Source organism: Microcoleus sp. LEGE 07076 (assembly GCF_015207455.1).
GTDB lineage: Bacteria > Cyanobacteriota > Cyanobacteriia > Cyanobacteriales > Microcoleaceae > Microcoleus.
The window spans coordinates 1-42,608 of the sequence record NZ_JADEWV010000035.1; the positions used below are offsets into that span (position 1 = coordinate 1).

A 42,608-nucleotide genomic window follows, 5' to 3' on the forward strand; every position below is an offset into this window, starting at 1 on the left:
AATTACTTGACCGTTCAGAGCTCTCCTCTTGGCTAACGAAGATCAGGGCTTTCGGTGTCTGTCGCGAAAGCTATAGCCTTTCTCTAAAAAGTGAGGTGCCCATTTTGCCAAGAAAAGCTTGATAATATAAGGGTTCCAGCATACCTCGGCATACCTCATCTTTCGCTTGAAACGCTATAACGCATTCAGGCGATCGGTCAACACCATATTAGATGTTAAATTTAAAATTTTAGATGCCGGCATACACACCCGGTAAAGATTTGGAGTAAATCTGGAGCCGCATTTTTTCACTCAACAGTATAAATTTTAAGTTTTATGCAGAATACCCGAATTAACAGATTGATTGATGTTCTGGGCGAGCAATTCACACGCTGGGCGAGCAATCCTTGGCGGCGGATTTCGCTGTTGCTAATTAGCTTGCTGTTTGGCACTTTTTTGGGAACAGCTATTTCGACGATCGCCGGACAGTCGGCTGATTGGGATATTATCGCTGGTGCGCTGTTAGTATTGTTGACGGAGTTGGTGAGCCTGCTGGTTTATGGTTTCCCGCGGCTAAAAACCCGTTTTTTGTGGGTGGAAATGCTCAATGCTCTGAAAATTGGTGTGACTTACAATTTATTTGTGGAAGCTTTCAAGCTTGGCTCGTGACTACTCCTACACCGAATCAAAGATTAAGGGCATCCGGGCCGGGCCCTTTCTCGGTGAGTTTGGGCCCGATATTTTGCAGAAGATGGATCGATCGAACTTAACTCCTGTAGAAATTTTAGAAGCATGGATAACTGGCGATCGCCCGCTAACCAATATCCGCGCCGGCGAGTTAGAATTGCTGGCTGCTTGGGAACTTGCCGATGATGCGCGCTCGCGCGCTTTTAACATTACTCCTGACAATGCAGCCGATTTTGTCCGCCACAAAACCGATTTATTCTTTTCTCTGCTTGACGAACTCCATACTTTCCCCCTAAAGTCAACTGTTTTTCTCGAAACTTTGTGGAATCTTTGGCTGCCGCTGGCAATCCAATTATCGAATGAAAAACAAAGTTCAAACCAAACTCTAATTCAAGGGATTTTAGGAAGTCAAGGAACGGGGAAAACAACTTTATGCCAAGTTTTGAATCTGATTTTGGGAAAACTAAAATGTTCTACAGTCAGCATCTCTTTAGACGATCTTTACAAGACTTATGCCGAGCGCCAACTACTCCAAAAAGCAGATCCGCGTCTAATTTGGCGAGGCCCTCCGGGAACTCACGATATTGACTTGGGAATAGCAGTTTTAGACAAGCTGCGCGGTTTTCGTAGTTGCGAATTAGCAGTTGACAATCTAAAATCTGATGTCTTTAAAACTGATAGAATTAACAATATAATAGAAATTCCCCGGTTTGACAAATCGGCCTGCGGTGGTGCGGGAGATAGAACTCAACCCGAAATTATTTTCGGTGCGGATATTGTACTGTTTGAAGGTTGGTTTGTCGGGGTGAATCCAGTCGCAGAGGCGACATTGAACCAGTTTTTGGCGGAGGCGCCGTTTCCGATTTCTACAGAGGGCGACTGTCAGTTTGCGCGCGATATGAATGCGAGGCTGCACGACTATTTGCCGCTGTGGAACCGATTAGATCGGTTGATGCTTTTGTATCCCCGAGATTACCGCCTTTCTCAAGTGTGGCGCAATCAGGCGGAACGGGAAATGATCGCGGCTGGTAAGTCGGGAATGGGAGAGGACGAAATTAATCGGTTTGTGGAATATTTCTGGAAAGCCCTGCATCCTGAGTTATTTATTCAGTCGATGCTTTCGGGCGATCGGGTGGATTTGGTAATTGAAATTTTGGGATCTCGGGCGATCGGAAAAATTGGTCGGGCGATCGACTTAAATTATGTCCGATCGATTGAAAGCGATTAAAAGTCGAGCGGGTTTTTGAGATTGTCAATTATTGGCAAATCTTTTTTGTGAAGTGAACCCCTACCTTAATTACGTGCAATCGACCGGAAATGATATTACCATCCTGCCTTCAATTGAGACAGGCTAAATTAACTGCCGGGAGTACCGAGGTCGATCGCCTTCTCGACCAAATCGTCAGTAACATTCCCCGGTGCACCTGCGGGCTTAACTTCCTTAGCCATCGAACGAAAATCCTCGGGCTTGCTGCTGGAATCTGCGGGCTTGGCGATCTCTTTAGGAGCGGGAATATCAAATTTAGGTTTAGTTGCAGCGGCCGCAGCTTGGGCTCCTGCACTGGTGCGATCGATTTCACTAACACTGAATTCTTTGGAAGCTTCGTAGTCTGCTGATACATCAACCGTCGGCAACTTTTGTTCTCCAGCTTCCACATTTTCAGATATCTGCTGAGCCTCAAATGTTTGAGAGTTATTTGATTCTTTACTGACTTCAGACATAGCTGACTCCTTGCTACTTTTATTTAACAATTCACTTTTTTGATCCTTGCTTAATTTCCTGATTTTTGCATCTACCCGCAGATGTATCCCTTGCTTCTATCTTAAGGATGATTTCTGGGAGGGCAGCAGCTCGACATTACATTGGTTTCCCAAAAGAAAGCAAGTTTAGGCAAGCTCCAAACCCTTACACAATCTGTCATTTCCTACTGTTTAATCGAAAATAGACAATCGCAAATCAAAAATTGCATTACCTCTTGGGGATGGTGACTTGTGCTTACAAATCTTGATATTTATATATTTTGTAACCCTTTTTAAGGAACTTATTTATGAACTCACCTGCCGAAACCAATTCTCACGCTCTCTCCAGCGATACTCAAAACACGGTTAAGAAAATCAACGGGTTGGGTACAGATGAAAAACTGGCTCTGCTCTACTTTATTTACGAAGAAATGGGAGATTCTATTACGCCAGCCGCCCCCACCGCCGCCCAACCCGAATTAGCTCCTGTGCTGCTAGATGATTTTTACAACCTTTCCGATGACGAACAACTGAATATAATGCGAGCTATTGTCAACCGCGATGACACGCCTTATTCTCGCGCTTACGGAGCTTTAACTGCTAACAATCAGTTGGTGGTTTGGTATGCTTGGGCTATTGGGATGGGGGATAAGATTGTGGATATCCCCGAAGGATATGAGGCAACTGAGGCTGTCAATGGCGTGTTGGGTGACATTGAAGCTCTTGATTTTGAACAGCAAATTTCGGTGCTGCGCGATGTAGCTAATAATATGGGCTACACCGATGTTAAACCAATTGCAACTCAGGACAAAGTAGGGAAAACTTCTAGTCTTTAGTCGGCGTTATCAACTGTTTCTGGACAAAGGAAGATTCGAGTCGGCATTTGGATAATGAGCGGACATCCAGCATATTCCATGTATAGCGATACTCGCATCATTCGCATAATTTATTGTAGGGGCAAACCCCCCGTGGTTGCCCCGATTGAGGGTAGGCACGGGGCTGGGTAGGCACGGGGGCACTACCCCTACAAGTTTTGTGCGATCGTTTAGGGTTGCTATGTTCTTGCTTGTTTACTTTTATAGTTTATCGTGAATTTTTCGGGGAATTTCTATCTTAAATGTCGAACCTTTTTCAAGCTGACTTTCTGCGGTAATTGTGCCGTTCATCATCTGAACTAAAGAGGCACAAATCGCTAGTCCTAAACCGGTACCTGGATAATTACGGGTTATGGTTTGGTCTCCTTGGTGGAATTTGTCAAAAATGTGGGGCAGATCGGTTTCACCGATGCCGATTCCTGTGTCGCGAACGGTGATATTTAGCCGATCGCCATTTAATTCCCCCACCTCAATCCAAATGCAGCCGCGATGTGTGAATTTAACCGCGTTGGAAATCAGATTGACCAAAACTTGTCGCAGCCGCCACTTGTCATTAACTATAAACTGATCCTGCAAGCAGACGTTGACTGAAATTGCCACTTTCTTTTCGGTGGCTTGAGTTCCGAATTCCAGGGCGACATCCATGACTAAGTGCGCTAAATCAAATTCTTCTGTTTTTAATTGAGTGCTACAACTCTCTATTTTGGAGAGGTCAAGGATATCGTTAATCAGCACTAGCAGGTTTTTGCCGTTATTTAAAATGCGCGCAACCATCTGTGTTTGCTGGGTACTCAGCAGTTGTTTGTGCTGGCGCAGCAGCAATTGCGAAAAGCCGATAATTGCATTCATGGGAGTTAGCAACTCGTGGGACATGATGCTCAAAAATTGCGATTTTAACCTGGCTGCTTCTAACAGTTGCAATTTTTGCTGTTGAATGCGGCGGCTCTGCTTTTCCAATTCTTCCTGCTGGCGAATCAGTAGCTCGTTTTGCAAGTCTAAAAGCTGTTCCTGCTTTTTTAATTTTTCGATCGCCCGCGCGGTGTTAATCGCGATCGCAGCTTGTTTTCCCATCACCGCCAGCAGTGGTAAAGATCCGTCAAGGGCCGCGCTCTCTTTCCCGTTGCCGATCACCAACACGCCCAAACGCCCGGTTTCCCCCGACTCGATCGCCGCTGCACAAGTCGCCGCCGGCACGCCTGAGCCGGAGTCAGAGTACCACAGTTGAGACTCTCCCGTCGCAAACGCTTTCAACAGCAGCTTGTCTTGCACCTGGGGGGTTTTGCCTTTCTCAAAGTTTTGGGCGCCTCCGACAGCGATCAGTTTGAGGCCGCTGCAATCGCCCTCCGGGAGCGCCACCAGGCAAAATTCAGCTCCGGCGATCGCCTCCAGAGTCGCATCCGCCAGCGCTTGCAACAACTCGGACAAGTCACCCGCGCGCTGGCTTAACAGATTTGTAAACCGCTCGATCGCCTGCAAATCTGCTGCTGCATCCGTTACCTTTATAACTTCACACAAATTTTCGGCTCTGAAGTTAGGTTCCGAGCAGGCTTGAGGGTGCCAAAATTCTGGTTCTCCTTCTGGCCAGGCTTGAGTTTGTTCGATCGTGTCCATCTCTGTGTAGGTTCCCACCCACTCTAAAAAATCTTGACTGTCTGGGTTCGCCCGGGAGCCTCTAGCTATGTTCCAGCGGTAAGTGCCGCAGCGCGTTTGGAGACGAAATTTTATTTCGTAACTTTGTGCATCCCTGACATTCGGGCCCGATCGCGCCAACAGACGGGGGCGGTCTTCTGGGTGGACGCACGCCAGATAGCCGAAACCTAATCCTGCTGATGCTGGTACCCCCGTGTACTCCTCCCAGCAAGGACTCAAATAGGTCGCCTGGCCGTTGGCATTTACTTTCCAAACTATTATGTGAGGAACTGGCGATGCAGGGCGATCGTCCTGAGTTTCGGAGTCGCCAACTTGCCCTTGGGGGGAGGTTATTTCTGATACTTTGTGTAATGTTTCCCTGTCCGAAAAATCGGCGCTAAAATAGTTATTGCCTTGATAGTGAGTCATAACTGGTTTTTATCAATAAGCATTCAACTAGAGCATTAACATCGATTCCAGACTGGTGCTGCTAGCTTTGTTTATTTTGACTGCCCAAGTGCATCAAAAGTTTTTATACTTTCAATCTATCTGGGTAGTGTTATCTTTACCTCTATCAACGGGCGGACAATAACGTAATTCAGTTAAACTGTTAAAACATTCAAAGCTTAGCGTCCCGCGATCCGGCGATCGCCGACGATCGCAGCAAAACAACTTAAAAATTAACTTGCAACAGGGTGACTGCATGAGTATGCTTAAAAAAGATGTGCGGGTTGTCAAACCCTAAATCGGGACACATTCTCAAATTTACTCAGTTTAGCTGAGTTAGTTGACCATATTTTAAAAATTTAGTGGACTATTGGAAGAAAGATGAGTAAAATTCGCGTTGCTTTGATAGAAGACCACGACTTGACAAGAGTCGGCATCCGCACAGCTTTACAACAGCGTGACACGATAGAAGTAGTCGGGGATGCAGCTAACGCTACAGACGGATTGAAACTGCTTCAGTCTTCAAAGCCTGACGTGGCAATTGTAGACATTGGCTTGCCGGATTTTGACGGCATTGAACTGACACAAAAGTTCAAAAAATCGGTAACGGAGTCCGATCCAGATACAAAAATTTTGATCCTGACTTTTCAGGACAATCAAGAAGAAGTGCTGGCAGCTTTTGCCGCCGGAGCTGACTCTTACTGCATGAAAGATATCAGCTTCGATCAGTTATTAGATGTCGTAAAAGTAACTCACGAAGGTAACTCTTGGATCGATCCGGCGATCGCCCGCATTGTCCTGAAACAAGCTCGCACGAAAGAGTCGGCCCCGGAAGAACCGAAGGCTGAGGGCAAAAGAGTCACAATTAAGGCGGCCGAACCCGAGTTCAGTCACATCATTGAAACTTACCCTTTAACCGAGCGGGAATTAGAGGTTTTGGAACTGATTGTGCAGGGTTACAGCAATGCTGCGATCGCCGAAAAGCTGTACATTACTGTCGGTACAGTCAAGACTCACGTCCGCAATATTTTAAACAAGTTGTGCGCTGACGATCGCACTCAGGCAGCCGTACTCGCCCTCCGTTCCGGCTTGGTGGGATGAAGCACGACCAGCAGGTAAAAGTAACTTAAAACTAGGGTGCTGGCCGCGAAGTGTTCCCAATAATCTCAGGTACGCCGCCAGTACCCAGCCGCATAGTTTCAAGTTGAAAAAAAGCTAGATTTGAAGTTTAAATCTATCCCAGTGCAGATATTTAAAACAATACTTGTGCAACTAAATATACCTTAAGATAGATACAAAATGACGAATGGATTAGTAAAGCTTAGGTAGCTCGTTCGCCAATTAGCAGAATTGCGATCGAACTTACGAATACTGGCGCGATTTCACACAAAATGCTGCGGCAGGAGCAAGATACTCCTACTTTTAGGAATAGTTAAGCAGTTAAAAAATTTATATCCGCAGACTGATGCCTGAGTTCGCTTAATTTTGCGAGATTAACATTATCAACTTTTACTGAAATATTCTAAAAAGAGGTACTATGGTCGCTCCAATTGAATTTAAGTTATTTGCTCCCTACAACAAAGGAGCTGCCTTGATCGGGTGTTTTTCTAATTGGGAAGAAATCCCGATGGAAAAGGACGAAGAAGGTTATTTCAGTACCCGAGTTGATTTGGAGGATGGCGTTCATCAATACAAATTTCGCGTGCAGTCGAAAAGCTGGTTTCTGGAAGCAGATCAGTGGGTAGATGTGCTTGATCCCTACGCGACAGACATTGACGATCCGACTCAAAACGCCGTTGTTCGGATCAAAGATGGCTCGCGCATTGTCGATACCTACGTCTGGAAACACGATGACAAACCGCTTCCTGCCGATCGGGAATTAGTGATTTACGAAATGCACGTTGCCGACTTTTCCGGCGGCGAAGCAGATCCGCTGGCCCGCGGCAAGTACAAGCACGTCGTCGAAAAACTCGATTACCTAACCGAACTCGGTGTTAACGCGATCGAACTCATGCCCCTCAAAGAATACCCGGGGGACTACAGTTGGGGCTACAACCCCCGCTACTTCTTCGCTGCCGAATCCAGCTACGGCACCACAGAAGAACTCAAAAAGATGATAGACGAGTGTCACGCCCGCGGCATTCGCGTCATCATCGACGGGATTTACAACCACTCCGAATCATCAAGCCCCCTCACCCAAATCGATCACGACTATTGGTACCACCACGCCCCCCGCGATCCAGACAACAATTGGGGCCCGGAATTCAACTACGAATTTTACGACGAAAACTTAGGAACTTACCCCGCGCGCAAATTTGCCGGCGATACAGTCCGCTATTGGATTCAAGAATACCATCTCGACGGCATTCGTTTCGACGCGGCGCGACAAATTGCCAACTACGATTTCATGCACTGGATCGTTCAAGAAGCCAAAAGTGTCGCCGGCCCCAAACCGTTTTATACCGTTGCCGAATACATTCCCGAAGATCCTAGCATCACGAATCTAGACGGGCCGATGGACGGCTGCTGGCACGACAGTTTCTATCACTCCATAATTCCCCAACTGTGCGGCGATAATTTTGATTTAGAGCGGCTCAAAGAGGTAATCGACTGCAAGCGGCAAGGTTTCTTGGGTGCTACAAATGTAGTCAATTATTTGAGCAATCACGATCACGATCGCCTATTCTCAGAATTGGGCGATCGCGGAATTTTGGATGAAGCAGCATTCAAGCGGGCGAAGTTGGGAGTTGCGCTGTTAATGACTGCAGTTGGCGTGCCGCTGATTTGGATGGGCGAAGAATTTGGCGAATACAAAGCAAAAACAATCGAGCAAGCTAAAATTGACTGGACGCTGCTAGGAAATGACATGAATAAAGGTTTGTGGGAATACTACAAAGGCTTGATTCACCTGCGTAAAAACAACCAAGCACTTTACACAGAAAACATCGAGTTTTTCCACGAAGACCCCGACTCTAAAGTGTTTGCTTACACTCGCTGGAACGACGAAGGTTCGAGAGTTGTGGTAGTGGCGAATATGTCGGAAAATTATCTAGCAGGTTACAGCGTTCCCCACTTCCCGGCCAACGGAACTTGGCACGAGTGGACGGGAGATTATGATGTTGAATCCGGCGATGACAATATTCTGATTGACTTGCCAGAATACGAAGCAAAAGTGTTTGTTTGGCAGTAATATCAATTCCACTTGCACTCATCCGGAATTGTTGACTGTTGACTGTTGACTGTTAAGTTAAGAGGGCGGGCACTCTTGGCATCGCCCCTACTGACTGTTGATTGTTTTGCTCGTTACCAGGCTCTGCCTGGTAATGCAGATCCGGAGGCTCTGCCTCCTTCTTTCTTGCAACTTACAGGAGAGAGGAGTGTAGGAGGTGTTTAAGTTATTAAGTTTTCGATCCTAACCTATCTTAAGGACAATCAAATTTGTTTGTAGTGAGGACTAAAGTCCTCACTACAAACCGATGATCTGAACACAAGAAATACAGCATATTCCTGGTTTATGAAGTACAGCAGGAGGCAGGAGGTAATAATAGCAATGATTTGGGAACTCGAAAAGATCCTAACCGTTGTGGGATCTAATTATCAGGACTCGCAGGACTCGCTACAAACCGATTGTTAATTGAAACCAGGTATTTTGCCTTGTTGATTTTCTAGGTATAACTGGGTGGCGGCGGCCACCGGTAATGGTTTGCTAAAGAAGTAACCCTGACCCATCTCGCACTGAAGCGACTGCAAAAATGCCAACTGTTCTACTGTTTCTACTCCCTCAGCAATCACTTGTAAATTCAAGCCCTGTCCCAGGGCGATCGCCAATTTGACGATCGTAGCACCGTTGCTACCGTTCAGCAAATCTGCCACGAAAGATTTGTCTATTTTTAAATTGTTCAGCGGAAAGTTTTTCAGAGACCACAACGAAGAATAACCGGTACCAAAATCGTCCAGAGAAATCTGAATTCCCATTTCCTGCAACTGCAGCAATACCGACACCGTAAAATTCACATCAGTCATCGCAACGCTTTCGGTGATTTCTATTTCTAAATACTCGGGATTTAACTCGGTTTCTGACAAAATTTTAGCGATGCTTTGTACCGTGTTAGCTTGCAGAAACTGGCGGCCTGATAAATTCACAGCTACCCGCACCGGCTGCAATCCCATTAATTGCCACGCTCGATTTTGCAAGCAAGCAGTCCGCAGCACCCATTCGTCTATTTGGCAGATAAATCCTGTTTCCTCAGCTAAGGGAATAAATCGATCGGGAGCAATCAAGCCGCGTTCGGGATGTTCCCAGCGGATCAGAGCTTCCTGTCCGACTATTTTGCCGGTATTTAAGTTGATTTGCGGTTGGTAGTGCAGCACAAATTCTGATTTTTTCAGAGCTTTGTAAAGCTGATTTTCTAAGTTAAGTTCTTCGGAGACTTGAGTGCCGATCGCCCGCGTGTAAAACTGATAATTATTCCGACCTTTCTGTTTCGCTCTGTACATCGCAGCATCAGCATTTTTTAGCAAAGTTTCTGCATCTTCTCCGTCGTAAGGAGCCAAAGCAATTCCCAAGCTAGCCTTAGTATAAAGCTCCAGACCGTCAAAATCAAAAGGACTGCTTAAACTCAGGATAATTTGCTGGCAAACTTTAGTTGCGTCCTCTGGGCTGTTGATATTGTACAGCAGCAAAGTAAATTCATCCCCGCCCCAACGGGCGATCGAATCCCCCGGGCGCAAACAGTTAGTCAAACGCCGAGATACACCTTGCAGCAACAAATCGCCCACGGGGTGTCCGAGAGTATCGTTAACATTTTTAAATCTGTCCAAATCTAGAAATATCACCCCCAGCATTTCGGCGTTTTGGTGAGCGTTTGCTAAAGCTAAAGACAGCCTTTCATTAAACAGCAACCTATTCGGTAAACCTGTTAGTTGGTCGTGAGAAGCTTGATGGCGGATCATCGCCTCGACGCGCCTCTGCATGGCGGCCATGTACAGGTGAGTTCCCAAAGATTTGGCGAGCTTCTGTTCGTCGCTGCTCCACTTTTGAGCTTCCTCGGTTTTGATTTCTTTCCAAGCTGCAAAGGACTGTCGGGGACGATCGTTCCGGGCGTCGGAACTGCAACTGCCCGCCCACCAAATTTCGGTTTCTACGGCGCTGCGAAAAACGGTGAGACAGCCGATGCACTGTTGTCGGTATTGCAGCGGTACTGCCAAAAATGACCGAATGTCAGCTGCGAGAAAATTTGCAGATAAAGATTTGAGTTGCGGTTCTTGAGAAAGATCGGAAATCGCGTACAAGTGAGGTACGATTAAATTGGAAATATTTGTGTCAATTGAACTGTAATGCTCGGAATACAGATTTTGAAAAATACCTAATTGGCTGGTATTGTCGGCAGTTGGCGATCGATCGTCTGAATTGGCAAACCCCATGATCTGCTGCCAAAACTCGCTGAGTTCAATATCTCCGTCCCCTGGCTGCTGGCCGCAGGTATAAAGTTTAGCCGGTCGATCGCCAAACTCGGCTGCAATGTACAGCCGCCCTCCCGAACCGCGCAAATGCTTGACAGTTTGTTCGAGAACTGCTTGCCGAATTTCGTTGAGTTCCAGAGGAGAGTGCAGCAAACTGCTAATTTGGTTGACAACTGCTTCGTCGCGCGCTTGCTGTCGGGCTTGACTGAGGAGAAAAGATTGGGCGATCGCAATTGAAAGCTGATCCACCAACAACTGCACTATTTTCAATTCTCGATCGCTAAACCGTTTCGGTTGGCTGTGGTGACAGGCTAACAGCCCCCAAAGCTGATTTTGATGCAAAATTGGCACCGTCAGAGAAGAAAGCGCCCCCATAGCCTTGAGATATTCAACGTGACAGGAATCTACAGGAGAATAGCGAATATCTTCAACGGGTAAAGTTTTGCCGGTTTCGGGACAGTCTAACCGATTAATTGTTTGATGCTGCAATTGGACATCTACAATCACTCGCTGTCGCGCTTTGACAAACATTTCGCGGGCGCTATTGGGAATGTCGCCAGCCGGAAAGCGCAAACCCAACAGAGATGGCAAATTGTCGCCGTCGATCGACTCAGCAATCACCTCGCCGCTACCGTCTGCTTCAAAGCGATAAACTTTTACCCGATCACTGCCTAAAAAGCTGCGGATTTCTCGCGCCGTTGTCGTCAAAATCTCTTGCAGTTCTAAAGATTTGCGAATGCGATTAGTAATTCGATTGAGTAATATCTCTTGTTCTAGAGTCGATCTTGACATTTGTCTAACTTTTGCGCGGGCCATCCCTTTTGATCTCCGGCTGTTGACAGCATTTTTGCGAGCTGCTGTGTTAACTCGCCCTGTATTATAAGATTACAACACTTTCGCTGCGTCTGTGCGATTTATTCAACCCGGAATCGAGAAATTTGGTTTCTGGGGATGATTTTGATTTACTGACAAATTTCGGTGAAAAACCCGGTTTCTCAAAAGACTTTTATGAGGACTCGCATTCCTCACTACAAACCTATTGGAGCGCATGGAGAAACCGGGTTGATGATACTTGCTTCTGGAAATACCCACAGAATGCTGGTTCCTCAACCCGGTTTGTAAGTATTTCTACTCGGAAATGTCCGGTTAAGCCGATTTCCAAATTTCGCGAATTCTGTCGGGCAAAAAGCCTGCTATTTCCTGAATTCGTTCTTCGGACAATTCATCCTTCGTTGCCGAAAATACAGCGGCGATCGCAGTTTCCGGTTTGACTCCAGAAGGAAGTGCGCCTTCTTGTTCCACTCGAAAAGCAAACAAATTGGAATCGATTCCCACAGGTGCAGGCTCGCCGGTCAAAGGCCGGCGCACCCGGCTCAGCAATCCCACCAGCGGATTCGTATCTTTCCAGAGGTCTGCTATTTCTTTTTGCAGGGTTTTGTCGTCTGTAGGCAAAACTTCTTTGTGCAGTTCGGCTTCCACGCGCTCGCTGGCTTCTGTCGTCATCAAATCGCGCATGATCCGGTACACTAATTCGGTAATGTCGCGCGCATCAAAAATATCCTCCATGTTACCGTTTACCATCACTTTTTCCAAAAACGGCATATCCTTAGTGGCGATCGGAACTGCTGACCCTTCTTGATGCAGGGACTTAGGAGGATTTGTCTCCAGTTTCTGCAACAGTTTGCGACCTTTTTCGGTTAAATCGGCTTTTTGAAATGCCACTAAAGGCGGCAATAACTCAGCCCCTCCGTAAGGCTGTCCGCTAAACTCCGCTTTGATAAATTGCCTTTGGTTGAGGTAGTCCAAATGACCTAGCAATTCGGCTTCCGCCACCTCTCGACCGACATACTCTTGGGCTGCCTTCCTAATTTCCGACTCTCCCGTACCGTTGCCGCTGCCAATCTGTTTGAGCAAAATGTAAGTCAGGTCATCTCTGATTGCAATTGTCATCAAAATCTCCTAGGTTAATATCTGGTCAACACCAAGTAAAAACTGATATTTTACTTGCTAAACTTGTGAGAATTATTACTTAAAAATATTGAACTCTAAACCGCAGGCAACAAGTATCTCTCAGCAGGTGGAAGTTGTTAAAGTTTTGTGTTTGCTAGAATCTTTATTTAGGTAGATTAACTTATGGCAACTGCCGTCTAATATTACAGTCTCGGGCGCAGGCAGTGTCAAAAACCCGGTTTCTGCCTCAAGCATCTGTCGGATATATGGACGATTTTTAGTAGAAACCGAGTTTTTTGCGTCCTGGAGTGTGTTAGGTATGATTCAGAAAAGCCCCCGCCACTCTTGAGAGCAACGACAGCAATTAAGGTAGGAAGCTTTACTTGCAATACTTTTCCGCTGCGATCGCGCCCGGTTGCCAAGGCTGAGCCACCCGCCGTTGGCTGAGTTGATAGTTTGCGGTCTCGATCGGTAAAATTATGGAGATGCTATGGTATCGATCGAGTGGTGCAGTCTGTGCCTCCAACTGGCAGCGATATTATACAATCGAGCTAGACCGAAGACTGACCATCGAGGAGCTACAAATACGAGCCAATCTGTTTCAAGTGCCGGAGCGCCACTTGAGGAATGCCTCGGATACAACTCTGACGATCGTTTTTCGAGCTGCGTTTATGAACTACCCTAATTGGAATCAGAATTTGGAATCCTCGCCATTAAATAACGGTCAATCGGCGATTGACAGGCGTCCATTAGTTTTGGCTGTAGACGACAATCACGACAACTTAGAACTACTGACGCAAATACTCGATTTGTTCGGCTGCGAGTTCGTGGGAGCCGTTGACGGGTACAGTGCTCTGGCGGCAGCAGTCGATCGACTTCCAGACCTGATTGTACTCGATATTTGCTTGCCGGATATAGACGGTATAGAATTAGTCAAGCGCATCAAACAAAACCCCGACCTGATACATATTCCGATTGTGGCTGTCACAGCACTAGCAAAAGCAGAAGACCGCGATCGGATTCTCCAAGCCGGCTGCACTGCATACCTTTCTAAACCTTTTAACATCAAAGATTTAGAAACTATTATCAACTACCAACTCAACTATCAGCCGTTTCTGGTTGAATTTTAGACTTAGAACTAGAATCGCGAACTTTAGGTGCAGACTCCAAAATTGCTGTGGTTCCCGTGCGGCCAGTCTCCAAAGTCGCATCGCTGAGCAAATCACTCACACACCTAAAATCTATTTGATTGAGTCTTTTAGTTGCAATTCCAGAACAGACTCTAATTGCGATCGTACCTGCGAAGCCAAATCTTCCTGACCGTTATGAGCCAGCAATTTTTCAGGCTGAGTAATCGCATTTTCGAGCGCAATTATCAATTTATTATCCAAAAGATTGCATTGCGCCTGACTCGTTTGATGTCCGAGTAGATATCGGTACAAAGCTTGGATTCCCTGTGCAAGACTCCGTTCTAATTTGCCGCGAGTAGGTACTCAAATTTCCCCGGTCATATTTTTTAGATACAGCAAGATAACTTAAAAAAACTGTTAACAATTAACCCTTCTCAACCAATACGGTTTAGTTAACACTGTTGGCTGTCGGGAGATTCCTTGGAGCATCCCCCGCATCCTTGCGGGGACGCTAAAAAATACTTTTTTTACCCGATTTTTAAGGGGGACGCCAGGGGATATGTCTTCAGTTAACTGTTAACTCTTATACGGAACGGTCGCGCTAGCCCACAGTAACTTGATTGGTTTCCACCGCACTTGCACCCTTGACACCTTTAGCAATTGTCGCCAACTTGTTGACAATTTCTTGACTTGGAACAGTACCTTTTAGAACCACCGTAGTCCCCAGTTGCGCCACATAAACAGTCTCAATATCCGCAACATCAGGATTTGCATCAAAGGCCTGAGCCACCCGTTTAGCCAAACCGCTTTGATCGTATTCTCCATTCAATCCCATGCGTTCCGGCGGGATTGTCTGAGGACTCGCAGCAGCTTGAGCTGGAGCTTGAGCTACAGGTGCTTGGTAAGCAGGAGCTTCCACATTTTCTTGATTTTCTTTTTTTTCTAAACCAAACAATCTTTTTAACCAGCCCATAGAGTTTGTCCTCCCACAAAGTTTGTGTTAATTCTTGCGTTAGTTGACAGTTGGCACGCCACCGTGCAGTTGTTATCCTATATACTAGGAATTGCGATCGCGCTTTTGGACGCAGAAACCAAATTTTTATACAATAAAACCTCGTTTCCACCCTTTTGCCCGGTAGAAAAACCCGGTTTATTGAGTTTGACGCGCCATCCATAAATACAATTTAATATTTTACAAGTTTGCTGATCATCTGCCTGGAGACATAAATTGTCCCGAACTCAAGCAAATATCTGCACTTACCGTTCCGGTAAATCCAACTTAAAGCCTTATTCCCAAAATTTTACGATTTTTTTGTACGTCCGGTACTGCCCAATATTCGCATCCGCCAAGTTAGTAATGAGAATTAAATAACTTACCATTTTTATTGTTGTTGTGCTAGGACGGGCGGGACATCCCACAATTATGTCTAAATTATTTAATTCGCGATCCTTAGTAATGCAGCAATCAGATAGACGATTGTCCGACAATTTCGCAACAACTCCAGCTCGCATTTTCTCATCGCTCCAGCGGTAGAAAATAGAAGAATTTAGTGGCGTGTTTTCTGGAAAATAGTATATATTTTTAGTTTAAACTACCGCCAATTTGTGCAACACAAAAATCAGGTATTTGTAGCATTACCTCAACTCATAATTAGGTCGATTTTTTTTAATAAAAACAATTGCAGTTTGTTAGGCTGATTTGGAGTTGGTCGAGTCGATCACCCAAACTATTCACCCATCCACAGCAAATGTAGTTAAAGTAACTAAAAATTATTAACGGCTGTTTATGAAAAATAATTTAACTTTTGATAACAATATAAATAGTCAGGACATTTTAATATTTGTAACTAAAGTAACATTTTATCGCTGACAGAGCTAATACCTTAGAAAGATGTCATTTTAGGCGGAAAGGAGGAGCATGAGCTTGTAATTATCAAGCAAGGAAAACCAGAAAAATTAATGGCTTGTACAACTGGATTTTCGCGCGATCGCCTTTAAGTCAAGTTTGAGCAGACAATAGCAATGATTATTTTTGCTTATACCTTGGCAGGATTAGTTTTCTAGTTTTTGACTGGGAAACTTTGCAAGACCCAAATCAACTTTGACGACTGCTGCTACCTTAGTAATTGGTAATCGGTGAAAATCTCATCCGTCCCTGTTACCTGTTAGATATTCCGAGCAGTGGCTTGAGGGTTCTAAAAGTTTAATTGGGGATGCTGGCAAATCACCGTTACCGCAAAACTCTGGAGTGTTAAAAATGCTAAAACAAATGTGTTGGTTGCCGAGATTGGGAGGTAATGGAGAAAAGATATTGCACTTGCGGACTGAAGTACGTCAAGCGTGGCTGCCTTATACAGCTTTTCCGCAATTCGCTGCACCCGACTACAAGGAACCGGACGGTTCTAAGGGATGGGCAACATTTCAGAAGCTACAAACTCAAGGCTGGAATTTAATATCGACTGAACAAGGGCAGGATTCGTTTTTTGACCAACAGAAAAGTGCTTAAAGCAAAAACTGCAGCAATAAAAGAAGAGGTCAAATCCTCTTCTTTTTATTAGTGTCTCGGACGCAGAAACTGTTTTTTGCTCTGATATTGCCGCGATATTATGTCCGGCACATTACCTGTAAGCTGTCGCGCCAATAAACATTGCATATTCAGGGCGGGTTCGCGTGCCCACCCCACTCATTGTTTTATTTTGACATAAATTTAAATGTCGCTACAGCTTAAACCCTTATTGTTTAAACATTGAAAATAAAGCTAGCTTAACGAGAGATAAGCTCCTCAAAAGTTTGTCTTACAATTTGCTTTTTGCCAGCTTTTTTCTGCACTTTTGCTATCAAAAATAACCACCAATCTTCCAGATTAAACAATGTCCATCCTTGATGTTTAAAACTTATAGTAGAATAAATATCTTTTACCCATTCTTTGGTTGAATAATGATGAGCAAAACTGCAATCCTTAAATGATGAATAGGGGGCTAACTCTTGATTAAACAATCCCAGTATTGTATCGTTAAATCCCCTAGTCATCATATCAAATACTGGATAGGTAGCAATCGGAGAAAAATAGGTTGGAGGCATAACAATATCTATATTATTAGATTTTCCTGCCTCATCAATCGACGCCAGCGTCAGTCCATAAAAAGTACGCTTAATAGTAGTATAAAATTCGTCTTCTTTATATTCTACGTTGTCCCAATTTTGCACCAATAGCGATGCTAGTCTTTTGATAATCGGATGTTTGGGCTTGGCTCCAATCAGACAATTTTGCAAAAAAACCGCTGTCTCCATTGTAGCAAACATAGGATGGAACATACCAGCAAAGAAGTCATAGCAATAAACAAAAACATCCAACGGCTTTAAACAAATACAATCGCAGTCAGCATATATTCCACCATATTGGTACAAAATATCGTATCGCAGTACATCAACTCGTTCACCTATAGTTAAAGCTTGGTCAAATAAAAACTTAAGCTCTTCGTTGACAAAGGTATAGTTTTTTACCTCTTCATTAGTCCAAAGTTTATACTCCCAATGTGGATGTTGTTCTCTCCAAGTTTTTTGGTATTCCTGTAATTTTGAAGAAATTTGACGGTTCCCAATCCATATCTGATGAATAATTTGGGGAATTTTGGGATTCTCTTGAGGTTCAACCTTTAAAAAGTGATTCTTTTGATATAAGGTTTTAAAAAAATTGAAAGAGTCGAGGTTATTACCTTGATATTTTTCAATCTGCCTAAAATACCCCGTTCCTTTTCCCATAGCCATGTCAAAATCAACATAATAGTTTTGTAATTGTTCTTGTAACAAAGCTTTCTGAGATAACATATTTTTATACTGAGTAAGTTTTTACTACAAAATCAACTAGGCTAGAATCAAGAATATACTAAGGTGCGAATTTTGCGGTAAACTCAATCAACTCGTCCACCTGTTCTTGAGTAAACCAGCGCTAAACAGTAGCCGTAGGGTGCGTCGCCATCAATCTATCTCAAAGGAAGGACAGCAAGCGACAATCGATGAGCGACGCACCTTACTCTCACCCACCTTGCGTCAACTTTCCCCAACAGTTACGAACGTTGCATCATTTTGGATAATTGGTATTATATCACATCCTCTCTTCATCGGAATAATAAATTCGAGTCAACAGTCAACAGTCAACATCACCTGACGGTGTAACCAGAAATGATATTATTTGTGGCTTTACGGGGCAATATAACCTCTGACAGGAGAAACTTCCTTTTACGAGTTTACGCATCTAGATACAGTATGCTTGAAGAAATTATTAGAGCTGTTTTCCAATAAGTATCCTCTCGATTTATAGATAATTCAAATAACAATGGCTGGTTTCATCACTCTTTAAATCTCAGCATACCATTTTAATGTGATTTTACTATTTCAGCCAGCATACAGTCCGGAAGTAAACCCAGTGGAAAGACTGTGAGGGTATATATCGGCACTCGTCCCTGCTGACAAACCAAACAAACTAAACAATTATCTTGTTGCAAAATTTTTGATAGTATGATTTAGGCTGATAATTGTTACGATTTGTGTTAAGTAGCCGCCTTGATATCCTGCCACCAAACATAGACATAAGGCCATATCAATGTCTGATCGTCTAGCTTCACTGTCACTTCATAACGGTCAATATGCGTGAGTTCGCCAGTTTTGCCATTCAAATACAATTGTTGGGGATTGTCGGTGATAATTTCTACCCTTTGATTCAACAGCGGCTGCATCTGGGTAGAAGATCCCTGAAACGGATTTTTGCCTTTGAGCGCATAGCTGCTAATCAAAGATAAGTAAATTAAAGCTATGAAAAATACGGTACACAAAGCCACAATTAGTAGTGTTTTTTGTTGCGAAAAATTGGTATAAATGCTCGCAACTCCTACTAGCATAGTTCCGAAAAACAAAAAACTTGGCAGGTACAGCCCGTCTCCCAGAAACAGGCTACCAAACAATATGAGTACGATCTGACAAGCAAATAATGCAGTCACCCAACTCCACGCAGTTAGCAACGATGAAGACAGCAGCCAATTCATTGCTACAATCAGGGCGATCGCCATTGCAATGCTCCAAAGCGGTGCCGCAAAATCGTACTGTCTGAACGGAAGAAGCACAAAAAAGACTACAGCATAGGCAAAACCTGCCACAGCACAGGCCAATCCACTAATTATTTCGTTCCAGTTCAACATGGCGATGCCTTTTTGCAGCGACCGAGTAAAGCGTTCATCTTCTGAGGATTGCGGTAAAAAAGTCCCAGCGGGCTAAGGCTAAGAACTTTAATCGCAAGGTGCGCCACAAGTACCTTACTGCTATATTTAGAGGAGCGAATTGATTGGTTAACCCAGGGTGCTATCCAATAGACTTGCGTTGCATTCATCTGCTCGATAGGTGTGTTTATCTGCCTGACATCTGCGGTTACTCGATCAAAGATTTATGCAATTGCTCGTTTATTTTTCCCAAGGTGTAAGATTGGCGATGACCGCAGGCAGAAGTCAGCCGGAGCTGAAGGTATAATTTTCTGCCTACCCGATCACTTAGGGTCGATCGACTTAACAAATTGTTGCACAGGCTGCGGTAGAGCCGGCACAAAAATCTTTCTAAAACCCCTCACATCAAATACTCGCCACAAAATACCCACCGCTACTGTCAAGAAAAATAACGCTCCCAAAAAATTGAACACTACAGACACAAAATTGCCGTTCCTTTTTTTCGGAGCTGTAATATGCTTGCTCCGATATACAGCAGGCTCGTAATCTTTCGGTTCCTCGCGAGGACGCCGCGGCGTTTTGGGGCGCGAAGTCGCACTGCGGTTTCCAGTGAAACCCGTGCTATTAGTTTTAGTAAAAGTGCTCGCCGAGTTCAACTCAGAAGCGCCACGCATCCCCGTTAACCTGCTAGCAGAAGTCCCGGTTTTGCCACCAGCAGCATCCTGAATTCTGCTGTTAGAGCGTTGAGTCGATTGGCGATCGGCGAGGGAGCGCATCAAACTTTGCAATTGCTGAGTCGCCGCCGGAGGGCGTTCCCCTTTCCTCGCCCAATTTAACAGCATCGCCCCGGTAATTCCGCAGAGATTCTCGGCCCCCACAGAAGCCAGCCGTTTCAGCAGAGGCTGGCTGTTAGACACAAAAATCACCAATGACTCCGGGTGTTCCTGGGCCAAACCGTAAACGCACTGAGCCGTCGCCACCACGAGCATTGCTGGCTTGCTTTGATTTTTGATCGAAGGCTCGAGAGTGCGATGCGTTTCTTGAGCGTCAGTTGCAATCCAGCCGCTTTCGGCAAAAAAGCGCATAAATTCCCTAGCGATTTTCTCGATGGCCGGTTCCACCGCTTCGTCGGTGAGACGATCTATTTCGTCGTACACTACTTCCGGGATATAGCAAGTTCCCACCTTGGCATATTCTTGCCACACTTGGGTTCTGCCAGCCATCAAAACATCTGCATCAAAAGTTACCAATACAGGAGGAAGTTGATTAGCCATGACTTTATCCTAGATGTTCAGTTAAGACTCCCCGCTTTTTCATAGTCGGGGATGATTAATTGTGCGAATGTCCTTTAAGTGCTATGTCCTTGCGGCAGTTCTTAAACCTCTCAACCGTACAGCAGTACCAATTGCCAAGCCTAATTCACAGTCACGCCAGAGGGACTATCTCCAAAAGCTTACTAGGATACAAGCCTAGAGTTTGGGTGTGTCCGCCCTACTTAATTGATTTCAACCAAGTTATGTATTTTTTGGTACCGATCGGGCGTTAATTTTCTCGCTGTTTTAAGTGTTGTCGCGGCACTGTACCCAATTTTTACACAAAAGTGTGTCTTAACACTTTCACGATGGTGATGGAGTTTAACCTTGGCACATCCATCTTAATGCAAAGCCGGCCGCTGAAGAAGGGGTTTTAGACCCAATTTCTGGAGAAGTTATTTTTAATCGATCGATCGAACTTTCCCCTGGCTAAAGCTGAGGGGATTCTAAACTGTTGCCAAGATGCGGGCCCCTCGCCACACCTCTCGGCTTTTTAGTTTTGGTTTCCCAGATCAAAAATCTGGTAGCGAGGTTCAAAACTCGCCTACAGACATTGACTAGACTTCAGCCTAGCTGTGTCTCTGCTTTCGGCATGATGTCGGCGGCTCCCTTCAAGCCAGCATTGATTAATTGTTCTTTCCCTGTGCGGTACATTCCGGGTGTAACTGGCTTTGGGCTTGATTTCCACCCTTGGTGGTTTTTTGTCAAAATCACCATCTAGGAAACTAGCTTTGCTGGTATTTGAGGCCTCAGTTTCAACAAATTTAATGCCGTATTCTTCGCACACTTGTTTAACTGGTTCCTTGAGTTTTGCTGTAGGTATTTGTACAAAAAACTGGGTGTTTTACCCAATATTGCTTCTTGCCTTTGTGCTTGGTTCCATCCGAAAACCACAGTGCCAATATGGTATTGAATGCAGCGATACCCAACTAATCTTGCAGCTTTGTTAACTGCATCTGACATTTGTCTGTTGCGCTTTTCGGTATCGAAAACGGCATTAGTTTCCGATTCCCAGACGGCCTGCCAAAGCCGGAGTCAACGGTAACAGCGCAGCAATCATCAAAAACAAAGCTAGCAAACCCAAAGCCGCGCGAGCGTCGTCAGGCTCAGTCAGTTCGTTGAGGCTCGGCCGCTCCAGATTCCGCTGTAAAATCAGAATCACGATCGCCCAATATAGAGCCAAGGGATTAACTAAAGAAGCGATCGCCAGCACCACAAACGTCGCCAGAGTCGCGCGACTGGCAATTTTGCGGCCGTAGATTGCTTGCACAATTCTACCCCCGTCCAACTGTCCCGCCGGCATCAAATTAATCGCCGTGATTACCAAGCCCAACCAACCGATAACTACCAGCGGGTGAACATCAACAATCTGCTGCTGCAAGGCAGAACCCAAAACCACTTTTGTCAAAGCTCCCACCAAAACCGAACCCTTGAAATATTCTGCGGGAACTTGAAACAAACTACCAGGGTGAGAAAGCAGCAAACCCGTTACCAACATTAGGATAGAAACTATGCCCCCAGCAGCAGCTCCGGCAAAAGCGATGTCAAACAAAACTTTACGGTTGGGCAGCAGCGACTCAAAACGGTCGATCGCCCCAAAACAACCAATCTGCAAAGTTGGTATAAAAAACGGCCAACTCAAGCCAACCTCGTACCGATTTGCCACCACTCGGCGAGCAATTTCGCCAGAGCCTAAAACCGCCCAAATTCCCGCCGCTATCGGCAGAACTTCTAGATATCGATCCGGCGAGTTAAAGAAATCGAAACCGAGCAGCAAACCGCCTGTTTCCAAGCTAGTAGCAATTGTTGCCAGCAGCAGCACGACTGCTAGGATTTTTTGAGATACGGTTGTTGGCTGCGGGTCGTTTGTGCTCGGCAAGATAATAACTATCGGCTTGTCGTCCTGATTATCTACTAAGAATAGGCGGTAGCGATCGTTTAATCTTTCTTGCAAACTTGCTGTCAAACGCGAGTGTACTTGTTCGGCGTCTCCCCGAAGATTCCCTTTCAAGATCACCCCATCTTGATAGGGAATTGTTTCTGTGGCAAAGAAAGTATCGATGCCAAAGATACTTTTAATTGCCTTAAGGTCTTCTACTGGAACCGGAATTATTTCTAATTCATTAGTTGCAGGTGGCGGTGTGACTATCTTAATGGTTTCTTTGGCTGAGTCCGGCTGCGAGTCAGGGGTACACAAACTATCGCTTTGGGACTTTACTTCAGCAGCATCGCGCGACTTTGGCGCGGAGTCCGAGGCAGCTTGACGCAATTGTCGGCCCAGATAAATGTACAATCCTGTGGATGTCACCAGCAGCAACAATACTGCCACTAGATTGAGGTAAATCCCGGCGGCGAACAAACTAAAGAACAGCAGCCAAGGACTCATCAGCGCCACTGACTGCAACCAAGCCAAAATTCCCAGTTTGCCAAAGGGTCTGGCACGGTAAAATCCCCAACTCAGAATTCCTGCAGCAATCAATAAGAGTGCAATTGTTGCCGTATTTTCCGAGCCAATTATCGGCATTCCGGTTGCTTGCGCCAATACGGGCTTAAATCTGCCGATCGCGCTGCGGTCGAGCAATAGCATTAAATTTTGGGAAATATGAAATATAGTTGCTGGGAACATTATCCAAACCTGTCGGAAACTAGCCTGATTACTAAGGATAACCCCTGATGGCTACTCGGCCCACAATCGGCGCCTGCTGCTGTTTTAATATTGCAGGCGCGAGGCTATTGACACAAGAGACTTTTTATGATATTCCACCGACTGCGATCGAGAGCGGCCCAGAGGGGTAGTGCACATCGGGCAGCGGGAAGATTAGTCGCGGTTGGGCAAACGTAGCTTTTTCACAGATTTGAGTTGGTTTCGGATGCCAGAATCGGGAACAAAGGCAAAAAAATGTAACTGCCTAGCTAGTAGTATTTGACGGAAAGAAAACAGAGACATTACCAAGTAACCCATCAGTAACAACTTCCAGAAGATTAAGACCACGCTTAGATGCAGTCGAAAGAAAAAAACGAATATTGGCGAAGGAAACCGCAAAATCAAACGAGCGGAAGCCACCAGAAATTTTCTGCTTACACTTCATCATCCGTAAGGAATGAGAATTAAATAACTTACCATTTTTATTGTTCTTGTGGGATGGGCGGGAGAGCCCGTCCCACAATTATGTGTAAATTATTTAATTCGCGATCCTAAGTCACGTTCCGCTTGATTATTGGTAAACGGAACATCCGGTTCCGTCAGAAACCGTAAAACATCACCTCGGAAATTTTGAATCCGCAACAACAAGTTATGACCAACTCGTCGTTTTACTCGACCTCGATGACCTTTGCGCTTTAAAGGTGGTTGAGAAGAGTGAAAATCAAGCCCTCGGTTGAGAATTTGCTCATATAGTTGATTGATGCGAGCAATAATATTTTCAGGAATACCTTTGGGATAGCGATGTTTATAATTACAAGCTAAGAGCAAAAGCTTTTTCATTGACTTAGCCCAAGATTCTTGGTCAATTTCCTCTAGGGCTTGGAGTTCTCGCAAATGATGAGCGTTGCACAAAGCATGATTCACATCTTCGAGTTGATAAGGTGTTCAGCATCTAAAACGCATATTGTCTAGTACAATATAATCATATTTACAAAAAGTAAATGCCTACTAAAAACTTCCTCAGTTCCGAAACAAAGCAAGCTTTGCAACAAGCATTAAAAGATCATAAATATCCAGACATTCGGCAAAGAGCCTTAATTGTTTTGTGATTAAATAACGGAGATACACAAGCTCAAACTGCTGAATTAATTGGATCTTATCTCAGGAAAGTCGCTTACTGGAGCATTCAGGGCAACCCGGATAATTTAGATAGTTTTAGATATGAGATAATGAAGGATAACTACCGAAAAGCTACAAAAAAATACATTAATTTACTTTTAGAAATAATTGAACTAGAGCCTGAGCAATGTGGCTATGAATTCTGGAGATGAACGACAGCCAGACTGGCAATATATCTAGGAGAGAAGACAAGAATAGAGTTGAGTAGTACCCAAGTAAGGAGGATTTTAAAATCAAAAAAGTAGGTTTATCTCCCTCGCTAAATATAGCTTAAATTCTCAGCAAGATACCGTAGAGAGGAGCTTATTTAAAGATAAATTAGCTGAGTATCTAAGAATAGCATTCATAATCTCCAGCTCTTCTACAGGTATGGTTTTGGGATGAAAGTGGATTTAGTTTAAGAGTAATTAGAAGGAAAAATTGGTGTAAAAAAGGGACTCGAAGCAAGAAAAGAGGAGACCGAAGAAAGGGTCGTATTAATATCATGGGTGGAGTGAGATATTCAGACAAGAAAAGATGGGTAGATTTTATTCCATCTGGAAATTCTGCTAAATTTTATGCAGTGCTGAAAAATTTTTATGCAGATTTAAGAACCGAGTGGATATTGGAAGGGAATTTAGCGGAAGATTTTCAAGATAAAGGCTGTAAGTTTGTGATTATTTTGGACAATGCTAGTTTTCATAAAATAGCAGAGATTTTGGATAAAATAGCAGCAGAGATGCTTAATCTAATCATAGAGTTTCTGCCCAAGTATAGCCCGGACTATAACTTAGTTGAGTTGGTATGGCATTCGGCGAAGGAATATGTTGCTAATAGATTATTTGAATCTATTGAAAAACTAAAATTCCTGTTAAATAAATTGTTAAATGAAGGAGAAGTAATTATGAAATGGAACCGAAAAGTAAAAAATAAAGGTAACGCGAGTTAATGCGTTTTAGATGTTTGACAGCTTACTGTGAACACTATTACCAATTGGATGGATGAGATAATTGCTTACTTTGACAATAGGACAACAAGTGGTACTGTTGAGGGTATCAATAACAAGCTTAAGTTAATAAAACGTTCGGCGTAGGGCTTTAGGAATTTTGAAAAATACAAAAATAGATGTTTGCTTACTTGGTATTTTAATTGTTAGTTTGGCATACCAAGTAAGGAAGAGCCATAATTTTTATTATACCCTATTTAAAGGCACAACAGCTTAGGAGTATTCGGCAGACGGACTTTGAAGGCTCCGACCTGATGAAGCTTTAAGCTTTCTGTGGGACAGAAATCGCTCCTAGTAAGTTTGTGCTGATTGGCAGTGGTTATCTCTGGTTGACGGCCAAGCCCGATTTCTATGTCGGCGATTTTCATGTAAACAAATTCTGTAGACAATTTTTGACAATGTATCCAGTAATCAGTTAGTGTATACAAATTCTGTAAACAGATGTCTACAATAAGTCAAATTCAAGTTGTATCGTTTAGAGCTTCTGGTCACTTCCTGAATTGGATAGAAGCTCAGAGATTAGACGGTGAGTCGGTTAATCAAGCTGCACAACGCATTCTCAAGGAAGTCTCAGGCACGTCTACAGCGCTGTCTACAATATCTACAAATATTGTAGATATTGTAGACAAAACTGTAAGTTCAAGTCTTAACCCCGTGATGGAGCGGATGGCCGCTATTGAGGAACGGCTGGGAAAATTGAGTGCCTGAGCGATGCGGGCGATGAATCGCGAGCGGCAGGAATTGAAAGCGGCCAATAAGCAACTGGCAGAGTGGGATGCAGAACTCAATCAGTTACACTCTTGGCAACGGCGACTTGGTGCTGAAGGTGCAGATGCTGGAGCAAGAGCTTAAGGAAGCGCAGCGCTCACGGGAAGCAAATAAAAATGTGGCTCTGACCGAGGCAGATTTTCCAGAGCCGGCAGACTTGCTCAACCAGTTGAAAGGGCGGCGCAAAAAGTCGAGGGCGGACTTGGGAGATATCGACGCTATTCTGGGGCTTCTAGCAGAAGGCAACGGCTGAAAGTTAGTGTAGGTAAGGATTGTATTCAATTTGTATTCAAACGAGGCAAATTGTATTCAATTTGTATTCAATTTCTAGTCAATCCGATACCTCACCAACCCCAAAAATCAGCAATAAAAAACCCCAAACCGTTGATTTATCGTTGGTTTGAGGTTCTTGTAGACGTAAGCGGGCAGCGGGAATCGAACCCGCATAGTTAGCTTGGAAGGCTAAAGTTTTACCACTAAACTATGCCCGCACAACAGAGAATATAACCATACCACAAGCTTCTGATAATTGCAATAATCCTGTGCAAAATTTCTCAAGACTTGTGTGAAAATGGCTGAATCGGGACTTGCGGCTCGATCGCCCGATCCGCCCAAAAATCCCCCTTTCCGAGGCTGGCTAAGACTTTACGGATGGAAATAATCGTAGATTTGCTGGGCCAGACGCGGGCCAATCCCAGAAACTTCTGCCAACTGTTGGGGAGTCGCTAAACGCAGATAGTCGATCGACCGAAAATGCGCTAACAAAAGTTTTTGTCGGTGGTGTCCCAATCCGGGAATCTCATCTAAGCGCGATCGCTTCATTCTCTGACTTCTTTGATCTCGGTGAAAACTCACAGCAAATCTGTGGGCCTCATCCCGTACTCTACGCAGTAATTGTACGCCCGGTTGCTCAGAATTAGTTGGCACCGGCAAAGATTCCCCAGGCAAAAATATCTCCTCTCGCTGCTTTGCCAAACTGACAACCCGCAACTCATCTAGCAAATTCATCTCCCGCAAAACTGCCACTACTGCTGACAGTTGACCTTTGCCACCATCTATCATAATTAAGTCCGGTTTGTCAACAATCGAAGGGCAAATTGTAGAGAAACTTTCCATTTCTATCTTTTGGTTTAAATCGCTAAAGTCTTCTTCCTTTTCCCTTAGTTCTTTGTCTTCCTCGAAATGCCTAAATTTGTCTTCCGACTTCCCTCTTCCTTCTTCCTTCAATCCTCGGAATCGTCTGCCGATCACTTCTGCTAAACTAGCAAAATCGTCAGAATGACCCGATTTAATTTCAGGATTTTTAATTTTGTAGTGGCGGTAGTGTTGGTTGGCAGGCAAACCGTCAATAAATACGACGCGGGAAGCTACAGCGTCAGAACCTTGAATGTGAGAAATATCGTAACCTTCAATTCGGTGCGGAACTTCCGGCAAATCGAGAATTTCTGCTAAATCTTCCATTGCTTGAGAATTGCGATCGCTCAATCTTTGCATTCTCGCCAATTCATACTCAGCGTTGCGTTCCACCATCTCAATCAACTCCGCCTTAGTTTGTCGCTGCGGAGTCAAAATTGTTACCTTTCGTCCCTTACGATTGGTCAGCCAATCTGCTAACATTTCCCCTTCTGGCAATTCGTACTGCACTGAAATTTCGCTGGGAATTTCTACCGATTCGACATTTTGATAATGTTCTTCTAACACCCGCTGCAAAATCGCTCCCGGTTCCACACCGCATTGAAATTCCCATTTCGCCATTTCTTCAGCCTGCGAAGAAAGTGAACTATCCTTGCTTTTTTCTGGCAGCAGAGGGATTGCGGATGGTGCAGGCACATCAGCTATAAATCCCAGTCTTCCGACTAATTGGCCGGCGCGAATCTGGAATAGTTGAACGCAAGCGTGCTGGGTATCTGCCGCCAGGGCGATCGCATCCCTGGAAACAGTATCATCGGGCAAAGACACCTTTTGACCCGCACTTAAAGACTGCAAACCTTTGATTCGATCGCGAATTTGCGCCGCAGTTTCAAAGTTTAAATCTGCCGCTGCTTGTACCATTTGCGGTTCCAGAATATCCAGCAACTCCTGAGTTCTTCCCTGAAAAATCATCGCCACTTTTTGAATGATTTTGCGGTATTCCTCCGGCGAAGTTAGACCCTGACAAACACCGACGCAGCGGCCGATATCATAGTTCAAGCAAGGACGGTCTTTAAACAGCGGTTGAGGGCGCTGTCGCAGCGGGAAAATCCGCTTGATTAAATGCAGCGTACTCCGCAGCGCCCCTGTATCTACGTAGGGGCCGTAGTAGCGGTCTTTGGCACTGGTAGCGCGACGTTTGCGGGTAATGAAAATGCGCGGGTATTCTTCCGACCAAGTTATGCACAAATAAGGATATTTTTTATCATCTTTGAGGAGGACATTAAAGTAGGGTTGGTGCTGTTTTACAAGGTTTGCTTCTAATGCTAAAGCTTCCGCTTCTGTGTCGGTGGCGATGAACTCGATTTCCCGCACTTGCTGCACCATCATTGCGATGCGGGGACTGAGATTTTTGCTGTCGCGAAAATAGGAACGGACGCGGTTCCGGAGTTTTTTTGATTTGCCGATGTAAAGGATGCGATCGCTCTCATCGCGCATTAAGTATACACCTGGAACTGGGGGAATTTCCTTGAGGCGGCTTTCTAAGCGTTCTGGATCTTTAACCAGCGGCAGCGTTTTTGTGGTCATTGGTTATTAGTTATTGGTTGTTAGTTATTAGTTATTTGTTGTTAGCAATACCCATACCTATGCCCTATGCCCTATGCCCAATTCCCTATAATATTTGAGATAAAAATTTGCGTGTCCGTTCTTCCTTCGGGTTCACAAAAAACTCTTCGGGCCCGGCTTCTTCAACCAAAACACCGCCATCCATCAAGACAATGCGATCGGCAACTTCGCGAGCAAACCCAACTTCGTGAGTCACCACTACCATTGTAATCCCAGTTTCAGCCAAATTTCGCATCACATCTAAAACTTCCCGCACCATCTCCGGATCTAATGCTGATGTCGGTTCGTCAAATAACATAATTTTAGGCTGCATTGCTAAAGAACGTGCAATTGCTACCCGCTGCTGCTGTCCCCCAGATAGCTGTCCGGGATATTTTTGTGCTTGTGACAAAATTCCCACTCTTTCTAATAGTTGCATCGCTACTTCTTCGGCTTTTTTCTTCGGCCAGCGGCGCACCCATACTGGCGCTAGCATCACATTTTGCAACACTGATAAGTGGGGAAACAGGTTGAATTGCTGAAACACCATTCCTACTTCCCGGCGAATTGTCTCGATGTTTTGCAAGTCGTGGGAAAGTTCGATGCCGTCGATCGTAATTTTACCTTGCTGATATGCCTCTAATGCGTTAAATGTGCGGATAAACGTCGATTTTCCTGAGCCTGATGGGCCCATCACGACGACGACTTCGCCTCGGTTTACGTTCATGCTGACACCGCGCAGTACGTGAAATTGTCCGTACCATTTGTGGACGTTTTCTGCTACGATTACTTTTTCTGGGGCTGTTGATTGAGTTTCCATGTTTGTTTTATTTGTTAACCGCTGATGAACGCAGATGAACGCCGATAGAAATTCGTACTCAAAAATTGTCAGATAACCAATAACTAATAACTAATGACCTACTTCTAAAGTTCGTTCTATTTTGCGGCTGGCTAGTGACATTGAGTAGCAAAATACCCAATAAATGATGCCGACGAATATGTAAACTTCGGCGTATCTGCCGATGTATGATGGATTTGCTAATACGGCGCGGGATATTCCGATTAATTCTAACATTCCGAATAGGGAAAGTAGGGATGTATCCATGAATAATCCGATGAATTGACCGCCGATCGCCGGAATGACTGTTCGCAGGGCTTGAGGCAGTACAATCAGAATTGTCAGTAGAGGTGTGTTTAGCCCGATCGCCCTTGCTGCTTCTATTTGTCCCCTAGGTACAGCCTGCAAGCCTCCGCGCACGTTTTCGGCTAAGTATGCCGCACTGAATAATGTTAATCCGGCAATGGCTCTAATGACTCTATCCAATCTCGGATATTCTGGCGGCAAGAATAATTGCAGCATCACTTGACCTAAAAACAAAATGCCAATTAATGGCAAGCCGCGAACGATTTCAATGTATAATGTTGAAAACAATTTGACGACAGGTAAAGAACTTTGTCTACCCAGGGCTAGCAATACTCCCAAGGGAAAGGAAAGCACAATACTAATAATTGCTAAAAACAACGTCAGCACTAAACCGCCCCAATCATTTGTCGAGACTTCTCTCAAACCTAACCCGCCTTTAATTAACCACAGAATCAGCGGGAAGGAAAGAATCCAAATTGTAGGCATCCAATCCATGATTTTTGAGTTAATTTGTCTGGCGGCGACATACCCCGCAGTCGCTGCGATAATACTGGCTAGCAGGTAAAAACGAGAGGTTAGGTCGATCGGCGAAATGACCGCACCCACAACCGCAGCACCGAGTAAAATCAGTGTAGGGCGATTCCAAAGACGTTCTTCCCGCTGAATATTTCCCCAAGTCAAGCCTCCCAACAAAGCAATTATCGCCGTTACTATCCACAGCCGCCAGTAGGATTCGCGCGGAAATCTGCCGGCAAAAAATAGTGGCAAGTTGGCTTCTAATACCCGCCATTGAGCTTTTGTCGTTGCCCAAACGATAATTCCTTTGATAGTTTGGAAGGCAATAATTAGGCAAACTACTGTCAGAATGCAGTTGTACCAGGTGCTGAATAAGTTTTTGCGCGCCCAATTCCAAGGCGTGGGCGATTCGGTGGGTGGGGGCGGTAATACGGGAGTTGTTTCCATCAGTTTTTAGTTATTATTAATTTCTAATACTGTTCGCTAAGATTCCTAAAACTTTATTCACATCTCTCAAGTAATATTCACCTAAATCAATTTCAATAATTTGTTCTTGCAATTTTAGAAATTTCCAGATAGTACCTGTAGTAACAGTCCCATAAATCGCCGGAATTTCGTTGCCCTCACGTTCATTAAATATTCTAGCAGCCAACATTTCTGCTACGCACTGTCCCAATCCGCCATTGATATTTTCCTTATTGGCTTCTACAATGATGATTATTGGCGCTCTAACAATTAGTAATTCTGGGGAATGACTGATCAGAAAATCGCAACTTCCATTTAATCCTTTTTCAACATCTACTGTAAAGTCTATTCCCGAAAACAAACTAATTTCCAAGTTTAACTGTTTTCTAAGGTCGATCAAAATCGGTGCGATAATCATTTCAGAACGAGCTTTTTCAGTGTTGCTGCTCAAGGCTAACGGTATATTATCTTTGAGAATTTCGGAAAGTAATGCGCTCGACTCTAATTCTGATACAGCAGCGAACATATCAATCTTATCGGAAATCGTTAAATCAAAATTTTTAGTCACTCGGTCTAAGCTAAAATCACTGTATGCCATTTAATGCGCTCTCCTTTTATTCCAATGAAAATAGCTCAAATCTCAATTATTTACCTTTCCTTGATTTGTACGGTGTGATTGTACCAATTCATGAACAGAGAAATTATCAAACTAATTGTGAGGTATGTTACCATGATAATTAACATTGCTTCGATCGCCCGACCGGTCTGATTCAGCGTCGGAGAACCCACCACAAAGTAAACGTCGGGATAAGCCACCGCCACAGCTAAACTCGAATTCTTAGCTAAATTCAGATACTGACTGGTTAAAGGCGGCACAATCACCCGCAAAGCTTGCGGCAAAATTACCCTCCGCATGGCGGTTCCAGACTTCAGCCCCAAAGATTTTGCTGCTTCCCACTGGCCGGACGATACTGACTGAATTCCGCCACGGACAATTTCTGCAATGTAACTGCCAGTATACAAGCTGAGTCCTGTTACTAAGGCTGCAAATTCTGGAGTTAATTTTAATCCGCCTTCGAGTTGCAATGCTGGTGTCAGGCGGGGGAAGTCTAGGCGCAAAGGCAGATTTTTGGTGATAATGAAAGCTATGATTGCACTTAGGACGATCGCACCAGCCGCCCAAAACAACTGTCTTCCCGGCTTCGCTTGTTCCAGCATCACCCGCGCCCGCCACATCCACAGCCCCGCCGCGGCCAAAACTCCGACAGTTAGCAAAATCAACCAAATTTCAAAACCAGGTAAAGCCACAGGCCAAGGTACAGCAATACCGCGATTTGTCAAGTAAATCGGCCCCCTCATCTGCTGGTTGTCTTCCAGTTTTGGCAGGGAAATGAAAACTGCAAAATACCAGAAAAATAATTGCAGCAATAACGGGGTATTCCTCAAAATCTCCACGTACAAAGCAGCCAAATTCCGCAGCAACCAATTGTCCCAAAGGCGCGCAATTCCTACTGTCAAACCCGCAATTGTTGCGAATGCAATCCCCAAACCCATCACCCGCAGCGAGTTGATTAAACCGACAAAATAAGCTTGTCTGTAAGTGTTTTCGGGACTGTAAGGAATTACGCTTTCGCCGATGTCAAAGGATGCTTGGGAATTGAGAAAGTCAAATCCAAATGCAATCCCCAGTTGCGCGTAATTGGCACTGAGATTGTCCCAAAAAATGGCGATGACACTGATTGCTAAAATTACGAATATCGCCTGTCCGGCAATTTTCCAGAAGCGATCGTCCCGCAGCAGTTTAATCATTTTTATTTGTTATTTGTTATTTGTTATTTGTTATTTGTTATTGGTTATTTGTTATTTGTTATTAGTTATTTGTTAGTAAGCCCAGGCGCATCTAAATCTTAGAGTTAAGTTGGATGAAATTTTTCTGGTGGGAGGGTGTCTGAACGCCAAAAAATACAATTTAGATACTCAACAGCTTACAACAAAAACTAACTAATAACTAATGACTCATGACTAATGACTAATGACTAATGACTAACAAAAATTAGCGGAATGGCGGGGAGTAAAGCAAACCGCCATCTTTCCAGAGTTTGTTTTGACCCCGTTCTAACTTAAGTGTACTTTTCGGGCCGAGGTTGCGATCGTACATTTCGCCGTAATTCCCCACTTTCTTAACAATGCGGGCTGCGAAATCGTTCGGGAGTCCGAAACCTTTGCCTAAATCTCCTTCTTTGCCTAGCAAACGTTTGACGTTGGGGTCTGTAGTGCTTGCCACAGTTTGGTCTACATTTGCTGAATTAATTCCCAAGTCTTCAGCTTCAATCGCCGCAAAAATAATCCATCTCACTGCGTCCGACCATTTAGGATCGCCGCTTTTCACCGCTGGGGCTAAAGGTTCTTTTGACATCACTACCGGCAAAATTTCATTGTTCTCGGAATTCGGTAGAGTTGTGCGCTTTGACACGAGTTGCGATCGATCGGCTGTAACACCTTGACAGCGACCTTCTTGATACGTCGCAAAGGTAGCATTCACATCTTCAAACACCACAGGAGTGTATTTAACTCCTAATTTTCGCATTTGGTCGGACAAATTTTGTTCGGTGCTCGTACCTGTCTGCACGCAGATTGATTTGCCCGCAAAATCTTTTAAACTTTTGATGCCGCTGTCTTTTTTGACCATGATTCCTTGAGAGTCATAAAAGATTACTGGGGCAAATTCCAGTCCCGTAGTGCTGTCGCGGCTCGCCGTAAAGGTGGTATTGCGGCTGAGAATGTCGATTTCTCCGGCCTGCAAAACTGTAAATCTATCTTTAGCGTTGAGCTTTCGGTATTCTACTTTTTCGGGATCGTCAAATATTGCTGCCGCCACAGCCCTGCACACATCCACATCCAGCCCCGAATATTTGCCTTTTTCGTCTACAAAGCTAAAACCAGGCAGTTCGCCGCTGACACCACAAATCAGTTTGCCGCGGCTGACAATTGTATCTATCCGGCTAGAACCTTGTTGCGATTTGCCTTCTGCCGTATTTGTACCTGTATTTTGTACGATTTGTGCCGATCGGTCCCGACAAGATGCTAGCGATGTCAACAACACGGTTGCTAGCAGCAGAAATCCCCATTTACGCATAGATTTTAGTAGAACGCTTTCTTGACAATCCTACCTTGTAGCTGTCGAGAACTGTTGCGATCGCCGATGTAGAACCTCGGGCTGCTTCAAATAAGCCGTTCTGCCGCGCGACAACTGCACCCTAACCCGCCTTTATTTTTTGGCCCACCGCGAGCGATCGCCATTCCCTACAATATTTATCCAATTTTGATGTAATCGGCTCAAAACCGCTCAGGGGCCAAGCGCTGCTCCGCTAAATCCCGAATTAGCGACAGCCGAGACTCGATGTACTCGTTCAACAAATCTGTTTCATTGCCATTGAGTGCAGAGTTTGTCTTCAACTGCTTCAGCAGCCACTGCACTAGGGTAGCATCGTCTAAATTGACTAACAGAGTGGCTTGGGTGGTCTCAATTAACGACCAGAGTTGACGTAACATGATTGGAGTCATAAAACCTCCTCAAGCGTAAATACGCAGTTAATGGGCTGGGCGAAATGCTTGTCTTAGTCTTTCAAGCCGATATACGAAAATCACCCTGTGAGCGATCGGCTTAATGATTATTTTATATTTCCACACAATAACTCAATCTAGCAGTGTCAAAAGCTACAACACACAAGATGTTATAAGAGTTCCCAATCTCGTCACATACAGATAAATATCTTGATAAAAAGTTAACAATCTTTACAAGATTTCAAATTTCTGGCTCAGCAGCCACCAATTTTTGAACCCGCGCCAGAATTATTTCCAATTCAGCGATGATTTTCGCGGCTCCATCCAAATCGTTGGATTCGGCCAGACATTGAAGCTCAGCAGCCATCTCCGGCATTAGCCGCACCGCCGCCGTCGCGCTGACACCTTTAATTTGATGCGCCCTGCTCGCGAGTGTCTCGACATCTCCAGAGGCGATCGCCTCCTTAGCATCTTCTAAATAACTGCCAGTATCCACCACAAAAGCTTGCAAAATTTCCCGCTCAAAATCCAAATCAGCGCCCGCAATTTCGTGCAAGCGCGCCATATCGACGGCAGATTCTAGATCGGGGGCAGAGTTTTCAAGTTCCTCGCCTTTAAACTCGGGACTTTCAGTTTTTAACTGTACCGACCAATTTTCTAGTACAGATTTTAAGTTGTCGATCGAAATAGGCTTGCTAATATAATCGTCCATGCCCGCCGCCAGACACTTTTCTCGATCGCCCTTCAAAGCATTTGCCGTCATCGCCACCACCACCGTATGAAGCTGTGGATTCATCGAACCAGCAGCACCTGCGGCTTCCATCCGGCGCAATTGGCGCGTCGCTTCGTAACCGTCCAAAACCGGCATCTGACAGTCCATCAACACAATGTCATACTTTTTGAGAGCAAGCATAGATAGCGCTTCAGCGCCGTTATTCGCCACATCCGCCGTGCATCCCAAAACCTTGAGTTGATTCAGACCAACTTTTTGATTGATCGGAGTATCTTCAACTAACAAAATCTTTAAGCTAGCTAACTTCCCGTTGTCAATAGCTGAAGCTTGATTTTGCGGGGGATTTGCCAGCGACAGATCGATTGCAGCATTAGGGGCGATCGCATTCACCAAGCAATCAAACAGCCTGTGAGCTTTCACAGGTTTAGTTAAATAGCCGCTAAAACCGATATCTACCAAGCGTTTCGCCTCCGCTATCTGAGTAATTGAAGTCAGCACCACCCAATGCGTCTGCTGCATAGCCTGCTCAGCAATCATCAAGCGTTCCATACTTCCCGCCACCATTTCCGGCAACTGAATATCAACCAAAACAATATCGTAAGGACAATTAACGCTGACAGCTTTGTACAGAGATGCGATCGCCATCCAACCGTTTTCCACCTCCTCAATTTCCATTTTCCACACAGCAGCCATTCTCACCAGCACTTTTCGCAATGTCGGCTTATCGCTAGCAACTAACATTTTTCGCCCCGCCAGCACCGTTTGCAAATTTACTTCGCAGGCTGTCCCAGCAGCAGTTAAATTTTCCTTAACAGCCGGCACAGAAAACCAAAAAGTCGATCCCGAACCGGGCGTGCTTTCCACGCCGATTTGACCCCCGATCAACTCCACCAACTGCTTAGAAATAGCCAGACCCAAACCTGTACCGCCGTACTTTCTAGTTGTAGAAGCATCAACCTGAGTAAAAGATTGGAACAGCTTTTTTTGGTCTTCAATTGAAATCCCAATCCCTGTATCTCTGACTTTAAACAGCAGGAATAGCTTCCGACTTTTTCCGACTTTTAACGGTTGAATCTTCTCTAAAACTTTGCTATCGCTGGCTGACAACACCCTCGGAAGCCTGCCAGTAGAAACCTCAATTACTACTTCTCCTGCTTCGGTAAACTTAATGGCATTGTTGATTAAATTAGTAAGTATTTGTCGCAATCTCGCTGCATCGCCTTTAATTTGCAGCGGCACATCGGTGTCAATCAGCGCCACCAATTCTATACCTTTTGCTTGTGCGGGAGTTGCCAACAAATCCAGCACTTCATCCAGACAGATACTGAGGTCGAATTCGATCGTTTCCAAGCGCATTTCTCCTGCTTCAAGTTTGGAGAGGTCGAGAATATCGTTAATGATCGACAGCAAATTTTGGCTGCTGATTTTTAGCGTCTGCACAAAGTCGAGTTGTTCGGGAGTGAGATTTGTTTTCAGCAGCAAATCAGTCATCCCCATGACTCCATTCATCGGAGTGCGGATTTCGTGACTCATATTTGCTAAAAATAGCGACTTCATTCGAGATGCTTCCAGGGCCGCTTCTCGGGCCTGCTGCGCTTGTTCAAAAAGAGTAGATTGCTGAATGGCGATCGCCAACTGCACGCTCAACCTTCCCAGCAAATCCACCTCAGAATCAGTCCAAACCCGCGGGCCGCTGCACTGGTGAGCCACCAGCAACCCCCACAATCGATTTTGACGCTTGTCCAAACTGCCGATCGGCAATTCTCTTGGCGAATTTTCTGCGATCGCCTCCTGATTTTCATCGCCGATAAAAATTGGTACAACTAAATTAGCCCTTACCTGCAAAGTCACCAAAAAATGTCGGTGGGAGTCGCTCAAGCTTGCTGTATAAATATCTGATATTGCTTGAATTTTTCCAGCGCGGTACAGCGATACATAATTTTCTCCCAAAAATGCTTCTTGAAGTTTTCTGTCCAGCAGCGACATCCAATCAGAGCCTACAGATTCCACAACCACAATCGCTGTTTTTTCCGAATCAAAACGATAAATTATCGTGCGGTCAGTTTCCAGCAACTGCCGCACTTCTTCTACGGCTGTGCTGAGAGTTTGAGTGAGGTTGAGAGACTGCCGGACTCGCTGGGCGATCGCCGAAACCAGCCGTTCTTGTTCTGCCTGTTCCCGCAGCATTCTCTCAGCTTTCTTGCGTTCGGTGACATCGCGAATTACCGCAGCAAAGCAGAGCGGTTCGCTGCTTTTAGGATGCTTTACCAGAAAAGCATTCATCACCACATCAATGGGTTTTCCGGTGAGCAAGTGCTGCATTTGACCTTCTCCTTGCCACTGACCCTGACTGATAATTATTGGCAAAATCTCTTGATTAAATTCCTGTTTTAAACTTTGACCGATATAATCCCATATTTCCGTATAAAGCACTTCCGAAAGATTTTCTAAACCCACCATTTTTCGTCCGGCTGCGTTCACAAACAGGGTTTGACCTTCGAGAGTAGCCATACTGATAAAATCGCTGCTATTTTCAATCAGCGACACAAATTTTTGCCGTTCTTCTTCTCCTTTTTTGCGTTCGGTAATGTCCCGCTTGACGCAGACGTGACAAATTACATCGCCGCTTTTGTTAATCACAGAAGATGCCGCCACATCGATCGCCAGCGTGCGACCTTTTTTAGTACAGTTAGTAATTTCGCCCCGAAAAGTTCCTGTTTTCGCTAAACTTTTGGCAATTGCCGAAAAGCGCTCCCCCGCAACCAGCGGTGGCGCTTCTGCTTCTAATTCCGCGTCTGTGTATTCTAGCAGCGATTGGTGGGCGCGATTTTGTTCAAGAAAAAACCCGTCAGCATCAATAATCACGATCGCATCGTTGGAGTTTAAAAATATTTCTCGGTAAAGTTTGAGTTTGTCCTCAGCTCGCTTGCGTTCGGCGATCTCCCTTTTGACGCTGACGTAACAAACCACATCCCCAGCATCGTTGAGCACCGCAAAAGCCGAAAGTTCCACCTCAACAACTCCCGATTGTAAAGCCTTAACACAGGTCATTTCGCCTCGATAACTTCCTGTTTCGCCCAAGCTTTGCAGCACCGACGCAAATACCTGTTCTCCCATGTGAACAGCAGGGGTTTTTCCCCACAAATTCGATGAACTGTAACCCAGCAAAGCCCTGTGAGCTTGATTTGTTTCTAAATAATAGCCTTGGGGGTCTAAAATGGCGATCGCATCGTTAGACTTTAAAAATATTTCTTGATAAAGTTGCAGTTTCAACTCAGCTTGTTTGCGATCGCTAATATCCGTGAACAAGCCGTAGTAAACTACCTGTCCCGATGCTTGCATTTCCGGCTGTGCATCCCCTTGCACCCATTTCTGTTTTCCCGACAAAGTGACAATTCTTCCTTCCCACCGCCAAGGCTGCAAACTTTCAGCAGAAAGCCTCACCGAATTGACAAAATCATCTCTATCTTCGGGATGAATCATGTCAACAATCACATTAATCTCCTGCTGAGCCGCCTCCGGCTCTATTTCATACAATTCTCGACAACCGGCGCTGACAAACGAAAAGGCCATCGAACCGTCTGGATGCAAGTCAACTTGATATACAGTACCCGGTACGCTAGCAGTAATTTTTTGCAGTTGGGTTTGGCTTCGATTCCTGGCTTCATCTGCTGCGGAGTATTCTGCAACTTCCCGAGAAATACCCAAAACCGCAAATATATTGCCCCCGGCATCGCACAGCGGCAGTTTTTGCGTGTCAAAGACGTGCTGTTTGCCGCCTGCAAAGGCGATTTGCTGATAGGGATTGCGAACCGTCTCCCCGGCGAGCGCAGCTCGATCGTCCTCGCGGATGCCCCTAACAAGGCGGAGGCGATCGCCAAATACTGATGTTTCTAAAAAACCTAATTCAATATCATCTTTGCCGATAATTTCATCAACATTTTTTTCTAAATACTTCGCAAAACTTTGATTAACAAAAATATATCTAAAATTTCGATCTTTTACATAAACTATGTCCGCATTACCGTCGATCAAAGCCTGCAGCAACAGTTCTTGATTTCCCGAATCGAGAGCAAAAACATTTTTACTTGTCCCCTTGAAATCTGGAGTTTTAGCTGCTAATATTATTAACGATTTAGCACAAAGTTGAGCGACTGTTTGGAGCAAACAAAGGTGTTCAAAATCAAAAGCAGCGGCCTGCTCTGCACCGATGAAAAATACTCCCAACAATTCTTGACTTTCATCCGGGTTTGCCGGTGTCATCAAGACCGACTTAAACTGAGCAATTGGTGGCAAAGCGATGTTGTGCGCCCAGTCCCGATTTCCCGCCAGCCATTCAGCTCCGGCCGCTTGCAACCGGGCTGCAATTTTGGCCACGGTGTCATCGGTTAAGGGGTGTGACGGTGGTTGGAGGTACAGCAGCCGCTCGTCTGGTAGCGTCAAAAGTGCGTTAGCGTTAGCGAAGCGATCCGAAGGAAAGCCAGCCCCTACGGGGGCTACGCCAACGAAGAGGATCGCCTCAGCAGGCATCAGACGCCCGATGTGTTCGATACACGCAGACCAAATTTCATCAACAGTCCCAGCAAGTTGTAATTTCAGAGTAAGTTCGTTGAGAACTTGCAGTTCCAAGGTACGCTGGCGGACTTTTGCCTTGAGGCTGGCGGCGAGGATTTGCATAGAGCTCACTATACTGGTTTCCTTATATTATAATTATTGATTTTCAAAGTTTTTTAAACAATTATTCTAAAATAGATCCGGCGAAAAGACAACTTTTTGATATTTATGTTACCTTCAAGGGCTAAAAAAAACAAAAGCGCGATCGGGAGCAAAGCGACACTGCTCAATGCAAGCTCTCGCTCCCGTTGCGACACTTAAAATCCTCCGAATCAATCGAAAATCCCAAATAAAAATAGATTTTCGATTGACGGCAAAACTAAGGAATGAAAATTTAATAACTTAAGCGATTGCTCGTTACCAGGCTCTGCCTGGTAATGCAGATAGGCGAGGCTCTGCCTCCTTCGAGGAAAGCAACTTACAGGAGAGAGGACGGTAGGAGGTGTTTAAGTTATTAAATTTTCGACCCTAACCCATTAAAATCACGTTATCAATGACGTGAATCACGCCGTTGTCAGCTTCGATATCTGCCGAGACAACAGTAGCATTTTTCACTTCAAAACCGTCCGAGCAATCAATCTTAATCGGCGAACCTTCCAAGGAAGTAACAAAACCGAGTTTTGCCAAATCAGCCTTCATAAACTTGCCAGAGACGACGTGAAACATCAAAATCCTACTCAATTGGGGTACATTCTGCACTAGGGTAGTAATGGTTCCCGGTGGCAATTTCGCAAAAGCATCGTCAGTTGGCGCAAAGACGGTAAAAGGGCCCGGACTTTTGAGTGCGTCCACTAAATTAGCTACTTGCACCGCCGTTACAAGGGTTTGGAAGGAACCTGCACCTACGGCAATATCAACAATATCAGGCATTTTGTGTTACCTCATCTGGCAAAAAAGTTCTATTAAGTATCGTAAACTGATGCGGGCAACAATACCTACTGTGTTTGTTAAAAAAGTAGTAATTGGTTTGTAGTGAGGACTTCAGTCCTCAGTTTTTTGAGGAGGACTGAAGTCCTCACTACAAACCCGTTAGCATAGCTAATATTAGTAACCACTTTGCACTTTAACCGCGCGGTACTTTTAAACTGCTACAATACTGCTTGCGGTTGTGATACCAAAACCTCAGTTTCTAAATCTTGAAAATTTAATTTTTCTCCCTTGTGAATGCTAAAACTGCCGTACAAAATTGAAACTTCAAAAATGTCAGTATGAATTAAAGCTGCTTTCCGGTGCGCGTTTTCACCCAAATGAATGCCAATCAAGTCAGCTTCAGGATCTTTGACATCTTCAGGATGGAAAACCTCCCAACTGATGTCTCGGCAGTCATGAAACACTATGCTATAAGGCAATCGCTCGCCAGTCGGATCGTAAATACATTCAAATAAAATTTCATTGCCCCAAAAAGAGACATTGACATTTGCGATCAGGGATGTCAGTCCACCTAAGTTAAGCAATTCGTAATCATCAGCCATATTAATTTCTCAATTTTTCTCCAGTATTGTGTGTGCCAGAAATATGATTGCCAAATTCATGGCGTGTTTTCACCAAGTTGCCATCTTTGTCAAGACGCAAACCTTTGTTTATTCTTCGGCCATCTGAACCGTATTTTGGGGCTGGAGGGCGTACAACTTCACCATCAGTACGAATATGGACTCGCGAACGATCGGCAAATTCGTATTCAAAATAACCGCGTTGAGTTGTTCTAATTTCTGCACCCAGTCCGCGCACAAAGTCATCGACTTCTTGACGAGTCATCCCGGTTAAGTCTCCAAATTCTGATGCAATTCCATTTCCTCCAACTCCCTGACTCGGCACGCAATTCTCCTCACCAAGCATTGCTTTTTCGAGTTTAGCACAGTTGGAGAAGAGGAAGAAGGATGTTCGGCTATTCGTAAGGGCGGATTTAACGGATGGAAGGAAGAAGGAAGAGTGGGAGAATAGGAGAGTGGGAAAGACGGCTACCAATGACCAATGACCAATTCCCCAATTCCCCAATTCCCAATTCCCAATTCCCAATTCCCAATTCCCCATTCCCCATTCCCAAAGCAAATAGGGGGCGCATTGCGTCCCCCTATTAATCAACTAACTAATGTGAGAAAGAATTATTGACCGCCGATTTGTACTTTAACCACGCGGTTTTTTTCTGCTTCCGCTTTGGGCAAGTTCAGGTGCAAAACTCCATTTTTGTAATCAGCTTCTACGCTGTCATTTTGTACCCGTGCGGGTAGGGGAATCACTCGGCGGAAGGAACCGTAGCGGAACTCTGAGCGAGTTATGCCTTTTTCTTCAGTCTTGTTTTCCGATCGCCGTTCGCCACTAATCGCCACAGCTTCTGCGGTTACTTGTACGTCCAAATCCTGAGCTTCCATGCCCGGAATTTCTAACTTGAGATGGATGGCTTCTGGAGTTTCATCGATTTCGGCGGGGGGTACAAAAGCTACACCGTTAGATGCGCGATCGGTCGCTGGTGTCAAGCTATCAAACAACCGATTCATTTCTCGCTGCAAGGAGTCCATTTCCCGCATAGGTTCCCAACGAATAAGTGCCATAATTGATACCTCGAATCTCTTAATTTTTAGAGGCTGAGCAACATTTGACTCAACCTGTATTTAATATATTCTGGCTCTCGAAAGTGGGGGATTCGGTTTTCCGCAAAAAGGCCGATCGCATTTCCGAACATTTGCGATCGGTAATGGTGAGACAGTAGATTTTTGATTTTTGAATTGGCTTGGAGCATAGAATCTGGGGGCAGAAAGTGCGATCGAGTATTTTCAGCTTTCTGCTACCCTTGGGGGAAAGTAAGGATCGCGAATTAAATAATTTACACATAATTG

The 42,608-nt window shown here is 44.8% G+C and carries 34 protein-coding genes, 1 tRNA gene and 2 pseudogenes; 11 read left to right on the forward strand and 26 right to left on the reverse strand.

The genetic code is table 11. From position 1 onward, the window contains the following. Nucleotides 1-315 precede the first annotated feature (315 nt). Both IQ270_RS08405 and IQ270_RS08410 read left to right on the forward strand, forming a co-directional pair. Nucleotides 316-648: a DUF565 domain-containing protein gene (locus tag IQ270_RS08405; RefSeq protein ID WP_193972776.1), complete on the forward strand. Its 333-nt coding sequence runs from the start codon at nt 316-318 to the stop codon at nt 646-648. Further along, nucleotides 638-1,894 (forward strand): glycerate kinase, encoded by a 1,257-nt coding sequence (locus IQ270_RS08410; RefSeq protein WP_339384392.1) that lies wholly within the window; start codon nt 638-640, stop codon nt 1,892-1,894. Before IQ270_RS08405 ends, IQ270_RS08410 begins: the two co-directional genes overlap by 11 nt. Before the next feature lie 128 nt (nt 1,895-2,022). Here the strand turns inward: IQ270_RS08410 and IQ270_RS08415 are convergent, their stop codons facing one another. Continuing rightward, nucleotides 2,023-2,388 (reverse strand): hypothetical protein, encoded by a 366-nt coding sequence (locus IQ270_RS08415; protein WP_193972777.1) that lies wholly within the window; start codon nt 2,386-2,388, stop codon nt 2,023-2,025. 326 nt (nt 2,389-2,714) lie between these two features. On the opposite strand from IQ270_RS08415, the gene IQ270_RS08420 reads away from it, so the two are divergent. Then, the gene (locus IQ270_RS08420) at nt 2,715-3,242 is read left to right on the forward strand and encodes an orange carotenoid protein N-terminal domain-containing protein (RefSeq protein WP_193972778.1); all 528 of its coding nucleotides are present in this window, start codon (nt 2,715-2,717) and stop codon (nt 3,240-3,242) included. Nucleotides 3,243-3,482: 240 nt separating this feature from the next. Here IQ270_RS08420 and IQ270_RS08425 read toward each other — a convergent pair whose 3' ends face one another. Next, nucleotides 3,483-5,339, reverse strand: coding sequence for an ATP-binding protein (locus tag IQ270_RS08425; protein WP_193972779.1), 1,857 nt, complete (start codon nt 5,337-5,339; stop codon nt 3,483-3,485). A gap of 399 nt (nt 5,340-5,738) precedes the next feature. On the opposite strand from IQ270_RS08425, the gene IQ270_RS08430 reads away from it, so the two are divergent. Then, on the forward strand, nt 5,739-6,458 hold the full coding sequence (locus IQ270_RS08430; RefSeq protein WP_193972780.1) for a response regulator transcription factor: 720 nt from the start codon (nt 5,739-5,741) through the stop codon (nt 6,456-6,458). Nucleotides 6,459-6,894: 436 nt separating this feature from the next. Continuing rightward, nucleotides 6,895-8,547 carry an alpha-amylase family glycosyl hydrolase gene (locus IQ270_RS08435; RefSeq protein ID WP_193972781.1) on the forward strand — a complete coding sequence of 551 codons (1,653 nt, stop codon included), beginning with the start codon at nt 6,895-6,897 and terminating at the stop codon, nt 8,545-8,547. Nucleotides 8,548-8,987: 440 nt separating this feature from the next. Here the strand turns inward: IQ270_RS08435 and IQ270_RS08440 are convergent, their stop codons facing one another. After that, complete coding sequence (locus IQ270_RS08440; RefSeq protein WP_339384393.1) at nt 8,988-11,612, reverse strand: EAL domain-containing protein; 2,625 nt, start codon at nt 11,610-11,612, stop codon at nt 8,988-8,990. 354 nt (nt 11,613-11,966) lie between these two features. After that, nucleotides 11,967-12,770 carry a DUF2267 domain-containing protein gene (locus IQ270_RS08445; protein WP_193972783.1) on the reverse strand — a complete coding sequence of 268 codons (804 nt, stop codon included), beginning with the start codon at nt 12,768-12,770 and terminating at the stop codon, nt 11,967-11,969. A gap of 479 nt (nt 12,771-13,249) precedes the next feature. Here IQ270_RS08445 and IQ270_RS08450 point away from each other — a divergent pair, with 479 nt between their 5' ends. Continuing rightward, a complete protein-coding gene (locus IQ270_RS08450) occupies nt 13,250-13,900 on the forward strand; it encodes a response regulator (protein WP_228056176.1) in 651 nt (216 codons plus the stop codon). 111 nt (nt 13,901-14,011) lie between these two features. Here IQ270_RS08450 and IQ270_RS32255 read toward each other — a convergent pair whose 3' ends face one another. Both IQ270_RS32255 and IQ270_RS08460 read right to left on the reverse strand, forming a co-directional pair. Further along, nucleotides 14,012-14,212, reverse strand: coding sequence for a Na-translocating system protein MpsC family protein (locus IQ270_RS32255; protein WP_339384395.1), 201 nt, complete (start codon nt 14,210-14,212; stop codon nt 14,012-14,014). Nucleotides 14,213-14,501: 289 nt separating this feature from the next. Then, the gene (locus IQ270_RS08460) at nt 14,502-14,873 is read right to left on the reverse strand and encodes a BON domain-containing protein (RefSeq protein ID WP_193972784.1); all 372 of its coding nucleotides are present in this window, start codon (nt 14,871-14,873) and stop codon (nt 14,502-14,504) included. Nucleotides 14,874-16,157: 1,284 nt separating this feature from the next. Between IQ270_RS08460 and IQ270_RS08465 the strand changes: the two genes are divergently transcribed. After that, a complete protein-coding gene (locus tag IQ270_RS08465; protein ID WP_193972785.1) occupies nt 16,158-16,406 on the forward strand; it encodes a hypothetical protein in 249 nt (82 codons plus the stop codon). 257 nt (nt 16,407-16,663) lie between these two features. Here the strand turns inward: IQ270_RS08465 and IQ270_RS08470 are convergent, their stop codons facing one another. The 6 genes from IQ270_RS08470 to IQ270_RS30810 all read right to left on the reverse strand — a co-directional run bounded on the left by IQ270_RS08470 (nt 16,664) and on the right by IQ270_RS30810 (nt 23,994). After that, a complete protein-coding gene (locus IQ270_RS08470) occupies nt 16,664-17,728 on the reverse strand; it encodes a glycosyltransferase family 32 protein (RefSeq protein WP_193972786.1) in 1,065 nt (354 codons plus the stop codon). 722 nt (nt 17,729-18,450) lie between these two features. Further along, nucleotides 18,451-19,095, reverse strand: coding sequence for a hypothetical protein (locus IQ270_RS08475; protein ID WP_193972787.1), 645 nt, complete (start codon nt 19,093-19,095; stop codon nt 18,451-18,453). Between the two features lie 341 nt (nt 19,096-19,436). After that, a complete protein-coding gene (locus IQ270_RS08480) occupies nt 19,437-20,387 on the reverse strand; it encodes a PIN domain-containing protein (RefSeq protein ID WP_193972788.1) in 951 nt (316 codons plus the stop codon). Nucleotides 20,388-20,990: 603 nt separating this feature from the next. Then, nucleotides 20,991-21,143: a hypothetical protein gene (locus tag IQ270_RS08485; RefSeq protein WP_193972789.1), complete on the reverse strand. Its 153-nt coding sequence runs from the start codon at nt 21,141-21,143 to the stop codon at nt 20,991-20,993. Between the two features lie 280 nt (nt 21,144-21,423). Beyond that, nucleotides 21,424-23,052: a site-2 protease family protein gene (locus IQ270_RS08490; RefSeq protein ID WP_193972790.1), complete on the reverse strand. Its 1,629-nt coding sequence runs from the start codon at nt 23,050-23,052 to the stop codon at nt 21,424-21,426. Nucleotides 23,053-23,604: 552 nt separating this feature from the next. Further along, nucleotides 23,605-23,994 (reverse strand): transposase, encoded by a 390-nt coding sequence (locus tag IQ270_RS30810; RefSeq protein WP_339384396.1) that lies wholly within the window; start codon nt 23,992-23,994, stop codon nt 23,605-23,607. Nucleotides 23,995-24,071: 77 nt separating this feature from the next. On the opposite strand from IQ270_RS30810, the pseudogene IQ270_RS08500 reads away from it, so the two are divergent. The 4 genes and pseudogenes from IQ270_RS08500 (at nt 24,072) to IQ270_RS08515 (ending at nt 26,255) form a co-directional block, all read left to right on the forward strand. Further along, nucleotides 24,072-25,177, forward strand: a pseudogene (locus IQ270_RS08500) (IS630 family transposase). Nucleotides 25,178-25,201: 24 nt separating this feature from the next. Then, nucleotides 25,202-25,384, forward strand: a pseudogene (locus tag IQ270_RS30815) (transposase); the annotation flags it as partial. A gap of 291 nt (nt 25,385-25,675) precedes the next feature. Further along, nucleotides 25,676-25,942, forward strand: coding sequence for a hypothetical protein (locus tag IQ270_RS08510; RefSeq protein ID WP_228056177.1), 267 nt, complete (start codon nt 25,676-25,678; stop codon nt 25,940-25,942). Nucleotides 25,943-26,009: 67 nt separating this feature from the next. After that, the gene (locus tag IQ270_RS08515) at nt 26,010-26,255 is read left to right on the forward strand and encodes a flagellar alpha dynein (protein WP_228056178.1); all 246 of its coding nucleotides are present in this window, start codon (nt 26,010-26,012) and stop codon (nt 26,253-26,255) included. 167 nt (nt 26,256-26,422) lie between these two features. On the opposite strand, the gene IQ270_RS08520 is transcribed toward IQ270_RS08515, so the two are convergent. From IQ270_RS08520 to IQ270_RS30820, 14 genes are all read right to left on the reverse strand, one after another. Then, a tRNA-Gly gene (locus IQ270_RS08520) sits at nt 26,423-26,493 on the reverse strand. A gap of 154 nt (nt 26,494-26,647) precedes the next feature. Beyond that, nucleotides 26,648-28,720: an excinuclease ABC subunit UvrC gene (gene uvrC, locus IQ270_RS08525; protein WP_193972791.1), complete on the reverse strand. Its 2,073-nt coding sequence runs from the start codon at nt 28,718-28,720 to the stop codon at nt 26,648-26,650. An 85-nt stretch (nt 28,721-28,805) separates the two neighbouring features. Further along, nucleotides 28,806-29,558, reverse strand: coding sequence for an amino acid ABC transporter ATP-binding protein (locus IQ270_RS08530; protein WP_193972792.1), 753 nt, complete (start codon nt 29,556-29,558; stop codon nt 28,806-28,808). A gap of 90 nt (nt 29,559-29,648) precedes the next feature. After that, nucleotides 29,649-30,845 (reverse strand): amino acid ABC transporter permease, encoded by a 1,197-nt coding sequence (locus IQ270_RS08535; RefSeq protein WP_193972793.1) that lies wholly within the window; start codon nt 30,843-30,845, stop codon nt 29,649-29,651. 16 nt (nt 30,846-30,861) lie between these two features. Then, nucleotides 30,862-31,461 (reverse strand): hypothetical protein, encoded by a 600-nt coding sequence (locus IQ270_RS08540; protein WP_193972794.1) that lies wholly within the window; start codon nt 31,459-31,461, stop codon nt 30,862-30,864. Nucleotides 31,462-31,511: 50 nt separating this feature from the next. Beyond that, nucleotides 31,512-32,672, reverse strand: a complete 1,161-nt coding sequence (locus IQ270_RS08545) for an amino acid ABC transporter permease (protein ID WP_193972795.1) — start codon at nt 32,670-32,672, stop codon at nt 31,512-31,514. A gap of 244 nt (nt 32,673-32,916) precedes the next feature. Next, the gene (locus IQ270_RS08550; protein ID WP_193972796.1) at nt 32,917-33,999 is read right to left on the reverse strand and encodes an amino acid ABC transporter substrate-binding protein; all 1,083 of its coding nucleotides are present in this window, start codon (nt 33,997-33,999) and stop codon (nt 32,917-32,919) included. Between the two features lie 200 nt (nt 34,000-34,199). Beyond that, nucleotides 34,200-34,427 (reverse strand): hypothetical protein, encoded by a 228-nt coding sequence (locus IQ270_RS08555; protein ID WP_193972797.1) that lies wholly within the window; start codon nt 34,425-34,427, stop codon nt 34,200-34,202. A 241-nt stretch (nt 34,428-34,668) separates the two neighbouring features. Beyond that, a complete protein-coding gene (locus tag IQ270_RS08560; protein WP_193972805.1) occupies nt 34,669-39,837 on the reverse strand; it encodes a PAS domain S-box protein in 5,169 nt (1,722 codons plus the stop codon). Nucleotides 39,838-40,242: 405 nt separating this feature from the next. Continuing rightward, nucleotides 40,243-40,644, reverse strand: coding sequence for a fasciclin domain-containing protein (locus IQ270_RS08565; protein WP_193972798.1), 402 nt, complete (start codon nt 40,642-40,644; stop codon nt 40,243-40,245). A gap of 218 nt (nt 40,645-40,862) precedes the next feature. Beyond that, complete coding sequence (locus tag IQ270_RS08570) at nt 40,863-41,246, reverse strand: hypothetical protein (protein ID WP_193972799.1); 384 nt, start codon at nt 41,244-41,246, stop codon at nt 40,863-40,865. A 1-nt stretch (nt 41,247) separates the two neighbouring features. Further along, a complete protein-coding gene (locus IQ270_RS08575) occupies nt 41,248-41,805 on the reverse strand; it encodes a hypothetical protein (protein WP_228056179.1) in 558 nt (185 codons plus the stop codon). 71 nt (nt 41,806-41,876) lie between these two features. Then, the gene (locus IQ270_RS08580; protein WP_193972800.1) at nt 41,877-42,323 is read right to left on the reverse strand and encodes an Hsp20/alpha crystallin family protein; all 447 of its coding nucleotides are present in this window, start codon (nt 42,321-42,323) and stop codon (nt 41,877-41,879) included. Between the two features lie 49 nt (nt 42,324-42,372). Next, nucleotides 42,373-42,608: hypothetical protein (locus tag IQ270_RS30820; protein WP_228056180.1), on the reverse strand; the 236-nt coding region annotated here is incomplete at its 5' end.

Coding starts and splice junctions, on each gene's coding strand:
- IQ270_RS08440 (WP_339384393.1), bottom strand. CDS start 11,612: ATGTCAAGATCGACTCTAGAACAAGAGATATTACTCAATCGAATTACT.
- IQ270_RS08480 (WP_193972788.1), bottom strand. CDS start 20,387: ATGGCTAATCAACTTCCTCCTGTATTGGTAACTTTTGATGCAGATGTT.
- IQ270_RS08560 (WP_193972805.1), bottom strand. CDS start 39,837: ATGCAAATCCTCGCCGCCAGCCTCAAGGCAAAAGTCCGCCAGCGTACC.
- IQ270_RS08470 (WP_193972786.1), bottom strand. CDS start 17,728: ATGTTATCTCAGAAAGCTTTGTTACAAGAACAATTACAAAACTATTAT.
- IQ270_RS08420 (WP_193972778.1), top strand. CDS start 2,715: ATGAACTCACCTGCCGAAACCAATTCTCACGCTCTCTCCAGCGATACT.
- IQ270_RS08490 (WP_193972790.1), bottom strand. CDS start 23,052: ATGTTCCCAGCAACTATATTTCATATTTCCCAAAATTTAATGCTATTG.
- uvrC (WP_193972791.1), bottom strand. CDS start 28,720: ATGACCACAAAAACGCTGCCGCTGGTTAAAGATCCAGAACGCTTAGAA.
- IQ270_RS08405 (WP_193972776.1), top strand. CDS start 316: ATGCAGAATACCCGAATTAACAGATTGATTGATGTTCTGGGCGAGCAA.
- IQ270_RS08545 (WP_193972795.1), bottom strand. CDS start 32,672: ATGATTAAACTGCTGCGGGACGATCGCTTCTGGAAAATTGCCGGACAG.
- IQ270_RS08570 (WP_193972799.1), bottom strand. CDS start 41,246: ATGGCTGATGATTACGAATTGCTTAACTTAGGTGGACTGACATCCCTG.
- IQ270_RS08515 (WP_228056178.1), top strand. CDS start 26,010: ATGCAGAACTCAATCAGTTACACTCTTGGCAACGGCGACTTGGTGCTG.
- IQ270_RS08445 (WP_193972783.1), bottom strand. CDS start 12,770: ATGACAATTGCAATCAGAGATGACCTGACTTACATTTTGCTCAAACAG.
- IQ270_RS08555 (WP_193972797.1), bottom strand. CDS start 34,427: ATGACTCCAATCATGTTACGTCAACTCTGGTCGTTAATTGAGACCACC.
- IQ270_RS08535 (WP_193972793.1), bottom strand. CDS start 30,845: ATGGAAACAACTCCCGTATTACCGCCCCCACCCACCGAATCGCCCACG.
- IQ270_RS08540 (WP_193972794.1), bottom strand. CDS start 31,461: ATGGCATACAGTGATTTTAGCTTAGACCGAGTGACTAAAAATTTTGAT.
- IQ270_RS08475 (WP_193972787.1), bottom strand. CDS start 19,095: ATGTTGAACTGGAACGAAATAATTAGTGGATTGGCCTGTGCTGTGGCA.
- IQ270_RS08565 (WP_193972798.1), bottom strand. CDS start 40,644: ATGCCTGATATTGTTGATATTGCCGTAGGTGCAGGTTCCTTCCAAACC.
- IQ270_RS08425 (WP_193972779.1), bottom strand. CDS start 5,339: ATGACTCACTATCAAGGCAATAACTATTTTAGCGCCGATTTTTCGGAC.
- IQ270_RS08530 (WP_193972792.1), bottom strand. CDS start 29,558: ATGGAAACTCAATCAACAGCCCCAGAAAAAGTAATCGTAGCAGAAAAC.
- IQ270_RS08550 (WP_193972796.1), bottom strand. CDS start 33,999: ATGCGTAAATGGGGATTTCTGCTGCTAGCAACCGTGTTGTTGACATCG.
- IQ270_RS08465 (WP_193972785.1), top strand. CDS start 16,158: ATGCTAAAACAAATGTGTTGGTTGCCGAGATTGGGAGGTAATGGAGAA.
- IQ270_RS08510 (WP_228056177.1), top strand. CDS start 25,676: ATGTCTACAATAAGTCAAATTCAAGTTGTATCGTTTAGAGCTTCTGGT.
- IQ270_RS08485 (WP_193972789.1), bottom strand. CDS start 21,143: ATGGTGATTTTGACAAAAAACCACCAAGGGTGGAAATCAAGCCCAAAG.
- IQ270_RS08435 (WP_193972781.1), top strand. CDS start 6,895: ATGGTCGCTCCAATTGAATTTAAGTTATTTGCTCCCTACAACAAAGGA.
- IQ270_RS08580 (WP_193972800.1), bottom strand. CDS start 42,323: ATGGCACTTATTCGTTGGGAACCTATGCGGGAAATGGACTCCTTGCAG.
- IQ270_RS08460 (WP_193972784.1), bottom strand. CDS start 14,873: ATGGGCTGGTTAAAAAGATTGTTTGGTTTAGAAAAAAAAGAAAATCAA.
- IQ270_RS08575 (WP_228056179.1), bottom strand. CDS start 41,805: ATGGGGAATTGGGAATTGGGAATTGGGAATTGGGAATTGGGGAATTGG.
- IQ270_RS08450 (WP_228056176.1), top strand. CDS start 13,250: ATGGAGATGCTATGGTATCGATCGAGTGGTGCAGTCTGTGCCTCCAAC.
- IQ270_RS08415 (WP_193972777.1), bottom strand. CDS start 2,388: ATGTCTGAAGTCAGTAAAGAATCAAATAACTCTCAAACATTTGAGGCT.
- IQ270_RS08430 (WP_193972780.1), top strand. CDS start 5,739: ATGAGTAAAATTCGCGTTGCTTTGATAGAAGACCACGACTTGACAAGA.